Here is a 56,154-nt window from a genome sequence, read left to right on the forward strand (position 1 = left end):
AAAGCGTACGAGAAAATTCCACTTCTGAGGTCTGCTAATCTGCGGGGGGATTACCCAAGCCGAGACCGCTTCGCAGATCGGCTTGAATGGCGGGCTCTATCATTCCGCCATACCGCTTCGCGGGTCGGCTCAACTCAGGCGTTAACCCCAAATCATGCTTACGACAGTCGGACGCTATTTTGACCCTTGGGAGGCGCATATCCTGCGGGCCCGTCTCGAGGCTGAGGGCATTCCCGCAAGTGTCATTGGCGATCAACACATCATCGCTAACTGGCCCTTGTCCGTGGCTCTTGGCGGGACCGCACTTCAGGTGCCTCAGCAATTTGCGGTACAAGCGCAAGAGGTCATTGCCGCCTACCATGCCGGCACTTATGAGCAAGATTTGATCGCCGAGCACCCGGAGGCGGTGGATGCCTGCCCTGCTTGCGGAGCGGCCGAGATAGCTAGCTCTGTTCCACATAGGCAGCGCGCTCTGGCGGTTGCTACATTTCTCTTCGCATCGGCACCCTTCCCCACCAGTGCGTCCGACATGCAATGCAAAGCGTGCGGCCATCGTTGGCGGTACGGGTCTAACAATTCATTCAAGCCGAACCCGCTTCGCGGGTCGGCTTAGTTCAGGCGTTAGGACGCATGTCAGACCCACAGCAAATTTCAGCACTTGAAGCGTCGCACCTCGCATACGACGCTTTCGTCTTTACTGTCGAGGCCTTGGCTAGCTCACCAGAAGACCCATGCGAGGCTATGGGTGACTACAACACAGCCTGGGAGCCGCGGGATGATGCATTGTCCGGCCACTACCTGATTAGCTCTGGTCTCTTCACCGAAGAACAGGAGTCTGCCGTTCTGGCGTTCCTCGCTGCAGTTCACCCCATACCGGTCAATGACATGCCGGCCGGCTCAGGTCGCGCCGAGAATCTTGCAGCAATGCAGCACGCTGCCTGGGGATCCTATTCGCTTGCGTTCAAAAGAACTTCTGACAGCACTGGCTCTGGCAACAGAGAAAAACCGGGCGTTCCTTGACCGTCATGCAAATGCGCCCTGACAGTTCATCAAGCCGACGCCGCTTCGCGGCGCAACTTAGTTCAGGAGTTGGGGACCAAGATCAGTGTCAATGAGTGCTGAAACCACAGATTCGTTGGTGGCCGTTCCTGGTGGAAACATTTTTGTTCGCCGCTGGAATTCTGGCAGTACCGTCCCGGAGCCAATCGTCCTTCTACATGACTCATTAGGCTCCGTAGAAATGTGGCATGACTTTCCTGCCGAACTTTCAAAAGCATCCGCAAGACCAGTCATCGCATATGACCGACTTGGATTTGGCAAGTCATCTCCACGCTATGCCCCGCCAAGCACAAAATTTATCCTCGAGGAAGCACAAGTTCATTTTCCTGCCATTGCTCGAGCCCTTGACCTGAATAGATATGTTCTTTTCGGTCATAGCGTTGGCGGCAGCATGGCTCTGTCGGTTGCGGCGCTCCATCCCAGTCATTGCATGGCAGTCATATCAGAGTCTGCCCAAGCATTTGTAGAGCCAAGAACGCTTGCCGGCATCGAGGCTGCCAAAGAGTCTTTCAGGATCCCGGAGCGGTTCGCAAAGCTCAATAAATGGCACGGCGACAAGTCGCGCTGGGTTCTGGACGCATGGATAGAGGTTTGGTTGTCTCCACAGTTCAGGTCTTGGTCGATTGTTTCGCACCTCAAAGATGTCCAATGCCCGGTTCTCGCCATCCACGGAAACAATGACGAGTACGGCTCCGAGGAGTTTCCTAGAACCATCGCCAGGCATGTCCAGGGCCCGACAAGCCTTGAAATCCTGAGAGATTGCGGTCATGTGCCGCACCGCGAAAGGAAGGACTTGGTGCTAGATTTGGTCGCTACCTTCATCCACAAGCATTTGGGGTCATAGCATGGCCGCTTTGGCGCCCGACAATTCGTTCAAGCCGACGCTGCTTAGTGGCGGGGCTGGAATCGAGCGCTAGCCCACTTTTTCAACGAACCCGGAGGTCGCGTGAAGACGCTGTTCGCTGTCGGTCTACTCACGGCCTCGTTCTCGGCGGTCGCGGATTCGTCGCCTCCGGACTCACAGGGCGCATGGGTTGGTGCCCGCCCTAACGTCCAAGTAAACGTAACTCCCGGCAGCGCGCCGGATACTCGCACGGTCAAGGCAACTGTTTCAGACATGCGCACCTGAGCCATACTGGCCACGCTTGTCATGGCCACTCGCGCCGGCACTCCCGCCAGTGCGGAGATAGGCGGCACTGGGGGCAGGAGATGATCTCGGTTGCGTTCACCGTCATCGTTGACACATCCGGGAAGAGACGGGCGGCTACTCCAGCCAGATCCGAGGCAACACTGATGCCATTGCCCCTCAAAGCGCTACTCTCGCCATTACTCGATAAGTGGCCCAACAAATCATTCAAGCCGGCGCCGCTTCGCGGCACGGCCTAGTTCAGGCGTTAGGTGCGCTATGAAGAAGATCCTGATGATTTCTTTTTTCACGGCTTTCTCAGTCAATGCAACGAATCGTCAGGATGCGGATAGGTGCGCTTATGATCGAGAGGCACTTCTGTCTCTTGACGAAAAGGCATTTGACCAGGACGTCCCCAATGGTGGGTGGCGCAAAATTGGAAACATGCCAGGTTGCGAGGCCGCCGCCGCAGAGCTGATTGCCGCCTATCGGGAAAGATATCCAGATTCATCATCAACGGTAGCTTGGCATCAAGGCCAGATGCTCGCGTTTTCGGGGATGAACAAGCAAGCCATTCCAGTCCTTGAGAGTTCCAAGAAAGACCCGGCCCGGGACGTTGCGGGGTGGAACCACTACGTTGATGCCACTATTGCCTTCCTTTCGGGCGACAAGGAAAGCCTTGAACGCGCACGCGATCAGTTGGCGACCGTGCCCTATGGCTCAGCGCCGGGCATGCCGCCACTCGTGGATGGATTCATGGAGTTTCCGACCCAACCCGGCCAACCACCTATCAGAATGCGCTGGCCACTGAACATCGATGTTGTTGATGGCTTGGTCAAATGTTTCGGCAAGGCATACAGTGAGGCATATGGCCCATCCTGTCGCCCCGACAGATCATGAGGCGCACACCCGACAATTCATTCGCGCCGAACCCGCTTCACGGTTCGGCTTGGATCGGGCGTTGGGTGCCTCGACATCATCTGTGGCGACTGCCTGCAATCATCCTGCTATGCCTCTCGGTACTAGCGCCAAACGCATTGGCCTCCGAGCGCGATCCAGAGCATGACTTGCGTGATGCGAACCACCGCTACGATCTGGCGCTTGTAGCAGCAGATGCGTCCGCTCTCGACGCTCTGTACCTCCCTGAGTTCACGTACATTGGCCCTGGCGGTGTAGTTCGCAACAAGGCCGAACAGATTCGATCGCTTGCGTCAGGAGCCATTGATATCATCGAAGGCGGAAGCGACCATATTTCGATCACAATCTATGGAGAGGCCGCGATCCTGACCGGGCGTTTCACGGGCCGTGTGCGTGCGCACGGCGAGGAGTTCTCCTTTCAGGAGCGCTACTCAACTGTTTGGATCAATCGCGGTAATGGTTGGCGCTTGGCTTTGGAGCACGGCACTGTCATCAAAGACAAGTAGATGCGGAGTGCCGCAGCAGGCATCCAGACATTCATTCAAGCCGAGCCCGCTTTGCGGGCCAGATTGATCCAGGCGTCACGCCACGAGGAACTCCTGCCATGAATCCAGGGAAACAGCTTGTTGGCGTTGGCGCGATTGTCATGCGCGATGGGCTGGTTTTGCTCGGGAAGAGGATGGGCTCACACGGTGCGGGCACGTGGGCGCTTCCCGGCGGACATCTTGAGTTCGGTGAAAGCGCCGCGGCGTGCGCTGTACGTGAAGTCCGCGAAGAGACCGGGCTGGAGATCGAGAGCATCACCGCTGGCCCCTACACGAGTGATGTATTTGCTTCGGAGGGCAAGCATTACATCACCTTGTTTGTCGTTGCCCGAAGCGACGCTGGTGATCCGGCGCTGTGCGAGCCCGAGAAGTGTTCTGGCTGGCAATGGTTCCGCTGGTCGGAGCTGCCTAGCCCGTTGTTCCAGCCTCTTGCAACGCTTCATGCGACGGGGTTCGTTCCGAACGGAGCGACCTAGCCGTTCATTCTGTTCGAACACGCCTAGCTGACGCGCTCACCGGCGTCGCTTACTGTTGCTCATTCTCCACACCCTCGCGCTATCGTTCGCCACACCTCCACCCGGAAGCCGCCCATGGTGATTCCCCGCAAGCAGGCCGTGGTTGCTGGCGTCATCGCCATCGCATGCGTCCTCGCGCTTCAGGCACTCAACAGCATCGGCTGCTACGAACACACACTGGTGACGTTCGTGCAGGTACTGGGCATGTTCCTGCTGGTGCCCCTACTGCCGGCGCTGATGTCGCTGTTCACCGCCAATCCGTTGCGGGCGGTGGGGGCGTGCCTGCTGTTCGCCCCGTGGCTGGTGTTTGCCTACTACACCGACTGCGTGCGGCCGTACCAGGGTGGCGGCGCTTCGATGATCTACGTGGCCGTGCTGCTGTGGGGCACGCCGTGCGCCGTCGTGGGCGCATTGCTCACCGGACCGGTAATGCGACTGTTCGGCCTGACGGTGGCATCGCACCGATAGCCGGGAACTGACACCGCCCCGACGTCGCGCCGGCCCTACTCCGCTTCTTCCGGCGGTAATACGATGCCGTCGGGATCCACCGCCAAGCGACCGGCGGCCAGCACCGCCTGCGTGCGGTTGGTGACGTGCAGCTTGCGCAGGATGGCGGTGACGTGGGCCTTGATGGTGGCTTCGGACACGCCCAGGTCGTAGGCGATCTGCTTGTTGAGCAAACCAGCGCCCAGCATCTGCAACACCTTGAACTGCTGTGGCGTGAGGTCGCGCAGACGCTGCGCGGTTTCCTGCTCGTCGCGGCTGGTGGCGGGCGCGTTGTGCGCTTCGTCCGGCACCCAGCGCTCGCCGTCCAGCACCATGCCGATGGCCTGGCCGATGGTGTCCGAATCAGCAGACTTGGGAATGAAGCCGAGCGCACCATGATCCAGCGCGCGGCGCATCACTGCCGGTTCCTCGCGCGCCGACACGATGACCACCGGCAGCTGCGGGTGCAGCGCGCGCAGGTGCACCAGCGCGTTGAACCCATGCGCGCCCGGCATGTTGAGGTCCATCAGTAGCAGGTCGGCATCGGGATGCGCGTCGACCAGGACGTACAGCGCATCGACGCTGTCGGCTTCATGCAGCTTCACGCCCGGCATCACGCGTTGCACGGCACCCCGCAGCGCCTCGCGGAACAGCGGGTGGTCGTCGGCAATCAGCAGGGTGGGCATGGCGGTGCGGTCCATCGTGGGGGAAGGGTAATCCGTGGGGGTCGTGCTGCACAGGTGCAGGCGTCACCCGCCCGCCTCGTGCTGGCCCGTCGCCTCCCCGCGACGGGCCGTGTACGTCGTCTACTTGACCTTGCGTTCGGCGACCAGCGAGTCCACGACCGATGGATCGGCCAGCGTGGACGTATCGCCGAGCTGCTCTGGGGCGTTCTCGGCGATCTTGCGCAGGATGCGGCGCATGATCTTGCCCGAACGCGTCTTCGGCAGGCCCGGCGCCCATTGCAGGTGGTCGGGCGTGGCGATCGGACCGATCTCCTTGCGCACCCAGGCCACCAGTTCCTTCAGCAGTTCGTCGCTCTGCGCTTCGCCGGCCTTGAGGGTGACGTAGGCATAGATGCCCTGGCCCTTGATGTCGTGCGGGAAGCCGACCACCGCGGCTTCGGCCACCTTGGGATGCGCGACCAGCGCGCTTTCCACTTCGGCAGTACCGATGCGGTGGCCGGAGACGTTGATGACGTCGTCGACGCGGCCGGTGATCCAGTAGTAGCCGTCGGCATCGCGGCGGCAGCCGTCGCCGGTGAAGTAGGTGCCCGGATAGGTGCGGAAATAGGTGTCGATGAAGCGCTGGTGGTCGCCGTACACGGTGCGCATCTGGCCCGGCCAGGAATCCAGCAGCACCAGGTTGCCTTCGGTGGCGCCATCGAGCTGTTCGCCGTTGGCATCCACCAGCGCCGGCTTCACGCCGAAGAACGGCAGCGTGGCCGAACCGGGCTTGAGGTCGATGGCACCCGCCAGCGGGGTGATGAGGATGCCGCCGGTCTCGGTCTGCCACCAGGTATCGACGATCGGGCAACGGCCATCGCCGACCACGTCGTAGTACCAGCGCCAGGCTTCGGGGTTGATCGGCTCGCCGACGCTGCCGAGCAGGCGCAGCGAGGCGCGCGAGGTCCGCTTCACCGGTGCTTCGCCCTCGCGCATCAGCGCGCGGATTGCGGTGGGCGCGGTGTAGAAGATGGTGACCTTGTGCTTGTCGATCACGTCCCAGAAGCGAGAGACGTTGGGATAGTTGGGCACGCCTTCGAACATCACCGCCGTGGCGCCGTTGGCGAGCGGCCCGTAGACGATGTAGCTGTGGCCGGTGACCCAGCCCACGTCGGCCGTGCACCAGTAGATGTCGTCCTCGCGCAGGTCGAACACCGCCTCGTGCGTGTACGCGGCATACAGCAGGTAGCCGCCGGTGGTGTGCAGCACGCCCTTCGGCTTGCCGGTGGACCCTGAGGTGTACAGGATGAACAGCGGATCCTCGGCGTTCATGCGCTCGGGCTCGCACTCGGCCGGCTGCGCATCGACCACGGCGTCGAACCAGCGGTCACGCGGCATCTGCATGTCGACCGCACCACCCGTGTGGCGCACGACCAGGACGGTCTCGACCGAGTTGGTACCGGGCAGCTTCAGCGCGGCGTCGACGTTCGCCTTCAGCGGCACCTTCTTGCCGCCGCGCAGGCCTTCGTCGGCGGTGATGATGAGCTTGCTGGCGCAGTCGGACACGCGGTCGGCGATGGAGTTGGGCGCGAAGCCACCGAACACCACCGAGTGGATCGCGCCGATGCGCGCGCAGGCCAGCATCGCGACGGCGGCATCGGGGATCATCGGCAGGTAGATGGTGACGCGGTCGCCCTTCTGCACGCCCAGCGCGCGCAGCGCGTTGGCCAGCTTGCAGGTGCGCTCATAAAGTTCGCGGTAGGTCACGCCATAGGACGGCGTGTCGGGACTGTCGGCTTCGAACAGCAGGGCGACCTTGTCGCCGCGTTCGGCCAGCTGGCGGTCCAGGCAGTTGACGCTGGCATTGAGCTCACCGTCGGCGAACCAGCGGATGCGGAAGTCGTCCAGTGCGTAGTTGACGTCCTTGATCTGCGTCGGCTTCCTGAACCAGTCCAGGCGTTCGGCCGCCTTGCCCCAGAACGCCTCGGGATCGTCGATCGACGCCTGGTAGTCGCGCTCGTACTGCTCGCGCGTGATGCGGGTCTTGGCGGCGAATTCCGGCTTGACCGGATACAGGTCAGTCATGAGGTCCTCCCGGGACGTTCAAGTAAAGCGTCGATTCTGAAGCAAGCGGGGCGGAAGGCGGGCATCCGATGGGACGACGTCGGCGCATCCGGGGGATCGAGTTTGACGCATACCGGCGTGCGGCATTGCAGCATCCGGCTTAGACGATGGTCTTAAAACGCGCGTGCCGCGGACTGCGACAGATCGCCGCACCCCTGTTTTTCCCGGGGTTTGTCTTTGCTGCACCGCCGTTACGACTAATGGCGAATAGGCGGTGCAGGCACACAGGCGCAAGTCTCCCCCCAGCCGCGAAACGCGGCCATCAACCTTTCGGGAGGGGTTATGACCCAACGTTCCGCATTCGCGCGACGGCCGCTGGCTGCCGCGCTGTTCGTCGCTTTGATCGCGCCTGGCATGGCGTTCGCGCAGACCGCCAAGGAGAAAGCGCTGGAAGCGCGCGTCGCCGATCTGGAGCGGCAGGTGCAGCTGCTGCTGTCCTCGCAGCAACAGCAGCAGACGCAGCTCACCACCACGCAGGAGCAGGTGACGCAGGTGCAGGCCGCCCAGGCCACCAAGCCCGCGCTGCCCGCCGGCAAGCAGCCGATCCAGGCGATCACGATCACGCCTGGCTCCGCGCCGGGCACCACCTTCAAGTTCGGCGGCTTCATCAAGGCCGATTTCCTGGCCACCCAGACCGGTGACGGCCAACTGGCCGACGATGCCACGGGCCGTTCGTTGTACCTGCCCGGGCAGACGCCGGTGGCCGGTGCCGGCGGTACCGGCGATGCCTCGTCGTGGGACTACAACGCGCACGCCAAGTTCTCGCGCTTCAACCTGGGCGTGGACCATGTGGCCGAGAACGGCGACAAGGCCGGCGCGCTGGTCGAGATGGATTTCTTCGGCAACTCGCTGGGCAACCAGACGGCCACCAACACCTACGGCGTGACGCTCCGCCACGCCTACATGTACTGGAACAACTGGCTGGCCGGCCAGACCTGGTCCAACTTCATGGACGCGGCCTCGATCCCCGAGGCCGTCGACTTCGTCGGTCCTACCGATGGCGTGCTGTTCGTGCGGCAGGCGCAGCTCCGCTACACCAAGGGCGGATTCAGCGCCTCGCTGGAAAACCCGGAGACCACGCTGGTCGGCAGCACCGCGTCCGATCGCGGCTCGCTGCCCGACCTGACGATGCGCTACAACTGGAAGGGCGACTGGGGCACGTTCGGCATCGCCGGCCTGGTCCGGCAACTCAAGGTCGATCGTCCCGGCTACGACGACAGTCAAGTCGCTGGTGGCGTCACCGTGGGCGGCAAGTGGGTGATGGGCGGAAACGACACCCTGCACTACCAGTTCACCGGCGGTGAGGGCATCGCCCGTTACGTCGGTCTGGGCATCCACCAGGATGGCGTGCTGGACGCCAGCGACGGCAGCGTGGATTCCATCGGCGTACTGGCCGGCTACGTCGGCTGGCGCCACGCCTACTCGCCGAAGCTGCGCAGCAACCTGATCTTCGCGCGCAGCGACTACGACAACGACGATGCGTTGACCGGCCTGCTGGTCACCAAGAGCGTGCAGAGCCTGCGCGGCAACGTGTTCTACACCCCGATGCCGAAAGTCGATGTCGGTGTCGAACTGATGTACGGCGTGCGCGAAATCGAGGACGGCCGCAAGGGTGACATCCGGCGCGTCCAGTTCACCACCAAATACAGCTTCTGAGGGGAATGCACATGAGTTCCACGTCTGCGCAGCATTCGTCGTCGGGCGATCTGACGAAGGGCCACAAGAAGGTCATCTTCGCCTCGAGCCTCGGCACGGTCTTCGAGTGGTACGACTTCTACCTGTACGGGTCGCTGGCCGCCATCATCGCCAAGCAGTTCTTCAGCGGCGTCAACCCGACCACGGGCATGATCTTCGCGCTGCTGGCCTTCGCCGCCGGCTTCTTCGTGCGTCCGTTCGGCGCGGCGTTCTTCGGCAGCCTCGGCGACCGCATCGGCCGCAAGTACACGTTCCTGGTCACCATCCTGATCATGGGCATCTCGACCTTCCTGGTCGGCATCCTGCCCAACTACGCGTCGATCGGCATGGCGGCGCCCGTCATCCTCATCGTGCTGCGCCTGGCCCAGGGCCTGGCGATGGGCGGTGAGTACGGCGGTGCGGCGACCTACGTGGCCGAGCATGCGCCGGACGGCAAGCGCGGCCTGTACACGGCCTTCATCCAGACCACCGCGACGCTGGGCCTGTTCCTGTCGCTGCTGGTGATCCTGGCCTGCCGCCTGACGCTGGGTACCGAAGCATTCGAAGACTGGGGCTGGCGCATTCCGTTCCTGGCGTCGATCATCCTGCTCGGCATCTCGGTGTGGATCCGCCTGCAGTTGAGCGAATCGCCACTGTTCCAGCAGATGAAGGCCGAAGGCAAGGGCTCCAAGACCCCGTTCCGCGATTCGCTGAAGGGCGGCAACCTGAAGCTGATGCTGCTGGTGCTGTTCGGCGCGACCGCCGGTCAGGCCGTCGTCTGGTACGCCGGTCAGTTCTACGCGCTGTTCTATCTGCAGAGCATCCTGAAGGTCGACTCCACGGTCGCCTACCTGCTGATCGCCGCCGCGCTGTTCCTGGCCACGCCGTTCTTCCTGTTCTTCGGCTGGCTGTCGGACCGTATCGGCCGCAAGAAGATCATCATGGCGGGCTGCCTGCTGGCCGCGCTGACCTACTTCCCGATCTTCAAGGGCATCACCCACTTCGCCAACCCGGGCGTGGAAGAAGCCAGCCGCACCTCGCCGGCCGTCGTGGTCGCCGACAAGAACACCTGCTCCTTCCAGTTCGACCCGATCCCGGGCACGCGCAAGTTCACCAGTTCGTGCGACCAGGCCACCGCCGCCCTCGCCCGTGCCGGCGTGCCGTACAGCGTGGAAGCCGCCCCGGCGGGCACGCTGGCACAGGTCCGCGTGGGCCAGGCCTCGGTGCCGTCGTTCGAAGCCGCCGGCCTGCCGGGCGACGAAGTGAAGGCCAAGACCGCCGCGTTCGGCGGTGAACTGAAGACGGCGCTGGGTGCGGCCGGTTACACCGAGAAGGCGCCGACGGATCGCATCAATGTCCCGATGACGATCTTCCTGCTGTGGATCCTGGTGATCTACGTGACCATGGTGTACGGCCCGATCGCCGCCTACCTGGTCGAGCTGTTCCCGACGCAGATCCGCTACACCTCGATGTCGCTGCCGTACCACATCGGTAACGGCTGGTTCGGCGGCTTCCTGCCGGCCATCTCGTTCGCGCTGGTCGCGGCTACGGGCAACCTGTACTACGGCCTGTGGTACCCGATCGGCATCGCGGTGATGACGCTGATCATCGGTACGTTCTTCCTGCGCGAGACGAAGGACGTCGACATCACGAAGTAAACGTTCCTCCCCGCCGGCCCCTCCCAGGGCCGGCAACCCCGACGCCGGCCTTCATGGCCGGCGTTTTCTTTTGCGCGAACCCGCCACGCGATACGCTGGCCACCCGTCGCACGAGCCGTCGCCATGCCGCTGATCACCCTGACTGTCCGTCGCCCGAAGGACGATGCGTTCAAGTCGTCGATCCTCGATGCGGTGCACGCCGCACTGGTCGCCTCCGGCGTGCCGGCGACCGACCGCTTCCAGCGCGTGCTGGAACTGTCGGCGGAGGATTTCCGCTACGACCCGGGATATCCGGATGTGGCCGGCGCGCGCGACGAGGATTTCGCGCTGATCGAGATCCTGTGGTCGGTCGGCCGCAGCGTGAAGGTGAAGAAGGCGCTGCTGGCCGACCTGATGCAGCGGCTGACGGCCGCGGGCAGGAACCCGGAAAACGTCATGGTCTGCTTCAAGGAAACCACGTGGGAGAACTGGGCGTTCGCGGGCGGACGCCTGATCCACGCACCATGATTCAGCGCGGCGGCGCGGCCAGTTCCTTCTCGCTGAGGAAACCGTCGCCGTCCACGTCCTGACGCTTGAAGCGCGCAGCGAGCTGGGCGAGATGCGCGTCGCGGGTGATCGGCTTGCCGCGTCCACCCGGCAGCTCGTCGACCGAGAGCACGCCGTCGCGGTTGCGGTCCATGCCATCGAAGGCATAGCTCATCCACGCCTGGTATTCGGCCAGGCTGACGCGGCCGTCACCGTCGGTGTCCATGCGCGCGAGGTACTCGCCGGTGGCATGTACCTGCGCCTTCGCAGTGAGCGGCGAGAAGGCGATCAGCAGTAACGGCAGGCAATGGCGCATGACCGCATTGTAGGGGCGGCTGCCGCCGGGCGCGTGTTTGCGGTCGGCAGGGCGCCGCCGCGGCCCTCGAAGCCGCGGGATATTCGGGTACGCTGGCACGGTATTCCCCCGCACGCCCCGATGAACCTGCCCGCGCCCTCCTCCGCGCTGATCGCGCCCCTGTTCGAACTGGACCGCGCCACCGTGGTGCGCGGTGCGACGCGCGTGCTGCACGACCTGTCGCTGACCATCCCGCTGGGCCAGCACACGGCCATCCTCGGGCCCAATGGCTGCGGCAAATCGACGTTCATCAAACTGATCAACCGCGAGCTGTACCCGCTGGCCCGCGAAGGCGATGCGCCGGTGAAGGTGTTCGGCCTGCGCCGATGGAACGTCAGCGAGTTGCGCAACCGGCTCGGCGTGGTGACCAGCGACCTCACCCGCGACCTGCAGCAGATGCCGTCCCTGCGCGTGGAGGACGCGGTGGTCACCGGCTTCTTCTCCAGCTTCATGCTGCCGCCGCACCGGCAGGTCGACGCCGACATGCGCGCCCGCGCCCGTCGTGCACTGGAGGACGTCCGCGCGATGGCGCTGGCCGACCGCCAGGTCGCCGAACTTTCCACCGGCGAGATGCGTCGCGTGCTGATCGCGCGCGCCCTGGTACACCAACCCGAAGCGCTGCTGCTGGACGAACCCACCGCCGGCCTCGACCTGGTGGCGCGACAGCATTTCCTGGGCCTGATGCGCAGCCTCGCGCAACGCGGCATCACCCTGGTGCTGGTGACGCACCATATCGAAGAGATCATTCCCGAGATCGACCGCGTGCTGCTGCTGCGCAACGGCAGCGTGCAGGCCGATGGCGACCGCGCCAGCACGCTGATGGACGCGCCGCTGAGCCATGCATTCGGCGGGCCGGTGCGCGTGCGGCGCGACGGCGATTACTACAGCGCGGCGATGGCCGATGCCTGAGCTGCCCGAAGTCGAGACCACGCGGCGCGGACTGGCGCCGCATGTCGAAGGCCAGCGCATCGCGACGGTCACGCTGCGCCGGCCCGACCTGCGCTGGCCGATTCCCTCCGAGGTCGCGCGCGAGCTGCCCGGCCAGCGCATCGACGCCGTGCGCCGGCGCGCCAAGTACCTGCTGATGGATACCGCCGCCGGCAGTGCCCTGCTGCACCTGGGCATGTCGGGCAGCCTGCGCGTGCTGCCGGCCACCACCCCGGTGACGGCGCACGACCATGTGGACATCGCGCTGGAGGGCACGCACGACGCACCCGGCCGCGTGTTGCGCTTCAACGATCCGCGCCGCTTCGGCAGCCTGCTGTGGCAGCCGGCCGGCGAGACGCATCCGCTGCTGCAGCACCTGGGACCGGAGCCGCTGTCGGACGCCTTCGACGGCGACTACCTGTTCGCCCTCAGCCGCGGCCGCAAGGCGCCGGTGAAGACCTTCCTGATGGACCAGGCCGTGGTGGTGGGCGTGGGCAACATCTATGCGGCCGAGAGCCTGTTCCGCGCCGGCATCTCGCCGTTGCGCGCGGCCGGCAAGGTCTCGCGCGAGCGCTACGCGGCGCTGGCCGAGGCGGTGAAGGCCATCCTGGCCCATGCCATCACCCGCGGCGGCACCACGCTGCGGGACTTCCTCAGCCCCGACGGCGCGCCGGGATACTTCGAGCAGGAGTTGTCGGCCTATGGCCGTGGCGGTGCGCCCTGCCCGCGCTGCGGCCGAGCGATGAAGCAGGCCAGCATCGGCCAGCGCGCGACGGTGTGGTGCGGACACTGCCAGCGCTGACCCTGGCTGCGGTCACGGGCCTCCCTCACTTCCTGTGAGGTAAATGACGTTATATTCCCGCCCTTGGCATGTGGGGAAGACGGATGGCCGACGCACCTGACATCACACTCTGGCTGGACTCGGCCCGCAGCGGCGATCGCGCCGCGCTGGACCGCGTGCTGGCCACGCTGTACCAGGAACTGCACACCATGGCCCGTCGCCAGCTGTCCGGCCAGCACGGCTACACGCTGGATGCGACGGCGCTGGTGCACGAGTCCTACCTGAAGCTGCTCGGCTCCACCGGCACCGCCAAGTTCGAGGACCGCGCGCACTTCTTCGCTTACGCCGCCTCGTCGATGCGCAGCGTGGTCGTCGACTACGCGCGCAGCCGGCTGGCGCGCAAGCGCGGTGGCGACCTCAAGCGCGTGGCGGATATCCCGGAAGAAGTGGAAGGCAACCTGCGCCTGGACGAAGACATGCTGGCGTTGAACGACGCGCTGGAGAAACTCGCCGCCGCCGACGAACGCCTGGCCCAGGTCGTGGAGATGCGCTACTTCGCCGGCCTCTCCGAACTGGAGATCGCCGAACTGCTGCAGCGCTCGGAGCGCAGCATCCGCCGCGACTGGCAGAAGGCCCGGCTGTTCCTGCTGTCGGCGATGGCGGACAGCTGAGCCCAGCCTCGCCACGCCGCACCGATGGACGTCGAACGCTGGAAACGCCTGTCGCCGTTGCTCGACGTCCTGCTGGAACTGGACCCGGAGGCGCGCGCGGAGCAACTCGAGATCCTGCGTGCGGATGATCCCGATACCGCACGCGAAGTAGAAAAGCTGCTCGCGCTGGAAGAGGAAGGCGAGGGCTTCATCGACCAGCCGCTGGTCGACAAGCCGGGGCAGCTGAAGCCCGGCATGCGCGTCGGCCCCTACCAGCTCGAATCGCTGCTGGGCGAGGGCGGCATGGGCATGGTGTGGCTGGCCACGCGTGCCGACGGGCTGTACCAGCGCCGGGTCGCGCTGAAGCTGCTGCGGCCCGGCCTGGCCGATCCCAACCTGCGGCTGCGCTTCACCCGCGAGCGCGAGATCCTCGCCCGCCTGGAACACCGCAACATCGCGCGCCTGCTGGACGCCGGCATCGGCGGCGAGGGCCAGCCCTACCTGGCGCTGGAATACGTCGAAGGCGTGTCGATCACCGACTACTGCCAGGCCAACAACATCAGCCTGGAAGAGCGGCTGTCGCTGTTCCTGCAGATCTGCGAGGCGGTCAGCCACGCCCACGCAAACCTGATCGTCCACCGCGACCTCAAGCCTTCCAACATCCTGGTGACGCCGAGCGGCGACGTGCGCCTGCTGGACTTCGGCATCGCCAAGCTGCTGGACGATTCGGAACCCGCACCGGTCCACCCGCGCACCGAGGTGCGGGCCTTCACCCTGCACTACGCGGCACCGGAACAGGTCCGCGGCGAACTCGTCACCACGATGACCGACGTGTATTCGCTCGGCGTGGTGTTGTACGAGCTCATCGCCAACACCAAGCCCTACCGCCTGCGCCGGCAGACCGATGCCGAGTGGGAGCAGGCCATCCTGGCGGTGGAGCCGCTGAAGCCCTCCGTGGCCACCTTGCGCACCACCGACGGCAGCCGCAGCCAGTGCCCGGAGGCGCGCCGCACCTCGCGCAAGCTGGCCGGCGACCTCGACAACATCGCCCTGAAGGCCCTGCAGAAGGCGCCGGAACAGCGCTATCCGTCAGTCGAAGCGTTTGCGCTGGACCTGCAGCGGCATATCGAAGGCCGCCCGGTGCATGCGCGTCCGCAGAGCGTGGGCTACCGGCTGCACAAATACCTGGTGCGGCATCGTTGGGCGCTGGGCATCGGGGTCGTCGTGGCGACGATACTGGTGGCCGCGCTGGCCGCCAGCGTGTGGCAGGGTCGGCAGGCGATGCGCGAGACCGCGCGTGCGCAGGCGATGCAGGATTTCGTGATCGGCCTGTTCGACAACGCCAGTGCGTCGCAACACGGCAATACGTTCGACGCACGCGAACTGCTCGCTGCCGGCGAGCGCCGCGGCGAACGCGAACTCGCCGGCCAGCCACGCACGCAAGCCGAATTGCTGGGCTTGATCGCGCGCCTGCGGCTGGGCCTGGGCGACTACCACGAGTCGCTCGCGCTGCTGGAAAAGCAGGCGCGCCTGCTGGCCGTGACGGAGGATGCCCCCGACAGCCTGCGATTGCAGGCCGCCACGCAGCATGGCCGCGTGCTGCGCCTGCTGGGGCGCGCGCGCCAGTGCGTGCAGGCGATGGCGCCGATGGAAACGCGACTGCGGACGCTGGAGTCCCGCCTGCCGCTGCGGGTGGCGGAGTTCCAGTCGCAGAGCGGGCGCTGCCGCGCGGACGCCGGCGAGAAACAACTTGCACGGCAGATGTTCGACCGCTCGCTGGATATCCGCCGCAACCTCAAGGACGACGCGGGCGTCGCCGAGAACATGCGCGACCTCGCCCAGCTGGACGTGGAGCTGGGCAACGCCGATGCCGGTGCGCGCGGCTATCGGGCGGCGCTGGCGTACCTGCAGGCGCACGGCCACGCACGGCATCCGCTGGTGATCGAGATCCAGCGCAGCCTGGCACTGCTGTACCGCAACCGCGGCGAGACCGACGCCGCCCTGGCGGCATTCCAGCGCGCGCGCGACCTGGCGCAAGAGATCCATGGTCCACAGCATCCGATCACCCAAGCCGTCCGCCGGCAGGTGGCGGCCATCCATGTCGATCTGGGGGAGCTGCGCAAAGCGGAAGCGGAGCTGCGCGAACTGCATGCGCTCACCCTGCGCACCGTCGGCCCGGAACATCGCGATGCCGCCGCCAGCTGGAACTCACTGGGCATCATTGCGTGGGAGCGGGGCGACTACGACAGCGCAGTACGCGATGTCGGGCACGCGGTGACGATCCTGCGCCAGCTGGACAACCGGCAGCTGCTCCCCAGCACCCTGTTCAATTACGGCATGGTGCTGCACAGCGCGCATCGCGAAGACGAGGCGCTGGCGATCCTGCTGGAGGCGCGGCAGATACGCGTCGAGCAGATCGGCGCAAGCCATCCGCTGATCGGCGAGACCGATCGCATGATCGGCGAGGTGCTCGCCGCCCAGGGCGACCTGCAGGGTGCGACGGAGCGCTTCGACCGCGCCGTTCGGCTGACCCGCGTGGGCTTTGGCCCCGACCATCCGCGCACCTGGTTTTCGGAACTGTCGATGGTCCACCACCTGACACGGCTGGGCCGGCCACAGGACGCGATCGCCTTGCTGCAACCGCTGGCCACGCATCAGGGTGGCGGCAGCGAAGCACCCAAATTGCGCTGGCTGGCGCGCGCATATATCGCGGAAGCGCGTTGCCGCCTGGACGAAAAAGAGCGCGCGCGCCGCGAGCTGGATGCGCTGGCGGGCGAACTGCGTGCCGCCCTACCGGATGGCGGCGTCATTCCGCACGAGATCGCCGAGCTGCGTGCCGCCTGCCGCTGAGGCGGCTCACTGCAGCGGCAGGGCCGGCTGCAGCGGCTCGATTCCGCCTTCGCCGCGCGCGATTTTCTTGAACTCCGCGCGGCTGACCGACACGTAGCGCTCGTTGCCGCCGATCTCCACCTGGGGCCCGTCCTGCACCGCCAGTCCCTGCGCATTGACCCGCACGGTCATGATCGCCTTCTTGCCGGTGTGGCAGATGGTCTTGATCTCGCTGAGCTCATCCGCCCAGGCCAGCAGGTACTGGCTGCCTTCGAAGAGCTCGCCGCGGAAATCGGTGCGCAGCCCGTAGCACAGCACCGGGATGCGCAATGCATCGACCACTTCGCTGAGCTGCCAGACCTGTGCACGGGTGAGGAACTGCGCCTCGTCGACCAGCACGCAGTCGAGCTTTCCGTGCGCGGCGATGTCTTCGCGGATCCAGTGCTCGAGGTCGTCACCCCGCTCGAACGCCGCCGCCGCCGAACGCAACCCGATCCGCGACGCCACCACGCCGGTGCCCGCCCGGTCGTCCAGCCGCGGGGTCAGGATCGCCACCCGCATGCCGCGCTCGCGGTAGTTGTGCGCCGACTGCAGCAGCGTGGTGGTCTTTCCGGCATTCATCGCCGAGTAGTAGAAATAGAGCTTGGCCATGCGCGGATTCTACGCGCGGCTCACCTGTCTTTGCTGCTGGACGGACCTGCCGAATCCGCCGGCACGCTTTCCACTTCACCCACGCGCACCCGGCCCCTCAACGGCGCTTTCCAGATCGCATCCTGCAGCTGCCAGTACTTCTCCGGCTGCCAGTACTTGGGGGCGTAGTACTCGTTGCCGCTCACGGTCATCCCGCTGCCGGCCAGCGGGCCGGTGTTGGGAATGATCGTGAGGTTACCCACGAACCCCACCCGGCTGCCGGTGGTACGGCCCATCTCGCGCCGGAGGATGTTCTCGAGTCGCGGCTTGGCGACATCGTCGCCGTACTCCTCCAGCAAAACCTGCCCGCGCGCTATCGCATCCCGCTGCCCCGCGTCGTCCAGCGCGCTCCACATGCCTTCCCGGCGCACCAGGAAGTCGTGGTACAGGCGCTCGGCCGCGATGTCCATCCATGCATAGGCGAGCGCGCGATCCCCGGCGACACCGATGCCGTGCCAGTACATCTCGGCAACCAGCGCTTGCGCCGGCTTGTCGCCGTAATAGGCCGCGCGTTTCAGCTCAGTCAAGGCGGCGGCGTAGTCCTTGCGTTCGTACGAGCGCACGCCCTCGGCGCGCCAGCGCAGGTCCGGATGCGCGGCGAGGAAGCCCTCGGTCAACACGGCGGGATCGATCCCCTCCTCGCCAGCCACCAGTGGCGCTGCCGGCAGTGCGATGAAGACGGCGAGGGCGTAGCGGCGAAAGGCGTTCACTGCAAATACCTGCATCCGTAGCCGGGATGCGACCACGCCAAGGGAGGTGGAATGCAGTTGTCTGCAGACGGATGGCCTACATGGAAGCACGTCCCAGGCGCAGCCCCACACCGCGCGACCTGTTGCCGCGGCGACATGGTACGTGCAGCGATCGCGCCGGATCGCCAGGCCTGGCCGTGTGGGAACGACAACGGCGGTGCCACGCCTGGTCATCGCGCAACCTCCTGAGAATCCGCACCGACATGCTGTCGTGCATCGCCCAGGCCCCGCAGGATGCGGTCCTGCATCCTCCAGTACGCGCCGGGCCGCCAATGATGCGCAGCGTAGTAGTCGCTGGCGGATACCCAGTGCGCGCACCCGCCGGCACCCGTTGCGATCGCGCTCGGACACACCTGCATGCGCGGTGGCGCACCGGTACGGCTGCCCGTCATCTGCGACAGTCCTCTGCGGAGGTGGGTCGCCAAACGCGGCTTGGCCACGGCGTCGCGATACTCCCGCTGCAGCGCAGCGCCTTCGACCAATGCCCTGCTCCGTTCGCCGGCGTCGAGCTGCGCCCAGTACTGCTCGCGCTTGGCCAGCAGGTAAGGCGTGCCACGCTCTGCCGCGACATCCATCCACGCATAGGCAACGGCACGATCCCGCTCGCCGCCACGACCTTCCCACCACAGTTCCGCGAGTGCCGCCTGCGACAACTTATCGGCATGGCGGGCTGCCCGCAGGAAGTGACCGCGCACCTCCTCCTCGCGTCCTGCCTGCAGCGCTTCGCCCCCAAGGCGTCGTGATTGCTGGTCCGGGTGAAAGGACAGGTAGTCGTCCGCCCGCATGATCAACAGATCGACAGGGCGCAGCGCGTCGGTGGCCGCGGAGGGCGCCGCAGCAGGCGTCGGTGGATTCCCGGCCGGCGCCAGATTGGCCAGTGCGGGTGCTGCCGCGAGCAGGAGCATCATGGTTGCCAGCAGCTTCATGCGCCTTCTCCTTGCCCGTCCTGACGGAATCGCATCACTACGGGATGATGCGCAGCCCTGTCAATGCGAACCGCTGCCGTCCGTCGGCGGGTACAATCCCGCTCCACGCGGAAGTCTCCATGCACGGTCTCAATCCCCCCCAACGCGCCGCCGTCCTGCACAGCAAGGGCCCCTTGCTGGTGCTCGCGGGCGCCGGCAGCGGCAAGACGCGGGTGATCGTGGAGAAGATCGCGCACCTCATTGCAGGCAACCACTTCCCGGCACGCCGGATCGCGGCGATCACCTTCACCAACAAGTCCGCGAAGGAAATGCGCGAGCGCGTGGCGAAGCGGATCAAGGGCGACGCGGCGGAAGGCCTGACGATCTGCACCTTTCATGCCTTGGGGCTGAAGTTCCTGCAGATCGAACACGCGGCGGTGGGTCTGAAACGCGGCTTCTCGATCTTCGATGCCGACGATGCCAATGCGCAGGTCAAGGACCTGATGTACGGCGCCAAGCCCGACGACGTGGAGATGGCGAAGAACCTGATCTCGCGTGCGAAGAACGCCGGTCTTTCGCCCGAGGAGGCGCTGGCCGAAGCACGCACCAACCGAGAGAAGGACGCCGCGCTGCTGTACCAGCGCTACCAGGACCGGCTGACCACGTTCAACGCCGTCGACTTCGACGACCTGATCCGGCTGCCGGTACAGATCCTGGAGAACAACCCGGAGATCACCGCCGCATGGCGCGAGCGCATCGGTTACCTGCTGGTCGACGAGTGCCAGGACACCAACGATGCGCAGTACCGCTTGCTGAAAGCGATCGCCGGCGAACGCGGCGACTTCACCTGCGTGGGCGACGACGACCAGAGCATCTATGCCTGGCGCGGCGCGAATCCGGACAACCTGCTGCAGATGGCGAAGGACTATCCGGCCCTGCAGATCGTCAAGCTGGAACAGAACTACCGCTGCAGCAACCGTGTACTGCGTGCCGCCAATGCCCTGATCGCCAACAACCCGCACGAACACCCGAAGAAGCTGTGGAGCGACCAGGCCGACGGCGAACGCATCCGCGTGTGGGAAACCCGCGACAACGAGCATGAAGCCGAGAAGGTCGCCGCCGAGATCGCCTTCGTGCAGGCATCGAAGAGCGCGGCCTGGAGCGACTTCTGCATCCTGTTCCGCGGCAATCACCAGTCGCGCGCGCTGGAGAAGGCACTGCAGCTGCTGCGCATCCCGTATCACCTGACCGGCGGCACCGCGTTCCTGGAGCGCCAGGAAGTGAAGGACGCGATGTCGTGGCTGCGCCTGCTGGTGAATCCGGACGACGATGCGGCCTTCCTGCGCGCGGTGCAGTCGCCGAAGCGCGAAGTCGGCGCCACCTCGCTGGCGAAGCTGGCCGAGATGGCGCAGCACGCGCACCTGCCGCTGTCGCGCGCCGCCGAATCGATGGGCGCGCTGAAGGCGCTGCCGCCGCGCGCGGCCAACGGCCTCAGTGCCTTCGTCGACATCCTGCGCGACCTGCGTCGGCATGCCGAAGAGCTTCCGCCGGCCGACCTGGTGCGCCGCCTGAGCGAACGCTCCGGCCTGCTCGCCGACCTGCGCTCGCAGTGCAAGGACGAAGCCTCGTTCCAGCGCCGCCGCGCCAACCTGGACGAACTGGCCGACTGGTTCGAGGGTGGACCACGCGGCAGTTCCGCCGGCGACCTCGCTGCGCAGCTCGCGCTGCTGTCGCGCAACGACAAGGACGACGGCGGCAACCAGGTGCGGCTGATGAGCCTGCACGCGGCGAAAGGACTGGAATTCCGCTATGTCTTCATCGTCGGCTGCGAGGACGGCACGCTGCCGCACGAGACCAGCGTCGAGGAAGGCAACCTGCAGGAAGAGAGGCGCCTGATGTACGTGGGTATCACCCGTGCGAAGGAGCAGCTGTGGCTCAGCCACAACCGCGAGACGCGCCGCTTCGGCGAACGCCTGCGGCTGCAGCCGAGCCGCTTCATCGACGAACTGCCGGCCGACGAACTGCAGCGTGACGGTGCCGATCCGGTGGCCGACGCGGAGCGCAAGAAGGAACGCGCCAGCGCCGGCCTCGCCGCGATCCAGGCGATGTTCGACTAGGGATCACGCGCACGACGCGGTACGCTTGTCCCGCAGCCACGGGAGCACAGACGATGACGCGCAACAGCCGGATCTGGTGGCTGGTGGGTTTCCTGATCGCCCTGGTCGGTATCGGGTTCCCTTACTGGCGGGCGCCTTCCGCCATGACCGCACTGCCCGGCGCGTTCTACGGGCCCGGCCTGGCCGCGATCACCGTCGTCGCGATGATGTTGCGCGCGTTCGGCACCGGTCGCTTCCTGCCCCTCTGGCTGCTGATCGCCGCCGCCGCGCCGGCCGCCGTGCTGCTGCGGATGCTGGTCGGCGACACCGCGGGCCTGCCCGTCTCGTGGCCGCGCGAACTGCTGATCGCGTCGGTACTGGGACTGGCGGCGTCGTTGACAGGCATGCTCATCGGCAGCCTGTTCCTGCTGCGCAGCCGTCGACGCCCGACATGAGCCATCACGGAGACGTCGCCATGGAACCTCGCCTCTCCCACATCCGCCAGATCGCCATCACCGTCGGCGATGTCGATACCGCGCTGGCGTTCTACCGCGGCGCGCTCGGCCTGACCTTCCTGTTCCAGCCCGCGCCGACCCTCGCCTTCCTGCAGGCGGGCGACGTGCGCCTGATGCTGACCACGCCGCAGGGCGCCGGCGCCGTCGGCGCGAACTCGATCCTGTACTTCACCGTGGACGACATCGTCGCGACCCAATCCGCGCTGGTCGCGCGCGGCGCCACTGAGGAGCGCCCGCCGCAGCTGGCGGCACGCATGCCGGACCACGAGCTGTGGACCGGCTTTCTGCGTGATCCGGACGGCAACCTGGTCGGGCTGATGGAAGAGAAGCGCGAGGCGTCCGGCGCATGACCGCCGATGCGCGCGTCGCGCTGATGGCGTCCTACAACCAGTGGATGAACCGGCGCCTCTACGACACGGTAGCCACACTGCCGCACGAAGCGATCGTGGCGGATCGCGGCGCGTTCTTCGGCTCCATTCTCGGCACGCTGAATCACCTGGTGGTGACCGACACGATCTGGCTGAAGCGCTTCGCCTCCGCGTCGGATGCGCCCGGCGTGCTCGCCGCCCTCGACGACACGCCGATGCCGACGGCGCTGGATGCGATCCTGTATCCGGCGCTGCCGCCGCTGCGTGAGCGCCGCGAGTGGATGGACGCGTTGATTCTGCAGTGGGCATCCGCGCTCACGGCCGATCGGCTGGACGCGTCGCTCACCTATGCGAACACCAAGGGCGCCACGTTCACCCGCAGCGTGCTCGGTCTGGCCACGCACCTGTTCAACCACCAGACCCACCATCGCGGACAGATCACCACGCTGCTGTCGCAGGCGGGTGTCGACATGGGCGTGACCGACCTGCTGGCGCTGGTACCCGACGAGGGCTGACGCTCAGGCGTCCCGCGCGGCCAACAGGGCGTCGAGCTGCGAGCGCAACGTGGCGACGTCCGCTTCCAGCACCGCGACACGGGCTTCGAGTTCCGGCGATGCGGGTTCGCCCGCTGACGAAGGTGCGCGCGCCGCGATCGCCGCGACATCCACCGGACCGCTCAGCAGGTGCGCATAGCGGTCCTCGCGCTGGCCGGCACCGCGCGGGATCTGCACGACGAGCGCGGCATCGCGCTGGATCAGGCGGTCGAGATGGTGGCGCACGTCGTCCGCGTCGTTGAACTTGAACAACCGCTCGCTGCGCGCGAGCAGCTCGTGCACCGTCTGCGCGCCACGCAGCGTCAGCAGCCCCAGCAGCACGGCCTGCTGCTGCGGGATGCCGAAGAACGCCGCGGTGCGATGTTCGTAGCGCTCGGCGCGCGAGGAGAACACCTGCTTCGCCAGGCCCTTCTGCTCCAGCTGCCGCAGCGCGTGATTGACAGCGCCCGGATCCAACGCCATCACCGGCTCGCGCGCGGTCTTCTGGTTGGCGGCCGCCTGCGCGGCGTTCACCGTCAACGGATAGGTTTCCGGCGTGGTCGCTTCCTTCTCGATCAGGCAGCCCAGCAGACGGGCCTCGGCGACATTCAGGACGGGCGCGGTGTCTTCCATGGAGGGATCGGCAACAGGAACGGGCCGGCAGGATAACCCGCGCACCGTCGTGTCGAACGACGCGTGTAACACCGGTCGGCTAGAATTCCCGCACATTCGAAATGGGATCTTCCATGCGCGTTTCCCTGCTCGCCGCCGGCCTGGCGGCTTCATTGTTGACCTTGGCCGCGTGCAAGCGCACCGAACCGGCGGCCGCGCCGGCCGATGCCGCCGCACTTGCCCCGGCCGTCATGACGACGAAGCCCACCGGCACGCACGACAACCTCAACGCCGTGGCGTGGGTGCAGACCTCGGTCGAGTACCGCGCGATCACCACGCAAACCTTCCGCACTGCTGCCGACCACCTGGACGTCGCACTGAAGGACAGGCACTGGGACGCGCTGGTACCGAGCGAACGCGGCAATGCCGCCGCCGGCCTGAAGCCCGCCGTGGTGATGGACGTGGACGAGACCGTGCTGGACAACTCGCCGTACCAGGCGCGCCTGATCCGCGACGGCAAGGAATACGACGAGATCAGCTGGGACCAGTGGGTCGCCGAGAAGAAGGCCAAGCCGCTACCGGGCGTGGTCGATTTCGCCAAGACCGCCACCGCGAAGGGCGTGACCGTCCTGTATATCTCCAACCGCGCCGTGCATCTGAAGGAGGCGACGCTGGCCAATCTGCGCGAGGCCGGCCTGCCGGTCGCCGACGACAGCGTCTTCCTCGGCCTGGGCACGGTGCTGGAAGGCTGCGAGCAGAACGGCAGCGAAAAGAACTGCCGCCGCCGCCTGGCCGGCCAGCAGTACCGCGTGCTGATGCAGTTCGGCGACCAGATCGGCGACTTCGTGCAGGTGGAAGCCAACACCCGCGACGGCCGCCTGGCGCTGTTCGACGAATACGACGACTGGTTCGGCGAGCGCTGGTGGATGCTGCCCAACCCGACCTACGGCTCGTGGGAGCCGGCGCTGTTCAACAACGCCTGGGACCAGCCGCCCGCCGCCCGCACGCAGGCCAAGCGCGACGCACTGGATTACGCGCCGTGATTGCACGCGGCCCGGTCGCGCTGACCGCGCGCGAGCGCCTGATATTCGCGCTGGACGCGCCATCCGGCGCCGAGGCGCTGGCGTGGGTCGACCGGCTGGGCGACGCGGTGCAGTTCTACAAGATCGGCATGGAGCTGCTGGCGAGCGGCGACTACTTCACCGTGCTGGATGAACTCGCGCGCCGCGACAAGCGGGTGTTCGTCGACCTGAAGTTCTTCGACATCCCCGCCACCGTGGCCGGGGTGATCCGCGGCCTGTCGCGCTGGCCGGTGACCTACGCCACCATCCACGGCTGGCATGCGGGGATGATGGAAGCGGCGGCCGAGGCGCGCGCCGGCGAGCTGCGCCTGCTGGCGGTGACCGTGCTGACCTCCATGGACGGCAGCGACCTGCATGCCATGGGCATCAACGGCGAACCGGGCGAGATCGTCGTGCAACGTGCGCTGGCGGCGCAGACCGCCGGCATCGATGGCGTTATCTGCTCGGGCCAGGAGGCCGGCATGATCCGCGCCGCGACCGGATCCGGCTTCTCCATCGTCTGCCCCGGCATCCGCCCGGGCGGCCCGGTCGGCGACGACCAGAAGCGCACCGTGGGCGTGGCCGAGGCGTTCGCGCTGGGCGCGGACGCCATCGTGGTGGGCCGGCCGATCAGCAAAGCGCAGGATCCGCGCGCGGCGGCGGAAGCGATTCAGCTGGAAATCGTCAGCAGCATCAGTTAATTCAATAACTTAAATAAGCTTATTTCAGGTATTGCCTTAGCATTCGGGCGCAGGTAGGCTGTGCGCATCCGGCCCTTGGGCCGGAGATGTGCCACAACACTTCGTCCTCCGGTTTCGACCGGATTTCAGGAGGTCCGTGACGTCGCAAGACGCCCGGCCTCCTTTTTTATTGCCCGGCGACGGGCAACTTGCGACGGCCATGCTTGCCCGCCTCCGCCTCGGCCGCGAAGATGCGGGGCGACTGGGGAGTCACACTGCATGAAGCCGAAGCCGTCCGCGTCCGTCCTGCGCGTGCTGGCAGCCCTCGGGCTGTCGCTGGCGCTGCTGGCCGCCTGCAAGAAGCGCGAACCCGTGGAGCTCGCCGGCGCCGCCAGCGAACCCGCCGCCGCCGTCCGCCAGCTGGCGACCCACCTGCAGCGCAACGATCTGGTTGGATTCGCGCGTGATGCCGTCCCGCCGGACGTCCACGCGCGGCTCGACATCGCCTGGCGCGCCGGCCAGAGCCGCTGGCCGCTGACCGAGCTGCCGCTGGAAGACAAGCTGGTGCCGATGCTCGCCGCGCTGTCGGCGAAGGATGCGGAACGGACACTGGGCCTATTCGGCGTGCAGTACGTGAAGAACGAGGGCGACTACACCCAGGAGGAACGCGACCACTACGCGCAGGTGATCGCGGCCCTCGGCGACTGGGCGCAGCAGGCGCCGCTCGGCGATCCCGCGCTGGCCAAGGCCACGCTGGCACGACTGGCGCCGGCGGCGCGCCGCAGCGGGCTGAGCACCGAGCAGGCCCTGAACGACGCCGGCATGACCGCCAGCCTGCAGCGGCTGACGCCGTTCTTCATCGAGGCCAAAGCCACGTTCACGCGCTACGGGCTGCCGCTGGACGCCACGTTCGCCGACCTGCGCACCGGCCTGGTCGAACAGAAGGGCGACATCGCCACCGTGCGCATCCATTACCCGCTGGGCGAACGCGAGATCGATACCGTCGTCAGCCTGACCCGGCGCGATGGCCAGTGGTACCTCACCGACTACCTCAGGCATGCCGAGGATGTACTGGCGGGCGCCGCTCCTGCACTGACGCCTCCCGCTTCGCCGGTCACGGCACCTGGAAACGGCACGGCCCCCTCGCCAGCCCCGCCCGACCGCTGATGCCGGGCGAGGAAGATTCCTTCCCAATCATCCACTTGTTCCAGACGCAGCACGATTTTCACCACGCTGGGCCTGGATGAACGAGCCGCACCCTGCGCTGTAACCGCTTTCCAGCCGGCCACAGGCGTGGGCCATAATGCGGCCGATGCCTGAACAGAATTCCCTGCCGTTCCCGGACGGCCCAACCCCGACGCCGTCCGGCAAGAAGCCCGCCGCGACGGATGCGCCTGCGCCCGACGCGTCGCCCGATCCCGTGGCCGGCGACGATGCGCCGGTGACTGCAGGCGTGCCGATGGCGCCCCCGAGCGCAACGCGACAGGCCAAGCGCCCCCTGTGGGCGCGGATGCTGGGCCGCCTCGCCGATCCGTGGCTGGCGCTGAACATCGAGCCCGGCGTGCCGGCCGACCTGCTGGACGGCCGCCCGGTCTGCTACGTGCTGGAAGACTACGGCCTGTCGAACGCGCTGATCCTCGACCGCGCCTGCCGCGACGCCGGCCTGCCCTCGCCGCTGGTGCCGCTGCCGGTCGGCGGCAATCCGCTCGGCCGCAAGCGCGCGTACGTGGCGCTGTCGCGCCGCAACGCCAGCACGCTGATTCCCGACCAGATCAGCGCCAAGACCCATTCCGGCTCGCTGGCCAAGCTGCTGCAGGCGCATCGCGCCAGCCCGACGCTGGACGTGCAACTGGTGCCGGTGTCGATCTTCGTCGGCCGTGCACCGGACAAGCAGAGCGGCTGGTTCTCGGTACTGTTCTCCGAGAACTGGGCCATCGTCGGCCGCTTCCGCCGCCTGCTCGCCATCCTGCTCAACGGTCGCGGCACCATCGTGCGCTTCGCGCCGCCGGTATCGCTGCGCGGCACCGTCGACGAAGGCCTGGAACCCGAACGCACCGTCCGCAAGCTCTCGCGCGTCCTGCGCACGCACTTCCACCGCATCCGCGAAGCGGTCATCGGCCCCGACCTGTCGACCCGCCGCCTGCTGGTGGACCAGGTGCTGGCCGCCGACCCGGTGAAGGAGGCCATCGTCGAGCAGGCCCGGCGCGACAAGTCCAAGCCGGAGGATGCGTGGAAGAAAGCGCACGCCTACGCGTGGGAAATCGCCGCCGACTATTCCAACCCGGTGGTGCGTTCGGCCAGCTTCCTGCTGAGCCATGTGTGGAACCAGATCTACGACGGCGTGCTGGTCCACCACCTGGACAAGTTCAAGGAAGCCGCGCCGGGCCATGAAGTCGTCTACGTGCCCTGCCACCGCAGCCACATGGACTACCTGCTGCTGTCGTACCTGCTGTACGAACGCGGCATCGTGCCGCCGCACATCGCGGCCGGCATCAACCTCAACCTGCCCGTCGTCGGCACGCTGCTGCGCAAGGGCGGCGCGTTCTTCATGCGCCGCAGCTTCCGTGGCAACCCGCTGTACTCGGCGGTGTTCACCGAATACGTAGCGCAGCTGGTCTCCGGCGGCTACTCGCTGGAGTACTTCATCGAAGGCGGGCGCTCGCGCACCGGCCGGCTGCTGCCGCCCAAGGGCGGCATGATCTCGATGACGCTGCGCGCGTTCCTGCGCCAGCCGCGCAAGCCGGTGCTGTTCCAGCCGGTCTACATCGGCTACGAGAAGCTGCTGGAAGGCACCAGCTACCTGGACGAACTCAGCGGCCGACCGAAGGAAAAGGAATCCATCTGGGCCGTGCTGTGGGGCATCCCCAAGGTGTTGCGACAGAACTACGGCCAGGTGGTGGTGAACTTCGGCGAGCCGATTCCGTTGAACGACGCGCTGGCCAAGCACGCGCCGGAATGGGACGGCACGCCGGTCGGCGAAGAGGAAAAGCCGGCGTGGCTGTCCGACATCGTCGATGCGCTGGCCCAGCAGATCCAGGTCAACATCAACCGCGCCGCCGACGTGAACCCGATCAACCTGCTGGCGCTGGCGCTGCTGTCCACGCCCAAGCACGCGATGGGCGAAGCCGACCTGATCGCGCAGATCGAACTGTCGAAGACGCTGCTCGCCGAACTGCCGTACTCCGACCGCGTCACCGTCACCCCGCACTCGCCAGACCGCATCATTTCCCACGCCGAAGACATCAACATGCTGCAGCGGATCAAGCATCCGCTCGGCGACGTGCTGAGCGTGGACGACGACACCGCGGTGCTGCTGAGCTACTACCGCAACAACGTACTGCACCTGTTCACGGCGTCGTCGTGGATCGCCTGCTGCTTCCAGAACAACCGCCGCATGAGCCGTGCCGGCGTGCTGCGGCTGGGGCGCACGCTGTATCCGTTCCTGCAGGCCGAGTTGTTCCTGCCGTGGAGCGAGGACGAGTTCGCCGAGCGCATGGAGCGCACCATCGAGGTCTTCGTCCGCGAAGGCCTGCTGCAGCAGGTCAACGACGACGATGGCGGCATCCTGGCGCGCAGCGCCGGCCAGACCGACGAGGTGTTCCGCCTCCGTGCGATCGGCCACTCGCTGCAACAGGCGTTCGAGCGTTACTACATCGCCATCTCGGTGCTGGTGAAGAACGGACCCGGCACGCTGGGTGCCGCCGAACTGGAAAGCCTGTGCCAGCAGGCGGCGCAGCGCCTCAGCCTGCTGTACGCGCCGGCGGCGCCGGAGTTCTTCGACAAGACGCTGTTCCGCGGCTTCATCCAGAAGCTGCGCGAACTGAGGCTGGTCTGGCCGGACGAGAACAGCAAGCTGCTGTTCGACGACCGCCTGGACGCATGGGCGCGCGACGCCAAGGCCATCCTCGGCCGCGAGCTGCGCCACACCATCGAGAAGGTCAGCCCGGAAGCGGTGAAGGCCACCGTACCCACCGAGCCGGCGGCTACGGCGCAGGACTGATGCCGTCCGCTGGCCGGGACGCCGGTCAGGACAAGGCGTGGAACGAGCGCGTCAGCCACGCTTTCGCAGGCAGCGCGCGCGCGGGCTCGCGGATCAGACGGTGCAGCGGCGAACCGCATTCGGACAGATACGGCTCGTCCTCCATCACCAGCACCATGCGCAGCAGGTCCACACCACCGGGCAGGATCGCCGGCGGCAGGTATTCGCGGAAGCCGTAGTGTTCGAACACGCCATGCAGGAAGGGTTCGCAGGCCATCAGGCAGAACTGGATGCGCGCTTCCTGCGCCCAGCGATACGCCTCTTCCATCAGCCGGTCCACCACCGGCTTGCTGCGCTGGTCGGCCTGCACGGCGAACCGCGTGCCCACCGCCACGTGCGACAGCGGCCAGGTGCGTGCGAACGCGTCGATCTGGAACAGGCTGCCGTACTCCACCTGCACGGCGAGCGGCGCGAAATCGTGCAGGCGTAGCGTGGCGATGGCCTGCGCGCCTTTCTCCACGGCCAGCGTGGTGCCGCAGGCATCCAGGCCGTCGGTGACCCGTCGGCTGCGGTCGCCGAAATGGCCCTGTTCGTGGAAGTAGACTTCGCGACGCAAGCGCGGCACGTCGCCCAGCGAGTCGCCGGGCAGCATGCGCCGCATCCGCAATCCGATGCCGGCGAGCGCGTCCTCGGTCGACGCCGCCGCGATCCGCGCCTCACGCGCCGATGACGGCATCCGGTGGTTGAACGGCTTGTCCTGCTCCATGCCACTCCCTCGCCACGGCGCAGTCGCGCACATGGTCTGTCATTGGGAACCGCGGTGCCGGCAGGACGGCAGGCGGTCATTGGGTCGTAGGGGAAATCCCCACACCTGGCTATCAAGCAAGCATCGCGCCAACCGGAGCGCTTCCCGGGAATCGGCAGCGAAGGACCGCGATGCGGGCATCGCACCCCCGGACAGCGCTCACCGGAGCGCCGGCGATCGGTCAAGGGTGACGCCCAGCGTCAGATTCGAACTTCAGAGGTGGGTCGAAAGGTGTCGCTGCGTCAGGCCGGCTCGTCCGGGATCTGCGCGCTTTCCAGCCGCGCAATGCAGTCCTTGAGCCACAACTTGCGCTTCTTCAGCCGCTTGATCGCAACCTCATCCGCGTCCGCGTCGTCCGCCAGGCGCGCGATGGCCTCGTCGAGATCACGGTGCTCGGTCCGCAGCGTGGCGATCTTGTCAGCGATGTCGGCGGGGTTGTCTGTTTCCACCCGTCGAGCGTACACCGCTGGCCGCGGGGGCGTCACCGCACCCCGGTACAATGACGGCCATGAGCGCCGTCCTGCCCCTGCCCGACCCCGTCCTGCGCCGCACGGTCGCCGATCCGCGTCACGCCGGGCACGCGCAGGGCAAGCTGGCCAGGCGCCTGCGCCGGCAGGTCGGCCAGGCGATCGCCGACTTCGGCATGATCGAGGACGGCGACAAGGTGATGGTCTGCCTGTCCGGCGGCAAGGACAGCTACACGATGCTGGACATCCTGCTGCAGTTGCAGAAGAAGGCGCCGGTGCGCTTCGAGCTGGTGGCGGTGAACCTGGACCAGAAGCAGCCCGGCTTTCCCGCGCATGTGTTGCCGAAGTACCTGGAACGCGTCGGCGTGCCGTTCCACATCATCGAGCAGGACACCTATTCGGTGGTCAGCCGGGTGATTCCGGAAGGCAAGACGATGTGCTCGCTGTGTTCGCGCCTGCGCCGCGGCGCGCTGTACCGCTACGCCGAGGAGAACGGCTTCACCAAGATCGCGCTGGGACACCACCGCGACGACCTGGTGGCGACGTTCTTCCTCAACCTGTTCTTCCACGCCAAGCTCTCGGGCATGCCGCCGAAGCTGCTGTCGGACAACGGCAAGCACGTGGTGATCCGCCCGCTCGCCTACGTGCGCGAGGACGACATCGCCGAATACGCCGACGCCAAGGCCTTTCCCATCATTCCCTGCAACCTGTGCGGCAGCCAGGAAAACCTGCAGCGCAAGCAGGTCAAGAAGATGATGGACGCGTGGGAACGCGACACGCCCGGCCGCATCGAGACCATCGCACGCGCGCTGGGCGACATCCGCCCGTCGCAGCTCAGCGATCCGGCCCTGTTCGATTTCCGGTCACTCGGCCATCGCGACGGTGCCGCACTGCCCGGCGCAGACCAGTGGCTGGCGGGCGATCCTGTCGCCGACGACACCTGATACTCCCCTTCGACCACGCCCACCGCGGCATGGCCTTTCCGCTTTCCAGAGACCTGTCTTTCGATGTTCTTCCGCAATCTGACGCTGTTCCGCTTCCCCACCTCCCTCGATTTCTCCCAGCTCGATGAACTGCTCCCGGAGGCCGCCCTCAAGCCGGTCGGGCCGCTGGAGCTGTCCTCGCGCGGCTTCATCTCGCCGTTCGGCCGTGGCGAGGACGCGCTGTCCCACCGCATCAACGACGCCATCTGGCTGAGCGTGGGCGGCGAGGACAAGATCCTGCCCGGCGCCGTGGTCAACGACCTGCTGCAGAAGAAGCTGCAGGAGATCGAGGCGAAGGAAGGCCGCAAGCCCGGCGGCAAGACCCGCAAGCGGCTGAAGGACGACCTGCTGCACGAACTGCTGCCGCGCGCGTTCGTGAAGCCCTCGCGTACCGACGCACTGATCGATCTGGAGCATGGCTTCATCGCCATCGACGCGTCCTCGCGCAAGACCGGCGAGAACGTGGTGTCGGAAGTGCGCCGCGCGCTGGGCAGCTTCCCCGCGTTGCCGCTCAACGCCGAAGTGGCGCCGCGCAACGTGCTGACCGGCTGGATCGCCGGCGAAGCCTTGCCGGAAGGTTTGTCGCTGGGCGAGGAATGCGAGCTCAAGGACGCGATGGACGGTGGCGCGGTGGTGAAGTGCCAGAACCAGGAACTGCAGAGCGACGAGATCGCCAAGCACCTGGAAGCCGGCAAGCAGGTCACCAAGCTGGCGCTGGTGCTGGACGACCACGTGTCCTTCGTCCTGGGCGAGGACCTGATCGTGCGCAAGCTGAAGTTCCTCGATGGTGCGGTCGACCAGTTGGAGAACACCGAGCACGACGACCTGCGCGCCGAGCTGGATGCGCGCTTCGCCCTGATGTCGGGCGAGGTGAAGCGGCTGTTCCTGGTGCTGGAGCACGCGCTGAAACTCAGCAAGGCCGACTGAGCGCACGCGACCGCGGCGGCCCATCCGCTACCATCGTCCTCCATGCCGTCCCTGCTCCAGCGCCTGATCACCCGCACGCCGCGCAGCGTGGAGCGCGATACGGTAACGGTGACGCTGGAGGATGGCCGCGTGCTGGACGTCCAGCGTGTCCGCGACCCTCGCGCCAAGCGGCTGAAGCTCAGCATCGACGAGCGTGGCGCGCGCCTGACGCTGCCGTGGCGCGCCAGCCTGGTGTCGGGCGACCGCTTCCTGCAGCAGCACCGCGGCTGGCTGGCCGAGCAACTCGCCCGCTACATGCCGCACGACGACCTGCCCGCTTTCGTCCCCGGCGTCACACCGCACCTGCCGCTGCGCGGCGAGGACGTTCCGCTGCACTGGCACGAGGGCCGCTTCGCCCGCATCGAGCGGCTGGAGGATGGCGTCCACGTGCGCCTGCCTGCGCGCGTCAGCGATGCCACGCTGCGGCGGACGCTGCGCGCGTTCTACGAGGCCGAAGCCCGTGCCGACATCGGGCGATGGCTACCGGCCTACCTTGCCGGACTGCCGCGTGCGCCGCGCCAGATCCGCTTGAAGGTGATGTCCTCGCAATGGGGCTCGCTGGCCCCCGACGGCACGCTGACACTGGATCTGGCGCTGGTGCTGGGCCGTCCCTCGGCGTTCGAGTACGTCCTGGTCCATGAGCTCTGCCACCTGCTGCAGGCCAACCATTCGCCTGCGTTCTGGGCGGAAGTCGAGACCCGCTTCCCCGCGTGGCGCGATGAACGGCAATGGTTCCACGCCCACGGGCGTCCGCTGAAGGCCCGGTTGCACCGGCTGTTGCAGGCGCGCTGAGGCCCTTGTCGAGCAACGTGATTCATCTCATGTCCTGAATGAGACGTTCGTCACGATTTTGAAGGTAAGCCAGTACTTTCGGTCCCGCAGGGAATGCGGGACCGCTACCCGGCCCCTCCTTCCTATCGATGCCGCCCATGGACCGTCGCCCCATTCTCCCTCCGTTGTCTTCCCCGCCTCCCGTCGCGGACCGTCCTCGCGAATCGGGAAAAGTGGAGTCGATGCGCGGGTTCTCGCTGTACGCGATTCCACCCTCGGAGACGGCCGCCAGTCTCCAGGCCCGACGCGCCGTGATGAGTCGCAAGAGCCTGTCGGTGGAAGAAGCCTCCGCACGTGCTCGTGAACGACGCCACGCCGCCAGCAAGATCCAGCGGTTCGATCGCATTGGCGCACTGCTCGTCGTGTTGCTGGTGACTGCGGCGGCCGTCGCGTGGCTCGGCAGCGCGCAAGGGTCGATTCCCACCCTGTTGGCGGGTTACGGCCTGCTGGGCCTCGCGATCGCGGCGCTCGTGGCGCGCCTGACGCGCACGCCCGAGGCGGGACGGCTGCCGCTGGAGCGCTATTACCTGCCCGACGAACAACTGGCAAGCGCGGACGACATCACGCTGCTGCGCCGCCTGGCGCAGGAAGACCGCGAACTGGATGCGGTCACTACCGCGTGGTGGCGGAGCAGCGCACCGATCCGCAAGGGCGACGTGGCGCTGGCCGTGGAATTCCATGCCGCCAAGCACGGCGGCTCAGCGCGTCAGAAAGCCTGATATCAGCGCGGCGACGCGCGCAGGATCTTCCATGTGCAGGTGATGCGTGCCGGCCATGACATGCAAGCGGCCATCCGGCAGCAGCGACGCGCGATGCGAGCGCAAGGGCTCGGGAAAATACGGTTGCGGCGGGTCCGCATAGACCACCATCGTCGGGCAGGCGATGCCGGCCACCAGCGCCGCCAACTGCGCTTCATCCAGCCGCTGCGGCGTGGGAAGCGTCAGGCGCGGGTCGCTGCTCCAGACGAATCCGCCCTCCACCGGCCGTACACCACGCTCGACGAGCAGTCGTGCTGCCGGCTCGCTCAGCTGGTTGGCGAGCATGCGCGCCCGGATCGGTGCCGCGAGATCGGCGAACACCCGCAATTGCTTACCCGGCAACGCACGTGCGGCCGCGATCGACTCGCGCCAGCGGTCGGCGGTGCGTTCCACCGTCTCCGCAAGGCCACCCAGCGCCTCGATCACGACCAGTCGCTGCACGCGTTCCGGCACCGCGGCCGCCATCAGGCTGGCGATGCCGGCACCCATCGAATGACCGAGCAGCGAAAACGTCTCCCATCCCAGCGCATCGGCGATGTCGAGCACCGCGTTGACCGCGACGCCACTGGTGTATTCGGCCCCCGGCGCGAGATGCGCGCTGCGTCCATGGCCCGGAAGGTCGGGCGCCACCAACTGCACGCCGGGCAGATGGTCCGCCAACGGGACAAAGCTGGCGGCGTTGTCCAGCCAGCCATGCAGTGCGAGCACGCGCGGACCTTCGTCGCCGGTCCGCAGGCCAGTGATCCGCCCCAACGGAATGTCGACCGCGAAGTCGCGCAGCGTCATGTCCCCGCACCGGCAACACGCTGCGCCAGCGATGCCAATGCGTCGGCGTGCAGGGCACCGTCATTGAGGCAGGGCACGTAGCGAAGCTCACCACCTCCCGCTTCATGGAACAACTCTGCGTTCTGCATGGCGATCTCTTCCAGCGTCTCGAGGCAGTCCACCGCGAAACCGGGACAGACCACGTCGACGCGTTGCACACCACGCGCCGCCAGTGACTGCAGCGTGCGGTCGGTGGCAGGCTCCAGCCAGCGCTCCTTGCCGAACCGGGACTGGTAGGTCAGCGTCCATTCGTCATCGCGCAAGCCCAGCGCCTGCACGATCGCGCGCGTGCTGGCCTCGCAGCGCTGCGGGTACGGATCGCCGTTGCGCGCCACACGCTGCGGCAGGCCATGGTAGGAAAACAGCAGGTGGTCGCCGGCGCCGTGACGCTCGCGCCATTGCCGGATCGAGGTCGCCACGGCCGCCACCCAGCCGGGATCGACCGAATAGTCCTCGATGAACTGCACATCGAGCCCCATCGCCTCGCGCGCGACCACATCGCGTACCGATTCCGTCGTGGTCGTGGAGTACTGCGGGTACAGCGACAACACCACGACGCGACGGATGCCGTCGGCGCGCAGCGCGCGCAGGCGCTCGGCCAGGGCCGGCCGGCCGTAGCGCATCGCATCCTGTACGCGCCAGTCCGGCAACGCTGCCTGCACGGCCTCGGCGAGCCGGCGGGTGTACACCGCCAACGGCGAGCCTTCCGGCATCCAGATGCTGGCGTACTTTTCTGCCGCCTTCGGTCCGCGAAGCGGCAGGATCACGCCCCGCAGCAGCGGTTGCCACAGCAGCCAGGGAATCTGCACCACGCGGCGGTCGCTGAGGAACTCGGCAAGGTAGCGGCGCACCGCCGGTGCGGTGGGCGCCTCGGGCGTGCCAAGGTTGACGAGGAGCAGCGCAGTAGCGGGCGTGGTGGCTGGCATCCGCGTATTGTGTCAGAGCGTTGCGGCCACGCCGATGCCGTGCGACGTTCCGACGCCGCGGATGCAGGCCGGCCATTGTCAGCACTGATTCATCCGCCCCCGCCTACTTTCAGCCAGCTGCAGCCTCCTGCTGCGAAATCCCCTGATGGAGCCGCCATGAACCGCACCTCCCGCCGCCTGCTGCCGCCCACCGCCCTCGCGCTGGCCGCCGCCCTGTTCGCCGGCCAGGCCATCGCGGGTCCCAAGGAGGACGAGCGCGCGACCAACGCCGTGCGTGTCCTCAACGAGATCCAGCGCATCCCCGAGAACGGCATTCCCGACAAGCTGCTCGACGAAGGCAAGGCGATCATCGTCATCCCCGACACGCTGAAGGCAGGCCTGGTCATCGGCGGCCGTCGCGGCCACGGCCTGATGTCGGTGAAGAGTGCCGACGGCAGCTGGTCGCAACCGGTCTTCATCAAGCTCACCGGCGGCAGCATCGGTTTCCAGGCCGGCGTGCAGTCGTCGGACGTGGTGCTGGTGTTCCGCAACGACCGTTCGCTCGACTCCATCGTCAACGGCAAGTTCACCCTCGGCGCCGATGCCGGCGTCGCCGCCGGCCCGGTCGGCCGGAACGCGAGCGCGTCCACCGACGGCCAGCTGAAGGCGGAGATCTGGTCGTGGTCGCGTGCACGCGGCCTGTTCGCCGGCGTGGCGCTCGACGGCGCCGTGCTGCAGATCGATGACGACGCCAACACCGCGGTCTACGGCAGCGCGGCCACGCCGCGTGCCATCTTCGAGAGCCGCGTGGGCCAGCCGTCGAATGCCGTGGTCGGCTTCCGCGACGAGCTGGAAGAAGTCACCGAACTCGCCCGCGGCAATCGCGGCACGACGGGCCCGGCAGCTACCGCCGCCCGTGCGCCGGCCCCGGCGGTCGCGCCGGTCGTCGTCGAGGCGCCTGCCCAGACACAGGGATTCGAGCCCGTGCAGGACGGCGAAGTGCGCACCGAGCCGCTGGATGGCTCCCCGTAACGGAAGTAATGGGCGGTGGATCGCCATCCCGGCGGTCCGCCTGCGCTATCCTGAGCGCCCCAACTTTCCTGCGAGCACACCATGGGCGGTTTGAGCATCTGGCATTGGATCATCGTGCTGGTGGTCGTGTTGCTCGTCTTCGGCACCAAGCGCCTGCGCAACGCGGGTCAGGACCTGGGCGAAGCGGTCAAGGGTTTCAAGAAGGGCATGAAGGACGACGACAAGCCGGCTGGCCAGTTGAACGACCAGTCGCGCACCGATGAGTCCAGCGCCGCCAAAGAGCGCGACCGCGACGCCAACTGATCCGGCGGGACGCCCGCCGCGACCATGTTCGATATCGGTTTCAGTGAACTGCTGGTCATCGCGGTCGTCGCGCTGATCGTGCTGGGTCCCGAACGCCTGCCCAAGGCGGCGCGCTTCGCCGGCCTGTGGGTACGCCGTGCGCGGGCACAGTGGTACTCGGTCAAGGACGAGCTGGAGCGCGAGCTCGCCTCCGAGGAACTGAAGCGCAACCTCAAGGACGCCCAAGACGCCTTGCGTGATACCGAACAGCGCATCCGCGACAGCACGCGGGAAACCGAACAGCAGTTCGAAGACGTCCGCCAGGCCGCGCGGGATGACGCCAAGGCACTGCGCGACGACGTCGAATCCGCGATCACGCCCCCGGCGCTGGCGAAGCCGTCGGCAGCCATCGCGGAGCCGGCGCCCGAGCCGACCCTTGCGCCCGTAGAGGACGCCCCGGTCGATGCACCGGAAGCTGGCACCACCGCCGACCTGTTCCCGCCGAAGGAGACGCGATGAACCGCGAGTCCTCGGGTCAGGAGGCCGAAAGCAGCCTGATGGAACACCTGCTGGAGCTTCGCACGCGACTGATGCGCGGACTCGCGGGCACCGGCCTCATCCTGCTCGCGCTGCTGCCGTTCGTACGCCAGCTCTATGACCGCCTCGCCCAGCCGCTGATTTCCCAGCTGCCCGCCGGGCAGGCCACGCAGATGATCGCCAGCGACCCGACCTCCGGCTTCTTCGCGCCGATCAAGCTGGCGTTCTTCCTCGCCCTGTTCCTGTCTTCGCCGTGGCTGCTGTTCCAGGCGTGGAGTTTCGTCGCGCCCGGCCTGTACAGGCACGAGAAGCGGCTGGCGATGCCGTTGCTGGTGTCGGCCATCGTGCTGTTCTACGCGGGCTGCGCGTTCGCCTACTTCCTGGTGCTGCCCAGCGTGTTCCATGCGCTGACGGTGTTCACACCGGACATCGTGACGCTGGCGCCGGACCCGGCGAAGTACCTGGACTTCGTGATGGTGATCTTCCTGGCCTTCGGTGTCAGCTTCGAGCTGCCGGTGGCGCTGGTGATCATGGTGCTGCTGGGCTGGGTCACGCCGCAGCAGCTGCGCGAGGGCCGCGGCTACGCCATCGTCGGCGTGTTCGTCATCGCCGCGCTGATCACGCCACCGGATGTGGTGTCGCAGCTGATGCTCGCGATTCCGATGTGCCTCTTGTATGAGGTCGGCATCATCGCGGCGGGCTGGCTGAAGCCGAAGGAACAGCCCGCTTCGTAGGGTGGGCCTCGGCCCACCGATCTTCGAGGCTCAGACCTCGATCCGCGTCGACGCGCCCGGCCCAGCCGCCGTATCCGTACCGGCACCGAGCATCTGCTGCCATGCCGCGTAGGCCGCGCCGGCCAGTACCGGCATCACGACCGCCATCAGGGTGAACTGCCAGAGCCCCATCGCGATGGTGCCGCCGACGGCCAGCGCCAGGATCGAGGCCACCAGCAGCGAGCCCATGCCGACGGCGAAGATGGCGATGCCGGCCAGCAGGTAGAACACCAGCATCGCGGTCCAGTTCTGCACGCAGGCGCGCAGGCTGTTGCGCATGGCGTCCATGACGTGCGCGCCGGAGAACAGGATCTGCGGCGATGCGATGAACGTCATCCACTTCACCGCCACGAAGACGACGGTCACCAGCAACAACCACAGCAGCAGGCGACCGGCCGGCAAGCCTTCCACTAACGAAGGATCCGGCTGGCCACCGGCGGCCGCGATGGTCTGCATCTTCTGGTAAACGTCGGCCAGGTGCTGCAGCTGTTCGGTGCCCACCATCACGAACAGCAGCGCCCCCATGACCAGCGCCGCCAGCAGTTGCGGCAGCAGCGTAGCCAGCAATGCGGGCGCATGGCCGTCACGGACGGGCTGCAGCAGGTTCGACGGTTGTGCCGTGCGCCCCTCGTCCACTTCGCGCACGGCCCAGAGCATGCCCGCGAAGAACAGCGGCCCCGCCAGCACCAGCAGGAACTGCATGGCCAGCGTCATCGCCGGCACTGTCACCGCCACCAGCGCCACAACCATCGACAACAGACCCCAGAGTACCGCCAGCGTCGCGAGCGGCACGGGCGCGCGCTTCAGCAGGGCGAAGCCCGCCAGCAGCCATTCTGCGCCCGCACTGGCCGGCACCTTGTTGATCGTCGACATCGGGGTTCTCTGGGAGAGGTACAGCAGGAGGACTCAGCGCGCGTGCAGGCCACGCGCATGGCGGACGAACCGCCGCAATAGTTTGCGGGCTTGCGGCGCCGCCGTCACGCTGCGGGCGATCGTGCCCGGGCAGCGGCCTTCGCTACGCAGGTGCTCGGCACGCGCATGCACGTAGCCGCGCATGTGGTGGGTGGCGAATTCGGGGTGGAACTGCACGCCCCAGGCGCGGTCGCGCCAGCGGAACGCGTGACAGTCGTCCTGCTCGGAGCGCGCCAGCACGGTGGCGCCTTCCGGCGGCCGCGCCACGGTCTGCACGTGGGTGGCGTGGGCGGTGAATTTCAGCGGCAATGCCGAGAACAGCGGATCGTCCTGCGCATGCGGGTGCAGGTCGATGTGGACGGTGCCGGATTCGCGCCCGGCCGGGTTGTAGGCGACTTCGCCACCGAGGGCATGCGCCAGCAACTGGTGGCCATAGCAGATGCCCAGCAGCGGCAGGCCTTCGTGGGCGGCATCGCGCAGCCACTCGGCGCTGCGTTCGCTCCAGTCGGCACGGTCGGTGACCATCGCAGCGGAGCCGCTGACGATGACACCGGCAAACCCTTCGCGCGAAGGCAGCGTATCGCCGCGCTCGACATTCGCCACCACGGTCTCGTCCGCTTCCAGTCCGGCGGCCACGCGGATCCAGTGCGGGAAGCCGCCATAACGCCGCATCGAACGCACCGGCTGGCCGGTTTCGACGATGAGGAAAGGGGCGTTCACGGGCATATCCACGACGGCGTCAAACAGGCAAAAAGCGGCGGAAGGACAAGGGCTTGCCCGTATACTAGCCCGCTTTTCCGCAGTGCACGATGACGCGATGGCCGGACAAACCATTTCACCGGTAACCACCTTCCAGGGCCTGAGCTTCCAGGCCCTGATCCAGACCCTGAACCAGTACTGGGCCGACCAGGGCTGCGTACTGATCCAGCCGCTGGACCTGGAAGTCGGCGCCGGCACCTTCCACCCCGCGACCTTCCTGCGTGCGCTGGGACCGGAACCGTGGAATGCCGCCTACGTGCAGCCGAGCCGCCGCCCCACTGACGGCCGGTACGGCGACAACCCCAACCGGCTGCAGCGTTACTACCAGTACCAGGTGGTGATGAAGCCGAACCCCGACAACCTCCAGGAGCTGTACCTGGGCTCGTTGAAGGCGCTGGGCATCGACCCGCGCGTTCACGACCTGCGCTTCGTCGAGGACAACTGGGAATCGCCGACGCTCGGTGCCTGGGGCCTGGGCTGGGAAGTCTGGTTGAACGGCATGGAAGTCACCCAGTTCACCTACTTCCAGCAGGCTGGCGGGCTGGAATGCCGCCCGGTGCTGGGCGAGATCACCTACGGCCTCGAGCGCCTCTGCATGTACCTGCAGAACGTCGACAACGTCTACGACCTGGTGTGGACGGTCGGCCCGCAGGGCGTGGTGAAGTACGGCGACGTCTACCACCAGAACGAGGTGGAACAGAGCACGTACAACTTCGAGCACGCCGACGTGGAGGAACTGTTCCACCGCTTCGATGCCTGCGAGAAGGAAGCGTTGAAGCTGGTCGACGTGGGTCTGCCCCTGCCCGCCTACGAGCAGGTCTGCAAGGCCAGCCACAGCTTCAACCTGCTGGACGCGCGCCGCGCGATCTCCGTCACCGAGCGCCAGCGCTACATCCTGCGCGTGCGCAAGCTGGCGCAGGCGGTGGCTGAGGCGTACTACGCGCAGCGCGAGAAGCTGGGCTTCCCGGGCGTGAAGAAAGAAACCGCTTAAAGCCCCTCTCCCGCAGGGAGAAGGGAACAACTCAAGGTTGCATGTACATGAGCGAACAAAAATCCCTGCTGATCGAACTGGGCACCGAAGAGCTGCCGGTCAAGGCGCTGCCGGGCCTGGCGCAGGCCTTCTTCGACGGCGTGACCGTGGCGCTGGAGAAGCGCGGCATCGGTTTCGAGCGTGGCGACGCCAAGCCGCTCTACACGCCGCGCCGCCTCGCCGTGCTGCTGCCTGCCGTGGACGTGGAACAGCCGGAGCAGACGTCCGAAGTGCTGGGCCCGTACCTCAACATCGCGCTGGACGCGAACGGCGCGCCGACCAAGGCGCTGGAAGGCTTTGCCACGAAGTCCGGCATCGACTGGACGCAGCTGGAACGCACCACCGACGGCAAGGGCGAGCGTTTCGTCCATCGCGCGGTGAAGCCCGGCGCACAGACCGCCGACCTGCTGGCCGACATCGTGCGCGACGCGCTCGCCGGCATGCCGATCCCCAAGCCGATGCGCTGGGGCGACCACGACTACGCCTTCGCACGGCCGGTGCACTGGCTGGTGCTGCTGCTGGGCAAGGACGTGGTGCCGGCCGAGGTGCTGGGCGTGACGTCCGACCGCATGAGCCGCGGCCATCGCTTCGAGCACGACAAGCCGGTGTGGATCAACGACCCTGACGACTACGTCATCGCGCTGGAAGGCGCGAAGGTGCTGGTCGACCCCGACGCCCGCCGCGCGCGCATCGTGGCCGAGGTGCACAAGGCGGCCGAGCAGGCCGGCGGCAGCGCGCGCATCACCGACGACAACCTGGAGCAGGTGGTCTGCCTGACCGAGTGGCCGGCGGCGGTGCTGTGCAGTTTCGAAGCCGCCTTCCTGGCCGTGCCGCAGGAAGCGCTGATCGAGACGATGGAGATCAACCAGAAGTTCTTCCCGGTGCTCAGCGACGGCGGCAAGCTGACCGAGCACTTCATCGGCATCGCCAACATCGAATCGCAGAACGTCGGGGAAGTACGCAAGGGCTACGAGCGCGTGATCCGCCCGCGCTTCGCCGATGCGAAGTTCTTCTTCGACGAGGACCTGAAGCAGGGCCTCGCATCGATGGGCGACGGCCTGAAGACCGTCACTTACCAGGCCAAGCTGGGCAGCGTCGCCGACAAGGTCGCGCGCGTGGCCGCGCTGGCGGAAACCATCGCAACGCAGGTCGGTGCCGATCCCGCGCAGGCACGTCGTGCCGCGACACTGGCGAAGAACGACCTGCAGTCGCGCATGGTCAACGAGTTCCCCGAACTGCAAGGCATCGCGGGCCGCCACTACGCGCTTGCCGCCGGCGAGCCGAAAGAGATCGCGCTGGCCATCGACGAGGCCTACCAGCCGCGTTTCGCCGGCGACGACATCGCGCTGTCGCCACTGGGCAAGGTGCTCGCCATCGCCGAGCGCCTGGACACGCTGGCCGGCGGTTTCGCCGCGGGCCTGAAGCCGACCGGCAACAAGGACCCGTTCGCGCTGCGGCGTAATGCGCTGGGCTTGGCGCGGACGGTGATCGAGAGCGGGTTCAACCTAGATTTGAATGAGTTGATCCGCTTTGCTTCAGGCAAGGTCCTTGAGCAAATCATGGCGATGCGCGAATCTGACCGAGCAGCAGCAAAAGCCCACGCTGAAAGCAAAGGCGTGCCCATCAATGAGGTTGTTTGGGCACAGCTCGCGTCCTTGAGTGAGGTCGGCTATGAGGAAATTTATCCCTTCATCCTCGACCGCCTGCGCGGCTACTACGCCGACAAGGGCGTGCCCGCCGCGCACTTCACCACGGTGGCGGAACTGAAGCCGGCCTCGCTGTACGACTTCGACACGCGCCTGGATGCGATCGGTACCTTCGCCACGCTGCCGGAGGCCGAGGCGCTGGCCGCGGCCAACAAGCGCATCGGCAACATCCTGAAGAAGGCCGACATCGCCATCCCGCACGTGATCGACCGTGCGCTGCTGACCGATCCGGCCGAAAGCGCACTGGCCGAAGCGGTGGAAGCCGTGCTCGGCGAGACCGACGAAGCGCTGCATCACCATGACTACGTCACCGTGCTGAACCACCTCGCCCGCCTGCGCCCGCAGGTCGATGCGTTCTTCGACGGCGTGATGGTCAACGCGGACGATCAGGCGGTGCGCGCCAACCGCCTGGCCCTGCTCAAGCGCCTGGCCGACCGCTTCCGCGCGGTGGCGGCGATCGAGCATCTGTCGAGCTGAGTTGGGTTCCCTTCTCCCCGCACGCGGGGCGAGGGCGTATTCCGCATGCGGTGACCGACGGGTCGCGTGAACCGCGAGCTGAAATACGCGCCCACCCTTCACCCCGCTTAACCCGCACCGGGTATCCTTCGCGCATGCGTCGAATCCCCCGCTTCGCCACCGCCCTGTACCTGTTTGTCGCCACCGCGCCCGCGTGGGCGGCGACCACAGTGGAGAAGGTGGAGGTCGTAGGGCTTGATGACGAGTTGATGGTCGAGAACATCAACGCCGCGCTGTCGCTGAACGACTCGCTCGGCAAGCGATTGGGTGAATCGCGGCTGGAATACCTGCTTGGCGAAGCAGTTGCCGAGACGCGCGAAGCGCTGGAACCCTTCGGCTACTACTCGCCTACCGTCACCCTCGGCGCGCCCCGTACCGAAGGCGCGGACAATGAAACGCTGACGGTGACGGTGCGGGTGGCGCTTGGCGAACCGGTGCGCGTGCGCCAGCGCGACCTCTCCATCGACGGCGAAGGCGGCGACGACCGCTACCTGAAGGAAGACCTGGCGTCGTTCGCACCAAAGGTCGGCGACGTCTTCGATCACACCACATACGAAGCGAGCAAGCTGGCCATCGTGCGGCGCCTGGCCGATCGCGGCTACTTCGATGCCGACTTCACCCACCGCCGCGTCGAGGTCACGCGCGCCGACCACGCCGCCGACATCGCACTGGGCTGGGTCAGCGGCATCCGCTACGACATGGGCGTCACCACCTTCCACCAGGACAAGTTCAACCCGGGCCTGCTGGAGAAGCTGGTGTACTGGGAAGAAGGCAGCTACTTCCACCAGGGCAAGCTGGACCGTCTGCGCGAATCGCTGGTGGGCCTGGACTATTTTTCCAGCATCGACATCCAGGCCAATCCGGACAAGGCCGAGGACGGCCGCGTGCCGATCGACGTGAAGCTGGAACTGGCCAAGCGCGACATCTACACCGCCGGCCTCAGCTACGGCACCCAGAGCGGCCCCGGCATCCGTCTGGGGCTGGACCGCCGCTACGTCAACTCGCGCGGACACAAGCTGTCCACGTTCCTGGACTACGCGCAGAAGCGCAAGACGCTGCTGACGCAGTACCGCATTCCCGCGTTCAAGTGGCTGGACGGCTGGTACACCCTCGGCGTGCAGGCCAGCGACGAGCAGACCGACTACATCGACCTGCGCCATGTCGAGTTGACCGGCAGCCGCAGTGGCCAGGTCAGCGAGGACTGGACCGCCATCGCCTCGATCCATTCGCTGCGCGAGCGCTGGCGCTACGTCGAGAACGATCCGCTCACGGGCCTGCCGGATACCACCGTGCAGTACGCCACCTTCAGCTATCCCTCGCTGCGCGCGGACTACACCAACACGCCCATCGGCTCGAACCGTCCCGACCAGCTGGCCGGTTCCATCCTGCTGCGCGGTGGCCTGGACGGTGCGGGATCGGACGCCAACTTCCTGCAGTTCCACATGCGCGCGCGCTGGTCGCAGCGCTACAAGACCAACAGCTCGCTGATCGTGCGCGGCGAGTACGGCCACACGTTCACCAGCTCGCTGGTGGCGATGCCGCCGTCGCTGCGCTTCTTCGCCGGCGGCGACCGCAGCATCCGCGGCTATGCGTGGCGCGAAGTCGGTCCGCGCCGCGGCGACTACGCGCTCGGCGCGAAGAACGTGCTGACCAGCAGCGTCGAGTACGAGTTCTATCCGAAGGGCGGCCCGTACGGCGGCGCGGTGTTCGTCGACACCGGCAGCGCCTTCGATGGCACGCGCCCCGATCTCAGCACCGGCATCGGCGTCGGCTTGCGCTGGCGCTCGCCGGTGGGACCGGTGCGGCTGGACGTGGCGCACGGCCTGAACGATCCGGATTCCAGCTTCCAGATCTACCTGAACATCGGGACGGATCTGTGAGGAAGCACAAGCTCCCCGACAACCTCACGCCCGAAGAGCGCGACGCGCGCATCGCCGAACTGCGCGCCCGCCGCAAGGCACGCATGCGCACGCTGGCGATCCGCAGCGCCATCGGCACCGGCGTGCTCACCGTGCTGTTGTGCATCGGCCTGTACTGGCTGCTGCAGACCGTCGCGGGTCGCGATGTGCTGCTGGCGCAGATCAAGGCGCGCCTGCCGGCGGACGCCTCGTTGAACTACCGAGAGGCCGAAGGCCCCATCGCCGGCCCGCTGACGCTGCGCGGCGTGGACTTCCGCTGGGACAAGATCCGCTTCACCGCCGACGAGGTGTACCTGGAGCCGGACCTGCGACCCCTGCTCGGCAAACGCCTGCGCCTGGATGTGCTGAAACTGCGCGGCGCGATGCTGGACGTGCCGGAAAGCGACGAGCCCTTCGCGTTGCCGCAGTGGCCCGACCTGCTGCCGCAGATCGAGATGCCGCTGGCGATCCAGGCCGATGCACTGGAGATCGACCGCTTCCTGGTCCGGCAGGGCGGCCAGCCGGTCATCGACATCACGCGCGCCACCGGCGGCATCGACATCGGCAACGGCTACGTGATCGCCGAGACGCTGGCCATCGCCAGCGACCGTGGCGCCTTCGGCGTGCACGGCCGCTATGCGCCGCGCGACGGCTATGCCACCGACCTCACCGCCACCGGCGTGTTTCCCGCGACGCTTGGCCGCACGCCCGCGCGCATCGGCCTGGTGGCGCGCGGCAACCGTGCCCGCATGAACGTCGGCGTATCCGGTGCCGCCCCCGCGCCGCTGCGCGCCACCCTCACGCTGCGCGGCGAAACGAAACCGACCTGGAACTTCGCCGCGAAGACCGAAGCGCTGGACCTGTCGCTGCTGGGCGTGATGGACGACAGCACGCCGGTCTCGTTCGACCTCGTCGCCAAAGGTGCGGGCGGTGCCGCCGACCTGCAGGGCAAGGTGCAGCAGGGCGATATCGCCGTGGTCATCGAGCCCTCGCATGCGCGCATCGACGGTGAAGTGCTGACCGTGGAACCGTTGGCGATCCGCGCGTTCGATGGCTATGCCTCGCTGCGCGGCCGCGCCGACTTCACCGTGCCGGAGAACCCCGAGTTCCGTTTCGCCGTCAACGCGCGCGGACTGCGCTGGGGCACCGAAGCGGACAGTATGATCGGCGCCGAAGGCGATTTCGGCCTCGCCGGCAAACTGGAAGCGTGGGCGGCCATCGGCAAGGCCACGCTGACGCGCGGCGACGACAGCGCACTGCTCGAATTCAACGGCAGCGGCAATGCCGAGCGCGCGCAGTTGCAGACACTGCGCGCCACCATGCCGACCGGCACGCTGGACGCCACCGGCACCGTCGGTTGGTCGCCCGTGCTGGACTGGGATGTCACCGCCACGCTCGCAGGCTTCGATCCCGGTTACTTCGCGGCGGGCTGGAACGGCAATGTATCCGGCCAACTCGCGTCGAAGGGCAAGCAGCGCGAAGACGGCCTGTTCCAGGGCACGCTGGACGTACCGAAGCTTGCCGGCCGCCTGCGCGACCGGCCGCTGGACGCACGCGGCACGTTCGCGCTGGACGGCGACAACGGCGAAGGCGACCTTGCGTTGTCGCTGGGCGGCAGCCGCGTCACCGCGAAGGGCAAGGTCGGCGACACGCTGGACGTCGACGCCACGTTCCGCCCGTTCAACCTGGCCGACCTGCTGCCCGATGCAAGCGGCACGCTCGCCGGCACGCTCAGCCTGACCGGCGCGCGCACCGCGCCGAACATCGATGCGGATCTCGGCGGCGAGAACCTGCGCTGGAACGACTGGAGCGCTGGCGCGATCAGTCTGCGCGGTCGACTGCCGTGGCGCAGCGGCAGCGGCGAACTGGTGATGCAGGGCAGCGCCATCGGCGTGGGCACCGTGCTGGACACCGTCAGCCTCACGGCGCGTGGCGCGGTGGAGGACCTGCGCGTCGACGGCGATGCACGCAATGCGATGGGCGCGGTGGCGTTGTCGGGCAGCGCGCAGAAGCGCGGCGCCAACTGGCAGGGCACGCTGGATGCGCTGCGCATCGCGCCGTCGAAGGGCAACCCGTGGACGTTGCGGCAGCCGGCGCGTTACGCGCAGAACGGCGCCAACTGGACGCTGTCGGAAAGCTGCCTGGGCTCGGACATCGGCGGCGCGCTGTGCGCCAGCGCCAACTGGCCGCGGCAAGGCCTGGACGTCCGCGGCGAAGCGCTGTCGCTCGCCCTGGTGCAACCGTGGCTGCCACCCAGCGATGGGCGCCCGCTGACGCTGCGTGGCGAGTTCACGCTGGACGCCACGCTGCGCCCCGCCAGCAATGCATGGCAGGGCGAAGTTCACCTGGCCTCGCTCGATGGTGGCCTGAAGATGGGCGCCACGGCCCACGGCGAAATCATCCGCTACGACAACTTCACCCTCGACGTCGACTTCACGCCACAGCGCATCCAGGGCCGCCTCGGCACCGGCTTCAAGGGCGATGGCTATGTCGACGCCACCTTCAACACCGGCTGGGATGCGTTCGCGCCGTTGAAGGGCGACCTGTACTTCAACAACTCGCGCCTGTTCTGGCTGGAACTGTTCTCGCCGGACCTCGTGCGTCCGCAAGGCAAGCTGGCCGGCCACATCGGTGTCGCCGGCACACGCGGCCGTCCGCTGCTGAGCGGCGAAGCCACACTGGCCGAATTCACCGGCGAACTGCCCGCGCTCGGCGTGTCGCTGGCCGACGGCAGCGCGGAGCTGGTCGCGTTGTCCGATGGCAGCGCGCGCATCAATGGCAGCATGAAGACCGTCTCGTCGACCGGTGGCACCGGCGCCGGTGGCGTGCTCAACGTGGCCGGCACGCTGGGCTGGAACAACGACACCACGCCGCTGCAGTTCCAGGTGCGCGGCGACAACGTGCTGGTCGCCGACACCACCGACCTGCGCGCGGTCGCATCGCCGAACGTCCAGGTGGGCTTCGCCGACAACACCATCCAGGTCCGCGGCGAGGTCGGCATTCCGTCTGCCACGATCGACGTGGAGAAACTGGACGATGGCGTGTCCGCATCGGAAGACGTGGTGATCCTCGATCCCGTCGATCCCGAACGCGCGCCCAGTTCGCGGCTGGACCTGGACCTCGCGCTCAAGGTCGGAGACCAGGTCAACCTGAAGGGCTACGGTCTGGAAGGCACACTGGCCGGCACGCTGCGCGTGCGCTCGCAACCCGGCCGCGAAATGCTGGGCACGGGTCGCCTCGACGTCGACGGGCGCTACGAGGCTTACGGGCAGAAGCTGCGCATCACCCGCGGCGAGCTGACCTGGAGCAACAACGCCGTTTCCGATCCGCGCATCAACATCCGCGCCGAGCGCGAGGTGGTCAGTGCCGGCGTCACCGCCGGCATCGACGTCACGGGGCGCGCCAGCCAGCCGCGCGCGCGCGTCTGGTCGAATCCGTCGATGGCCGAATCCGAAGCCCTCGCCTACCTCGTGCTGGGCCGCGCGCTCAACACCGCCAGCAGCGACGAAAGCCAGCGCATCAACGCGGCTTCCTCGGCCCTCGGCGCAGGCGCCGGCCTGCTCGCATCCCAGCTTGGCGCGAAGATCGGCCTGGACGATGCCGGCGTACTGGAATCGCGCACGCTGGGAGGCTCGGTGTTCGGCGTGGGCAAGTACCTGTCGCCGAAGCTGTACGTCAGCTACGGCGTGTCGATGGTCGGTTCCGGCTCCGCGGTCACGCTGAAGTACCTGCTGCGCAAGGGCTTCGACGTGGAAGTGGAGTCCAGCACCATCGAGACGCGCGGCTCGGTCAACTGGCGCAAGGAAAAGTAGGCGTGCCGCCGTCGCTGACGGCACGCCGCCTGCCGGCCCAGGGCATCTGCACCCCTGTCGCGACTGCACCTGCGGACGCCGTGCGACACCTGGCCGCGATGCAGGCGCAGGACTACCACGCCGCGCTGTGGGCGGTCGGTCTGCGCACGGAAGACGCGACACGGGAGCAGGTCGAAGATGCCATCGCGCGCGGCGAGATCGTGCGCACCTGGCCGATGCGGGGCACGCTGCACCTGCTGGCCCGCGACGACGTGCGCTGGATGGTGGCGCTGCTGGCGCCGCGGGTGCAGGCCGCGAACGCAGCACGCATCGCACGCGACTTCGGCTTCGACGCGCCCACGCTGGCGCACGGTCGCCACGTGATCGAACAGGCGCTGGCGGGCGGTGCGCCGATGTCGCGCACGGCGCTGTACGCGCGAATGGAGGCGGCAGGCATCGCCAGCAACGGACAGCGCGGCCTGCACCTGCTGAACTGGCTGGCACACGAGAGCGTGATCTGCCAGGGCCCGAGGCATGGCAAGCAACCGACGTTCGTGCTGCTCGATGCGTGGATACCGGCCGCTTCGTCGCTCATGCGCGACGAGGCGCTGCATCGGCTGGCGCTGCGGTACCTGCAAGGCCATGGACCCGCGACGGTCGACGATCTCGCCTGGTGGTCCGGACTGACGCGGAAGGACGCACGGCAGGCGTTGCAGTCGGCGGCGTCCACGCTCGAGCAGGACACGCACGACGGCGTCACCTGGTGGTGGCGCCCCGATGCGCCCGCGGCTTCGCGCTCGCGCGCCGTGCACCTGCTGCCCGCGTTCGACGAATACCTGATCGGTTACCGCGACCGCACGCCGGTGTTGGACGCGGCGCAGACGCGACGCATATTCAGCGTCAACGGCCTCGTGGCCGCCACGGTGATCATCGAGGGACGTGTGGCGGCTGCATGGAAGCGCGGGGCCGCGGGTGGCGACGAGGTCGTGCTCGATCCGCTGCGCGCGCTGGACGACGTCGAACACGCCGGCATCCGCCATGCGGCGCAGCGTTGGCGGCGCTTCCTCGGCGACGCGGACTGACCACGCGACACAGGCCGTCATTGCCGCACCGCGGCAGGCCCGATATCGTCACCGTCTTCCTTGTTCCCGCTGGATGCCGACCATGCGCCACCGACTTTCGACATCCGCCCTCGCCTTGGGCGTGGCCCTGTCCCTGCCCGCCCACGCCGACGAAGGCATGTGGATGCCGTCGCAACTGCCGCAGCTGGCCAAGACGCTGCGCGACGCCGGCTTCAAGGGCGACCCGAAGACGCTGGCCGACGTCACCGCCGCCCCGCTGAGCGCGGTGGTGCGCGCGGGCGGCGGCACCGGCGCATTCGTCTCGCAGGACGGCCTTATCCTGACCAACCACCACGTCGCCTATGGCGTGATCCAGTACAACAGCAAGCCCGCGCACAACCTGATCGACGATGGCTTCGTCGCCGCCGACCGCGCGGCTGAGTTGCCCGCGAATCCGGATTTCCGCGTGCTGGTCACGGTCGGCTACGACAAGGTCACCGACACAGTGCTGAAGGAGACCGCCGGCAAGACCGGGCGCGCCTACTTCGACGCGGTGGACCGCGCCAGCAAGGCCATCGTCGCCGACTGCGAAGCCAAGGGCGGCGTGCGCTGCAGCGTCGCCAACATGTACTACGGCACCGACTTCTACCGCATCACCCAGCTGGAGCTGCGTGACATCCGCCTCGTCTACGCGCCGCCCCGCGCGATCGGCAACTACGGCGACGAGATCGACAATTTCATGTGGCCGCGCCACACCGGCGATTTCACCCTGCTGCGCGCCTACGTCGGCAAGGACGGCAGGCCCGCGCCCTACAGTCCCGACAACGTGCCCTACCGCGCACCCGCGCACCTGACGCTGGCGAAGGACGGTCCGAAGACCGGCGACTACGCGATGCTGGCCGGCTACCCCGGCATCACCTACCGCCATCGCACGGCCGCCGAGTTCGAAGAACAGATCATCTGGACGCTGCCCACGCGCGTGGCGGTGTTCGACCAGCTGATCGACGTGGTGGAAGCCGCGGGCGCCAAGGATGCCGATGCGAAGACGTGCTATGCCGCGCAGCTGCAGTCGCTGAAGAACCAGCGCAAGCGCGCCGCTGGCGAACTGGAAGGCCTGCGCCGCAGCGACGCGGCGCGCGTGCGTGCAGACGACGAACGCGGCATGCTGGCCACGGCGGCAGCCGCCAAGGAACGCGCCGACATTGATGCGCTGGCTGCTTCGATCGCCGGCGGTTCGGCGATGCGCGAACGCGAACTGCTGCTCACCCTGTTCGGCGCGCAATCGCAGCTGATGCGCGCGGCCATCACGCTGGAGCGCCTGCGCGTGGAATCGGCCAAGCCGGACGCGGAACGCGAGAGCGGCTTCCAGGCGCGCGACCACGCCATGATCGAAGGCATCCTGAAGCAGGTGCAGCGGCGCTACTCGCCCGAGGTGGAGAAGGCGCTGCTCACCGTCCTGCTGACGCGTTACCAGCAATTGCCGGACGCGCAGCGCCTGCCCGCCTTCGATACCGCGTTCGGACGCACGCCTGCCGCACTCAAGCAGGCCCTCGACACGCTATACGCCGGTACGAGACTCGGCGACGAAGCCGAGCGCCTGTCGCGCTTCGCGGCAGCGCGCGAAGGCAAGCCGCTGGCCACCGATCCGCTGATCGCACTGGCGGCGACGTTGGTGCCCGTGCAACTGACGCTGGAGAACGAACGCAAGACGCGCGAAGGCGAGCAGCTGCGTCTGCGCCCGGCCTACATGCGCGCGCTGTTCGCCTGGCGCCAGCAGCAGGGACGCGCGCTGTATCCGGACGCCAACGGCACCCTGCGGGTGAGCTTCGGCAAGGTCGACGGCTTCTCGCAGCGCGACGGCGTGGAGTACACGCCAGTGACGACCGTGGCCGGTATCGTCGAGAAGAACACCGGCACCGTGCCGTTCGATGCGCCCAAGCCGCTGCTGGACGCCATCGCCAAGGGCGGTTTCGCGGACACGGAGGATCCTGCACTGAAGACGCAGACGGTCAACTTCCTCACCAACCTGGACACCACCGGCGGCAACTCCGGCTCGCCCGTGCTCAACGCGCGCGGCGAACTGATCGGCCTGAACTTCGACAGCAACTGGGAGTCGGTCAGCGCCAGCTGGATGTTCGACCCGCGCTACAAGCGTGCCGTGCACGTCGACATGCGCTACCTGCGCTGGCTGATGGGCAAGGTGTATCCGGCGCCGCACCTGTTGAAGGAAATGGGCGCGCAGTGACGCCCGACGACGACCCGCACCCCATCGAGCCCGAGCCGCCGCTACCGAGCGACTGCTGCAACAGCGGCTGCCCGATCTGCGTGCACGACCTGTACACGGAACAGCTGCAGCACTACCGCGAGCAGCTGGCGGCGTGGAAGGCGCGGCATCCGGGTTCCCAATAAGCGCGCCGTTGTGGGAGCGACGTGAGTCGCGAAGAAACATCCAGATTCAAGGTGCGGCCGTTGGAGGCGAAGGCTCCTTACGGCCGGACGACGCTTGATCGCGACTTACGTCGCTCCCACAACCGCGTCGCTCGGCTTACGCCACGCGCGTGCGGCGCGCGCGCTCCAGGTGCACCAGCAGCAGCGAGATGGCGGCAGGCGTCATGCCGGGGATACGCTGCGCCTGGCCGATGGTCTCGGGCTGCACGCGATCGAGCTTCTGCTGCACTTCGGCCGACAGGCCACGCACGCCGGCGAAGTCGAAACCGGCCGGGATCGGCGTGGATTCGTTGCGCTGCTGGCGTTCGATCTCGTCGCGCTGGCGATCGAGGTAGCCGGCGTACTTCACGCCGATCTCCACCTGCTCGGCGACCTGCGCATCATCCACGGCGGGACCGATGGACGGCACCGACATCAGCCTGGCGTAGTCCAGCTCCGGACGCTTGATCAGGTCCAGCACGTTGGTCTCGCGGCTGACCTGCACGCCGAGCGTGTCGGCGACCTCGCGGCCCAGCGCGTTCGCCGGCGTGGCCCACAGCGCGCGCAGGCGGCCGGTCTCGCGTGCGATGGCCTCGCGCTTGGCCTCGAAGCGCTGCCAGCGCGCGTCGTCGACCAGCCCCAGCGTGCGGCCGGGTTCGGTGAGGCGCAGGTCGGCATTGTCCTCGCGCAGCTGCAGCCGGTATTCGGCGCGGCTGGTGAACATGCGGTACGGCTCCTTGGTGCCGTGCGTGATCAGGTCGTCGACCAGCACGCCGAGATAGGCTTCGTCGCGGCGCGGCGACCACGCCTCCTTCTGCTGCACGAAACGGGCGGCGTTGAGTCCGGCGAGCAACCCCTGCGCGGCAGCTTCTTCGTAGCCGGTAGTGCCATTGATCTGACCCGCGAAGAACAGGCCGGCGACCGCCTTCGTCTCCAGCGATGCCTTCAACCCACGCGGATCGAAGAAGTCGTATTCGATGGCGTAGCCCGGGCGCGTGATATGCGCGCTTTCCATGCCACGGATGCTGCGCACCAGCGCCAGCTGCACGTCGAACGGCAGCGAGGTGGAAATGCCGTTCGGATAGATCTCGGCGACGTCGAGGCCTTCCGGCTCGACGAAGATCTGGTGGCTGGCCTTCTCGGCGAAGCGCACCACCTTGTCTTCGATGGACGGGCAGTAGCGTGGACCGATGCCTTCGATCTGGCCGGAATACATCGGCGAACGATGCAGCGCGCCACGGATGATCTCGTGCGTCTGATCGCTGGTGTGCGTGATCCAGCACGACACCTGGCGCGGATGGTCGGCCACGCTGCCCATGAACGACATCACCGGCAACGGATCATCGCCCGGCTGCTCTTCCATCACCGAATAGTCGAGCGAACGGCCATCAATGCGCGGCGGCGTGCCGGTTTTCAAGCGATCGACGACGAACGCGCCTTCGCGCAACCGCGCAGCGAGCGCCGTTGCGGGCGGATCGCCGGCGCGACCGGCGGCGTACTGCGTCTCGCCGACATGGATCTTGCCGGCGAGGAACGTGCCGGCCGTCAGCACGACGGCCGGCGCATGGAAGGTCAGGCCGGTCTGGGTGACCGCACCGCGCACGGTGCCGTTCTCGATGAGCAGGTCATCGACCGCGCCCTGGAACAGGGTCAGGTTGGGCTGCGCTTCCACTGCGCGCCGGATGGCACTGCGGTACAGCGCGCGATCTGCCTGGCAGCGCGTCGCGCGCACGGCAGGACCCTTCGACGCGTTGAGCGTGCGCCACTGGATGCCGGCGCGGTCGGCCGCCCACGCCATCACGCCGCCCAGCGCATCGATCTCCTTCACCAGGTGACCCTTGCCGATGCCGCCGATGGCCGGGTTGCAACTCATCGCACCCACCGTTTCCACGTTGTGCGTCAGCAGCAACGTGCGGGCACCGGCGCGCGCGGACGCGAGCGCGGCCTCGGTGCCGGCGTGGCCGCCGCCGATGATGATGACGTCGTAGTGGTGGAAGCTGGAACTCATGGCGAAGGTTCGGTGGCGAGTGCCCGTGGATGGGGCGGGTACGGACGAGGGGATCCGGCATGGCGATCCGGCAAAGTTGGCACGCTTCCTGCTGTATTCCCATGCACCCGTCGTGGCAAGCGACCAGGGGCGCCGGGTTGGTAATTGGAACAGGGGCCAGCCATGCGCACGCCGGGGATGCCGGGGGCCGGTAGTCGGGGGACTACCGGCCCCTTTTTTATGCGCGCAGGATACCAGAGCAAGAAAAAAAGCCCGGCAAAGCCGGGCTTTTTCGTTAGGCGCCGACGCCCGATGGGGCCGGAACAGGGGGGATCCAGATTTCCCCACCGGACGTCGACATTGAACCTTCAATTCCCGCTTACGTCAGAAAGCGACGCAACCGGTCAAATGATGTTCAACGCCTGCGGCAGCGGCAGGAGAGGGCGACGATTGGATCGGCCAAGGGGCGGATCAGCGCTCGTGCTGGCGGACGCCACCACCGTCACGTGGCGCGGGACGGGACGGTGGCGCCGGTCGCTCCATGCGGGGCGACGAGAACGGCCGCTCCGCACGCGGCGGCGGCGCCGCACGCTCCATGATCCTCGGCCGTTCGGCCGACCGCGGCATCGAGGGCGATGACATCACGCGCGGCGGACGGTAGCCACCTTCGCCCACGCGGGGCTGGCTGGGTGCCGGCGCCATGTGGCCAGGACGACCCGGGATCAGGGGCTGCGCCCCGCCCTCACGCCAACGGCCCGTCGAGTCACGCCACGGCGGCGGACGATTACCGCTTCCGCTGCTCGGTGGCGGATTGTTGTCGCCGGGGCGTGGGGGATGTGGTGGGCGCGGCGGGTAGTACGGATAGTGCGACCCGTAATAGCCGTAGTACGGGTAACCGGAATAGCCGCCGTAGCGGTAAGGACTACCATAGCCATAATTGCCGTACACGCCGCCACCGTAGTAGCCACCGTACGGATCCGAGTATTGCGTGCTCGGTCGGCCGTGGTAGTAGCCGCCCGGCGCGGTATCGCCCATGTAGTCATATGTCGCACAGCCACCGAGGGCCAGGCTGGCGAATGCGATGGTCAGTAATGATGTGCGCTTCATGGCGGAACCCCGTTACTCTGCAGCCGCAGCATCTGCCCGGGGCATTGAATCCGTGCTTAACCTGACCGGCAGCCGCGGCAGACGCGAGCGTGCACTCGCAGGCAAGGCTGAGCTCCCGGGTGATGCGCTAACCTTTCCGCATGCCGATGCCCCTGCCCACCTTCGACGACGTCCTCGCCGCCGCTGCGCGTATCGCCCCTCACGCCCATGCCACTCCGGTCCTGCGCTCCAGTGCGCTGGACGCGATGGCCGGCTGCGAGCTCCACTTCAAGGCGGAGCCGCTGCAACGGACCGGCGCCTTCAAGTTCCGCGGGGCCTGCAATGCGGTCTGGGCACTGGACGACGCCTCGGCGGCACGTGGCGTGGTGACGCACTCGTCGGGCAACCACGGTGCGGCCCTGGCGCTGGCGGCCCGTACCCGCGGGATCCCCTGCCACGTGGTTGTGCCGAAAGGCGCCAATGCGGCGAAGCTTGCGAACATCGCCCGCTACGGCGCGCACCTGCACACGTGCGAGGCGACCATCGATGCCCGCGAAGCCTCCGCCGCCCGCGTGCAGGCCGAGACCGGTGCCACCCTGATCCACCCCTACACCCATCCGCACGTGATCGCCGGCCAGGGCACCGCCGCGCTGGAACTGCTCAACGCACACGGACCACTGGAGGCCCTCGTGGCACCGGTCGGCGGTGGCGGCCTGCTGTCCGGCACGGCGATCACCGCCGCTGCCACCGCGCCGGGCTGCCGGATCGTCGGCGCTGAGCCGGAAGGCGCCG

52 protein-coding genes (1 of these 52 only partly in view) are annotated in these 56,154 nt (G+C 67.3%); 37 read left to right on the plus strand and 15 right to left on the minus strand.

Annotated elements, in window-relative coordinates:
* The first annotated feature begins 630 nt into the window (after positions 1–630).
* The 6 genes from AX730_RS18805 to AX730_RS06345 all read left to right on the plus strand — a co-directional run bounded on the left by AX730_RS18805 (position 631) and on the right by AX730_RS06345 (position 4,631).
* Positions 631–1,020, plus strand: coding sequence for a hypothetical protein (locus AX730_RS18805; RefSeq protein ID WP_157074125.1), 390 nt, complete (start codon positions 631–633; stop codon positions 1,018–1,020).
* A gap of 91 nt (positions 1,021–1,111) precedes the next feature.
* Positions 1,112–1,903 (plus strand): alpha/beta fold hydrolase, encoded by a 792-nt coding sequence (locus AX730_RS06330; protein WP_062353600.1) that lies wholly within the window; start codon positions 1,112–1,114, stop codon positions 1,901–1,903.
* Positions 1,904–2,464: 561 nt separating this feature from the next.
* Positions 2,465–3,085, plus strand: a complete 621-nt coding sequence (locus AX730_RS18390; protein ID WP_232310190.1) for a hypothetical protein — start codon at positions 2,465–2,467, stop codon at positions 3,083–3,085.
* A gap of 137 nt (positions 3,086–3,222) precedes the next feature.
* Positions 3,223–3,609, plus strand: a complete 387-nt coding sequence (locus tag AX730_RS06335) for a nuclear transport factor 2 family protein (RefSeq protein WP_062353603.1) — start codon at positions 3,223–3,225, stop codon at positions 3,607–3,609.
* Positions 3,610–3,707: 98 nt separating this feature from the next.
* Complete coding sequence (locus AX730_RS06340) at positions 3,708–4,124, plus strand: nucleotide triphosphate diphosphatase NUDT15 (protein WP_062353606.1); 417 nt, start codon at positions 3,708–3,710, stop codon at positions 4,122–4,124.
* Positions 4,125–4,238: 114 nt separating this feature from the next.
* Positions 4,239–4,631: a hypothetical protein gene (locus tag AX730_RS06345; RefSeq protein WP_062353609.1), complete on the plus strand. Its 393-nt coding sequence runs from the start codon at positions 4,239–4,241 to the stop codon at positions 4,629–4,631.
* A 35-nt stretch (positions 4,632–4,666) separates the two neighbouring features.
* Here AX730_RS06345 and AX730_RS06350 read toward each other — a convergent pair whose 3' ends face one another.
* Both AX730_RS06350 and acs read right to left on the minus strand, forming a co-directional pair.
* A complete protein-coding gene (locus AX730_RS06350) occupies positions 4,667–5,335 on the minus strand; it encodes a response regulator transcription factor (RefSeq protein ID WP_062353804.1) in 669 nt (222 codons plus the stop codon).
* Positions 5,336–5,455: 120 nt separating this feature from the next.
* A complete protein-coding gene (gene acs / locus AX730_RS06355; protein ID WP_062353611.1) occupies positions 5,456–7,399 on the minus strand; it encodes an acetate--CoA ligase in 1,944 nt (647 codons plus the stop codon).
* A 321-nt stretch (positions 7,400–7,720) separates the two neighbouring features.
* On the opposite strand from acs, the gene AX730_RS06360 reads away from it, so the two are divergent.
* The 3 genes from AX730_RS06360 (at position 7,721) to AX730_RS06370 (ending at position 11,277) form a co-directional block, all read left to right on the plus strand.
* A complete protein-coding gene (locus AX730_RS06360; RefSeq protein ID WP_062353614.1) occupies positions 7,721–9,094 on the plus strand; it encodes a DcaP family trimeric outer membrane transporter in 1,374 nt (457 codons plus the stop codon).
* A gap of 11 nt (positions 9,095–9,105) precedes the next feature.
* Entirely contained in the window at positions 9,106–10,770 is a 1,665-nt protein-coding gene (locus tag AX730_RS06365) for an MFS transporter (RefSeq protein ID WP_062353617.1), read from the plus strand.
* Between the two features lie 123 nt (positions 10,771–10,893).
* Positions 10,894–11,277 carry a tautomerase family protein gene (locus AX730_RS06370; RefSeq protein WP_062353620.1) on the plus strand — a complete coding sequence of 128 codons (384 nt, stop codon included), beginning with the start codon at positions 10,894–10,896 and terminating at the stop codon, positions 11,275–11,277.
* A gap of 1 nt (position 11,278) precedes the next feature.
* On the opposite strand, the gene AX730_RS06375 is transcribed toward AX730_RS06370, so the two are convergent.
* Positions 11,279–11,611, minus strand: coding sequence for an EF-hand domain-containing protein (locus AX730_RS06375; RefSeq protein WP_062353622.1), 333 nt, complete (start codon positions 11,609–11,611; stop codon positions 11,279–11,281).
* Positions 11,612–11,731: 120 nt separating this feature from the next.
* On the opposite strand from AX730_RS06375, the gene AX730_RS06380 reads away from it, so the two are divergent.
* The 4 genes from AX730_RS06380 to AX730_RS06395 all read left to right on the plus strand — a co-directional run bounded on the left by AX730_RS06380 (position 11,732) and on the right by AX730_RS06395 (position 16,858).
* Entirely contained in the window at positions 11,732–12,559 is an 828-nt protein-coding gene (locus AX730_RS06380; RefSeq protein ID WP_062353625.1) for an ABC transporter ATP-binding protein, read from the plus strand.
* Complete coding sequence (mutM, locus tag AX730_RS06385) at positions 12,552–13,379, plus strand: bifunctional DNA-formamidopyrimidine glycosylase/DNA-(apurinic or apyrimidinic site) lyase (protein WP_062353628.1); 828 nt, start codon at positions 12,552–12,554, stop codon at positions 13,377–13,379. The genes AX730_RS06380 and mutM overlap by 8 nt, the downstream gene beginning before the upstream one ends.
* A gap of 83 nt (positions 13,380–13,462) precedes the next feature.
* Entirely contained in the window at positions 13,463–14,029 is a 567-nt protein-coding gene (locus AX730_RS06390; RefSeq protein WP_062353631.1) for an ECF-type sigma factor, read from the plus strand.
* A 24-nt stretch (positions 14,030–14,053) separates the two neighbouring features.
* Complete coding sequence (locus AX730_RS06395) at positions 14,054–16,858, plus strand: serine/threonine-protein kinase (protein ID WP_062353632.1); 2,805 nt, start codon at positions 14,054–14,056, stop codon at positions 16,856–16,858.
* 6 nt (positions 16,859–16,864) lie between these two features.
* Here AX730_RS06395 and AX730_RS06400 read toward each other — a convergent pair whose 3' ends face one another.
* From AX730_RS06400 to AX730_RS06410, 3 genes are all read right to left on the minus strand, one after another.
* A complete protein-coding gene (locus AX730_RS06400) occupies positions 16,865–17,488 on the minus strand; it encodes a thymidine kinase (protein ID WP_062353635.1) in 624 nt (207 codons plus the stop codon).
* 20 nt (positions 17,489–17,508) lie between these two features.
* On the minus strand, positions 17,509–18,237 hold the full coding sequence (locus AX730_RS06405; RefSeq protein WP_157074126.1) for an SEL1-like repeat protein: 729 nt from the start codon (positions 18,235–18,237) through the stop codon (positions 17,509–17,511).
* A 209-nt stretch (positions 18,238–18,446) separates the two neighbouring features.
* On the minus strand, positions 18,447–19,202 hold the full coding sequence (locus tag AX730_RS06410; RefSeq protein WP_062353642.1) for an SEL1-like repeat protein: 756 nt from the start codon (positions 19,200–19,202) through the stop codon (positions 18,447–18,449).
* A 119-nt stretch (positions 19,203–19,321) separates the two neighbouring features.
* Between AX730_RS06410 and AX730_RS06415 the strand changes: the two genes are divergently transcribed.
* From AX730_RS06415 to AX730_RS06430, 4 genes are read left to right on the plus strand one after another with little or no spacing between them, the layout of a single operon-like run.
* On the plus strand, positions 19,322–21,298 hold the full coding sequence (locus AX730_RS06415; RefSeq protein ID WP_062353644.1) for a UvrD-helicase domain-containing protein: 1,977 nt from the start codon (positions 19,322–19,324) through the stop codon (positions 21,296–21,298).
* Positions 21,299–21,351: 53 nt separating this feature from the next.
* Positions 21,352–21,732, plus strand: coding sequence for a hypothetical protein (locus AX730_RS06420; protein WP_062353646.1), 381 nt, complete (start codon positions 21,352–21,354; stop codon positions 21,730–21,732).
* 20 nt (positions 21,733–21,752) lie between these two features.
* Positions 21,753–22,142: a VOC family protein gene (locus tag AX730_RS06425; protein ID WP_062353648.1), complete on the plus strand. Its 390-nt coding sequence runs from the start codon at positions 21,753–21,755 to the stop codon at positions 22,140–22,142.
* On the plus strand, positions 22,139–22,675 hold the full coding sequence (locus AX730_RS06430; protein WP_062353651.1) for a DinB family protein: 537 nt from the start codon (positions 22,139–22,141) through the stop codon (positions 22,673–22,675). The genes AX730_RS06425 and AX730_RS06430 overlap by 4 nt, the downstream gene beginning before the upstream one ends.
* Positions 22,676–22,678: 3 nt before the next feature.
* Here AX730_RS06430 and AX730_RS06435 read toward each other — a convergent pair whose 3' ends face one another.
* A complete protein-coding gene (locus AX730_RS06435) occupies positions 22,679–23,326 on the minus strand; it encodes a YceH family protein (RefSeq protein WP_062353654.1) in 648 nt (215 codons plus the stop codon).
* 113 nt (positions 23,327–23,439) lie between these two features.
* Here AX730_RS06435 and AX730_RS06440 point away from each other — a divergent pair, with 113 nt between their 5' ends.
* The 4 genes from AX730_RS06440 (at position 23,440) to plsB (ending at position 29,046) form a co-directional block, all read left to right on the plus strand.
* The gene (locus AX730_RS06440) at positions 23,440–24,348 is read left to right on the plus strand and encodes a 5'-nucleotidase, lipoprotein e(P4) family (RefSeq protein WP_062353657.1); all 909 of its coding nucleotides are present in this window, start codon (positions 23,440–23,442) and stop codon (positions 24,346–24,348) included.
* Positions 24,345–25,067 (plus strand): orotidine-5'-phosphate decarboxylase, encoded by a 723-nt coding sequence (gene pyrF, locus AX730_RS06445; RefSeq protein ID WP_407071475.1) that lies wholly within the window; start codon positions 24,345–24,347, stop codon positions 25,065–25,067. Before AX730_RS06440 ends, pyrF begins: the two co-directional genes overlap by 4 nt.
* Before the next feature lie 258 nt (positions 25,068–25,325).
* On the plus strand, positions 25,326–26,213 hold the full coding sequence (locus AX730_RS06450) for a hypothetical protein (protein ID WP_062353659.1): 888 nt from the start codon (positions 25,326–25,328) through the stop codon (positions 26,211–26,213).
* Positions 26,214–26,349: 136 nt separating this feature from the next.
* Positions 26,350–29,046 (plus strand): glycerol-3-phosphate 1-O-acyltransferase PlsB, encoded by a 2,697-nt coding sequence (gene plsB, locus AX730_RS06455; RefSeq protein WP_062353662.1) that lies wholly within the window; start codon positions 26,350–26,352, stop codon positions 29,044–29,046.
* 25 nt (positions 29,047–29,071) lie between these two features.
* Here the strand turns inward: plsB and AX730_RS06460 are convergent, their stop codons facing one another.
* Positions 29,072–29,791, minus strand: a complete 720-nt coding sequence (locus AX730_RS06460; protein WP_062353665.1) for an N-acyl amino acid synthase FeeM domain-containing protein — start codon at positions 29,789–29,791, stop codon at positions 29,072–29,074.
* Positions 29,792–30,072: 281 nt separating this feature from the next.
* Complete coding sequence (locus AX730_RS06465) at positions 30,073–30,279, minus strand: YdcH family protein (RefSeq protein ID WP_062353668.1); 207 nt, start codon at positions 30,277–30,279, stop codon at positions 30,073–30,075.
* A 50-nt stretch (positions 30,280–30,329) separates the two neighbouring features.
* Between AX730_RS06465 and ttcA the strand changes: the two genes are divergently transcribed.
* From ttcA to AX730_RS06485, 4 genes are all read left to right on the plus strand, one after another.
* Positions 30,330–31,241, plus strand: coding sequence for a tRNA 2-thiocytidine(32) synthetase TtcA (ttcA, locus tag AX730_RS06470; protein ID WP_062353671.1), 912 nt, complete (start codon positions 30,330–30,332; stop codon positions 31,239–31,241).
* A gap of 63 nt (positions 31,242–31,304) precedes the next feature.
* A complete protein-coding gene (locus AX730_RS06475; protein ID WP_062353674.1) occupies positions 31,305–32,207 on the plus strand; it encodes a recombination-associated protein RdgC in 903 nt (300 codons plus the stop codon).
* 42 nt (positions 32,208–32,249) lie between these two features.
* Positions 32,250–33,038 (plus strand): YgjP family zinc-dependent metalloprotease, encoded by a 789-nt coding sequence (locus tag AX730_RS06480; RefSeq protein WP_062353676.1) that lies wholly within the window; start codon positions 32,250–32,252, stop codon positions 33,036–33,038.
* 293 nt (positions 33,039–33,331) lie between these two features.
* A complete protein-coding gene (locus tag AX730_RS06485) occupies positions 33,332–33,796 on the plus strand; it encodes a hypothetical protein (RefSeq protein WP_157074127.1) in 465 nt (154 codons plus the stop codon).
* Here AX730_RS06485 and AX730_RS06490 read toward each other — a convergent pair.
* Entirely contained in the window at positions 33,776–34,621 is an 846-nt protein-coding gene (locus AX730_RS06490) for an alpha/beta fold hydrolase (protein ID WP_062353682.1), read from the minus strand. The two genes, AX730_RS06485 and AX730_RS06490, sit on opposite strands and share 21 nt — an antisense overlap.
* Positions 34,618–35,586, minus strand: a complete 969-nt coding sequence (gene hemH, locus AX730_RS06495; RefSeq protein WP_062353686.1) for a ferrochelatase — start codon at positions 35,584–35,586, stop codon at positions 34,618–34,620. Before hemH ends, AX730_RS06490 begins: the two co-directional genes overlap by 4 nt.
* A gap of 156 nt (positions 35,587–35,742) precedes the next feature.
* On the opposite strand from hemH, the gene AX730_RS06500 reads away from it, so the two are divergent.
* The 4 genes from AX730_RS06500 to tatC all read left to right on the plus strand — a co-directional run bounded on the left by AX730_RS06500 (position 35,743) and on the right by tatC (position 38,150).
* Positions 35,743–36,597, plus strand: a complete 855-nt coding sequence (locus AX730_RS06500; protein ID WP_062353688.1) for a lipid-binding SYLF domain-containing protein — start codon at positions 35,743–35,745, stop codon at positions 36,595–36,597.
* Positions 36,598–36,678: 81 nt separating this feature from the next.
* Positions 36,679–36,900: a Sec-independent protein translocase subunit TatA gene (gene tatA, locus AX730_RS06505; protein WP_062353690.1), complete on the plus strand. Its 222-nt coding sequence runs from the start codon at positions 36,679–36,681 to the stop codon at positions 36,898–36,900.
* Positions 36,901–36,924: 24 nt separating this feature from the next.
* Entirely contained in the window at positions 36,925–37,398 is a 474-nt protein-coding gene (gene tatB / locus AX730_RS06510) for a Sec-independent protein translocase protein TatB (RefSeq protein WP_062353693.1), read from the plus strand.
* Positions 37,395–38,150: a twin-arginine translocase subunit TatC gene (gene tatC / locus AX730_RS06515; protein ID WP_062353696.1), complete on the plus strand. Its 756-nt coding sequence runs from the start codon at positions 37,395–37,397 to the stop codon at positions 38,148–38,150. The genes tatB and tatC overlap by 4 nt, the downstream gene beginning before the upstream one ends.
* A gap of 30 nt (positions 38,151–38,180) precedes the next feature.
* Here tatC and AX730_RS06520 read toward each other — a convergent pair whose 3' ends face one another.
* Both AX730_RS06520 and AX730_RS06525 read right to left on the minus strand, forming a co-directional pair.
* A complete protein-coding gene (locus AX730_RS06520) occupies positions 38,181–39,062 on the minus strand; it encodes a BPSS1780 family membrane protein (RefSeq protein WP_062353699.1) in 882 nt (293 codons plus the stop codon).
* A 33-nt stretch (positions 39,063–39,095) separates the two neighbouring features.
* On the minus strand, positions 39,096–39,827 hold the full coding sequence (locus AX730_RS06525; RefSeq protein ID WP_062353701.1) for a glutamine amidotransferase: 732 nt from the start codon (positions 39,825–39,827) through the stop codon (positions 39,096–39,098).
* Between the two features lie 91 nt (positions 39,828–39,918).
* Here AX730_RS06525 and glyQ point away from each other — a divergent pair, with 91 nt between their 5' ends.
* The 7 genes from glyQ (at position 39,919) to AX730_RS06560 (ending at position 52,271) form a co-directional block, all read left to right on the plus strand.
* Complete coding sequence (glyQ, locus tag AX730_RS06530; protein ID WP_062353809.1) at positions 39,919–40,851, plus strand: glycine--tRNA ligase subunit alpha; 933 nt, start codon at positions 39,919–39,921, stop codon at positions 40,849–40,851.
* A gap of 47 nt (positions 40,852–40,898) precedes the next feature.
* On the plus strand, positions 40,899–43,073 hold the full coding sequence (gene glyS / locus AX730_RS06535; protein ID WP_062353812.1) for a glycine--tRNA ligase subunit beta: 2,175 nt from the start codon (positions 40,899–40,901) through the stop codon (positions 43,071–43,073).
* Positions 43,074–43,207: 134 nt separating this feature from the next.
* Positions 43,208–44,992, plus strand: a complete 1,785-nt coding sequence (locus tag AX730_RS06540; protein WP_062353703.1) for an autotransporter assembly complex protein TamA — start codon at positions 43,208–43,210, stop codon at positions 44,990–44,992.
* 83 nt (positions 44,993–45,075) lie between these two features.
* On the plus strand, positions 45,076–48,822 hold the full coding sequence (locus AX730_RS06545) for a translocation/assembly module TamB domain-containing protein (RefSeq protein ID WP_083537771.1): 3,747 nt from the start codon (positions 45,076–45,078) through the stop codon (positions 48,820–48,822).
* Between the two features lie 2 nt (positions 48,823–48,824).
* Positions 48,825–49,883, plus strand: coding sequence for a winged helix DNA-binding domain-containing protein (locus tag AX730_RS06550; RefSeq protein ID WP_062353709.1), 1,059 nt, complete (start codon positions 48,825–48,827; stop codon positions 49,881–49,883).
* An 82-nt stretch (positions 49,884–49,965) separates the two neighbouring features.
* Positions 49,966–52,107, plus strand: coding sequence for a S46 family peptidase (locus AX730_RS06555; protein ID WP_232310191.1), 2,142 nt, complete (start codon positions 49,966–49,968; stop codon positions 52,105–52,107).
* Positions 52,104–52,271 carry an oxidoreductase-like domain-containing protein gene (locus AX730_RS06560; protein ID WP_062353715.1) on the plus strand — a complete coding sequence of 56 codons (168 nt, stop codon included), beginning with the start codon at positions 52,104–52,106 and terminating at the stop codon, positions 52,269–52,271. The genes AX730_RS06555 and AX730_RS06560 overlap by 4 nt, the downstream gene beginning before the upstream one ends.
* A 136-nt stretch (positions 52,272–52,407) precedes the next feature.
* Here AX730_RS06560 and mnmG read toward each other — a convergent pair whose 3' ends face one another.
* Together mnmG and AX730_RS06570 are read right to left on the minus strand one after the other, a co-directional pair.
* Positions 52,408–54,297, minus strand: coding sequence for a tRNA uridine-5-carboxymethylaminomethyl(34) synthesis enzyme MnmG (mnmG, locus tag AX730_RS06565; RefSeq protein WP_062353718.1), 1,890 nt, complete (start codon positions 54,295–54,297; stop codon positions 52,408–52,410).
* A gap of 450 nt (positions 54,298–54,747) precedes the next feature.
* Positions 54,748–55,383, minus strand: coding sequence for a hypothetical protein (locus tag AX730_RS06570; RefSeq protein ID WP_332307604.1), 636 nt, complete (start codon positions 55,381–55,383; stop codon positions 54,748–54,750).
* Positions 55,384–55,523: 140 nt separating this feature from the next.
* On the opposite strand from AX730_RS06570, the gene AX730_RS06575 reads away from it, so the two are divergent.
* Positions 55,524–56,154, plus strand: the 5' portion of a protein-coding gene (locus AX730_RS06575) for a threonine ammonia-lyase (protein WP_062353721.1). 332 nt of this gene lie beyond the right edge of the window; 631 of the gene's 963 nt are visible here — the first part of the coding sequence; its start codon is at positions 55,524–55,526; its stop codon lies off the right edge, out of view.

The sequence above is a fragment of the Pseudoxanthomonas mexicana genome, assembly GCF_001556105.1.
Classification (GTDB): Bacteria; Pseudomonadota; Gammaproteobacteria; order Xanthomonadales; family Xanthomonadaceae; genus Pseudoxanthomonas_A; species Pseudoxanthomonas_A mexicana_A.

Excerpts from the sequence above, each read along its gene's own strand:
- AX730_RS06490 (WP_062353682.1), bottom strand. The coding sequence starts at position 34,621 with ATGACGCTGCGCGACTTCGCGGTCGACATTCCGTTGGGGCGGATCACT.
- AX730_RS06340 (WP_062353606.1), top strand. The coding sequence starts at position 3,708 with ATGAATCCAGGGAAACAGCTTGTTGGCGTTGGCGCGATTGTCATGCGC.
- AX730_RS06500 (WP_062353688.1), top strand. The coding sequence starts at position 35,743 with ATGAACCGCACCTCCCGCCGCCTGCTGCCGCCCACCGCCCTCGCGCTG.
- AX730_RS06525 (WP_062353701.1), bottom strand. The coding sequence starts at position 39,827 with ATGCCCGTGAACGCCCCTTTCCTCATCGTCGAAACCGGCCAGCCGGTG.
- AX730_RS06330 (WP_062353600.1), top strand. The coding sequence starts at position 1,112 with ATGAGTGCTGAAACCACAGATTCGTTGGTGGCCGTTCCTGGTGGAAAC.
- AX730_RS06395 (WP_062353632.1), top strand. The coding sequence starts at position 14,054 with ATGGACGTCGAACGCTGGAAACGCCTGTCGCCGTTGCTCGACGTCCTG.
- AX730_RS06545 (WP_083537771.1), top strand. The coding sequence starts at position 45,076 with ATGCGCACGCTGGCGATCCGCAGCGCCATCGGCACCGGCGTGCTCACC.
- AX730_RS06380 (WP_062353625.1), top strand. The coding sequence starts at position 11,732 with ATGAACCTGCCCGCGCCCTCCTCCGCGCTGATCGCGCCCCTGTTCGAA.
- AX730_RS06450 (WP_062353659.1), top strand. The coding sequence starts at position 25,326 with ATGAAGCCGAAGCCGTCCGCGTCCGTCCTGCGCGTGCTGGCAGCCCTC.
- AX730_RS06570 (WP_332307604.1), bottom strand. The coding sequence starts at position 55,383 with ATGAAGCGCACATCATTACTGACCATCGCATTCGCCAGCCTGGCCCTC.
- glyS (WP_062353812.1), top strand. The coding sequence starts at position 40,899 with ATGAGCGAACAAAAATCCCTGCTGATCGAACTGGGCACCGAAGAGCTG.
- acs (WP_062353611.1), bottom strand. The coding sequence starts at position 7,399 with ATGACTGACCTGTATCCGGTCAAGCCGGAATTCGCCGCCAAGACCCGC.
- AX730_RS06435 (WP_062353654.1), bottom strand. The coding sequence starts at position 23,326 with ATGGAAGACACCGCGCCCGTCCTGAATGTCGCCGAGGCCCGTCTGCTG.
- AX730_RS06520 (WP_062353699.1), bottom strand. The coding sequence starts at position 39,062 with ATGTCGACGATCAACAAGGTGCCGGCCAGTGCGGGCGCAGAATGGCTG.
- AX730_RS06345 (WP_062353609.1), top strand. The coding sequence starts at position 4,239 with ATGGTGATTCCCCGCAAGCAGGCCGTGGTTGCTGGCGTCATCGCCATC.
- AX730_RS06350 (WP_062353804.1), bottom strand. The coding sequence starts at position 5,335 with ATGCCCACCCTGCTGATTGCCGACGACCACCCGCTGTTCCGCGAGGCG.
- AX730_RS06415 (WP_062353644.1), top strand. The coding sequence starts at position 19,322 with ATGCACGGTCTCAATCCCCCCCAACGCGCCGCCGTCCTGCACAGCAAG.
- hemH (WP_062353686.1), bottom strand. The coding sequence starts at position 35,586 with ATGCCAGCCACCACGCCCGCTACTGCGCTGCTCCTCGTCAACCTTGGC.
- AX730_RS06475 (WP_062353674.1), top strand. The coding sequence starts at position 31,305 with ATGTTCTTCCGCAATCTGACGCTGTTCCGCTTCCCCACCTCCCTCGAT.
- AX730_RS06400 (WP_062353635.1), bottom strand. The coding sequence starts at position 17,488 with ATGGCCAAGCTCTATTTCTACTACTCGGCGATGAATGCCGGAAAGACC.
- tatB (WP_062353693.1), top strand. The coding sequence starts at position 36,925 with ATGTTCGATATCGGTTTCAGTGAACTGCTGGTCATCGCGGTCGTCGCG.
- AX730_RS06410 (WP_062353642.1), bottom strand. The coding sequence starts at position 19,202 with ATGAAGCTGCTGGCAACCATGATGCTCCTGCTCGCGGCAGCACCCGCA.
- AX730_RS06375 (WP_062353622.1), bottom strand. The coding sequence starts at position 11,611 with ATGCGCCATTGCCTGCCGTTACTGCTGATCGCCTTCTCGCCGCTCACT.
- tatC (WP_062353696.1), top strand. The coding sequence starts at position 37,395 with ATGAACCGCGAGTCCTCGGGTCAGGAGGCCGAAAGCAGCCTGATGGAA.
- AX730_RS06420 (WP_062353646.1), top strand. The coding sequence starts at position 21,352 with ATGACGCGCAACAGCCGGATCTGGTGGCTGGTGGGTTTCCTGATCGCC.
- AX730_RS06540 (WP_062353703.1), top strand. The coding sequence starts at position 43,208 with ATGCGTCGAATCCCCCGCTTCGCCACCGCCCTGTACCTGTTTGTCGCC.
- AX730_RS06430 (WP_062353651.1), top strand. The coding sequence starts at position 22,139 with ATGACCGCCGATGCGCGCGTCGCGCTGATGGCGTCCTACAACCAGTGG.
- AX730_RS06440 (WP_062353657.1), top strand. The coding sequence starts at position 23,440 with ATGCGCGTTTCCCTGCTCGCCGCCGGCCTGGCGGCTTCATTGTTGACC.
- AX730_RS06360 (WP_062353614.1), top strand. The coding sequence starts at position 7,721 with ATGACCCAACGTTCCGCATTCGCGCGACGGCCGCTGGCTGCCGCGCTG.
- mutM (WP_062353628.1), top strand. The coding sequence starts at position 12,552 with ATGCCTGAGCTGCCCGAAGTCGAGACCACGCGGCGCGGACTGGCGCCG.
- AX730_RS06390 (WP_062353631.1), top strand. The coding sequence starts at position 13,463 with ATGGCCGACGCACCTGACATCACACTCTGGCTGGACTCGGCCCGCAGC.
- AX730_RS06365 (WP_062353617.1), top strand. The coding sequence starts at position 9,106 with ATGAGTTCCACGTCTGCGCAGCATTCGTCGTCGGGCGATCTGACGAAG.
- AX730_RS18390 (WP_232310190.1), top strand. The coding sequence starts at position 2,465 with ATGAAGAAGATCCTGATGATTTCTTTTTTCACGGCTTTCTCAGTCAAT.
- AX730_RS06425 (WP_062353648.1), top strand. The coding sequence starts at position 21,753 with ATGGAACCTCGCCTCTCCCACATCCGCCAGATCGCCATCACCGTCGGC.
- AX730_RS06555 (WP_232310191.1), top strand. The coding sequence starts at position 49,966 with ATGCGCCACCGACTTTCGACATCCGCCCTCGCCTTGGGCGTGGCCCTG.
- glyQ (WP_062353809.1), top strand. The coding sequence starts at position 39,919 with ATGGCCGGACAAACCATTTCACCGGTAACCACCTTCCAGGGCCTGAGC.
- ttcA (WP_062353671.1), top strand. The coding sequence starts at position 30,330 with ATGACGGCCATGAGCGCCGTCCTGCCCCTGCCCGACCCCGTCCTGCGC.
- AX730_RS18805 (WP_157074125.1), top strand. The coding sequence starts at position 631 with ATGTCAGACCCACAGCAAATTTCAGCACTTGAAGCGTCGCACCTCGCA.
- AX730_RS06460 (WP_062353665.1), bottom strand. The coding sequence starts at position 29,791 with ATGGAGCAGGACAAGCCGTTCAACCACCGGATGCCGTCATCGGCGCGT.
- mnmG (WP_062353718.1), bottom strand. The coding sequence starts at position 54,297 with ATGAGTTCCAGCTTCCACCACTACGACGTCATCATCATCGGCGGCGGC.
- AX730_RS06485 (WP_157074127.1), top strand. The coding sequence starts at position 33,332 with ATGAGTCGCAAGAGCCTGTCGGTGGAAGAAGCCTCCGCACGTGCTCGT.
- tatA (WP_062353690.1), top strand. The coding sequence starts at position 36,679 with ATGGGCGGTTTGAGCATCTGGCATTGGATCATCGTGCTGGTGGTCGTG.
- AX730_RS06480 (WP_062353676.1), top strand. The coding sequence starts at position 32,250 with ATGCCGTCCCTGCTCCAGCGCCTGATCACCCGCACGCCGCGCAGCGTG.
- AX730_RS06370 (WP_062353620.1), top strand. The coding sequence starts at position 10,894 with ATGCCGCTGATCACCCTGACTGTCCGTCGCCCGAAGGACGATGCGTTC.
- plsB (WP_062353662.1), top strand. The coding sequence starts at position 26,350 with ATGCGGCCGATGCCTGAACAGAATTCCCTGCCGTTCCCGGACGGCCCA.